General features: G+C 59.7%; 49 protein-coding genes and 1 tRNA gene (2 of these 50 running past the window's edge). 15 read left to right on the top strand and 35 right to left on the bottom strand.

Annotated elements, in window-relative coordinates:
- The 5 genes from I6G83_RS07400 to I6G83_RS07380 form a co-directional block, all read left to right on the top strand.
- Positions 1–38: the final stretch of a restriction endonuclease subunit S gene (locus I6G83_RS07400; protein ID WP_054306019.1), read on the top strand. The gene continues 1309 nt to the left of window position 1, outside the view; the window shows 38 of its 1347 coding nt (coding positions 1310–1347); the start codon falls outside the window, past its left edge; it ends in the stop codon at positions 36–38.
- Complete coding sequence (locus I6G83_RS07395; RefSeq protein WP_054306020.1) at positions 31–1227, top strand: DUF4268 domain-containing protein; 1197 nt, start codon at positions 31–33, stop codon at positions 1225–1227. Before I6G83_RS07400 ends, I6G83_RS07395 begins: the two co-directional genes overlap by 8 nt.
- A 15-nt stretch (positions 1228–1242) precedes the next feature.
- A complete protein-coding gene (locus I6G83_RS07390) occupies positions 1243–4377 on the top strand; it encodes a type I restriction endonuclease subunit R (protein WP_054306021.1) in 3135 nt (1044 codons plus the stop codon).
- Positions 4378–4422: 45 nt separating this feature from the next.
- Positions 4423–6879 carry a nuclease-related domain-containing DEAD/DEAH box helicase gene (locus I6G83_RS07385; protein ID WP_072186112.1) on the top strand — a complete coding sequence of 819 codons (2457 nt, stop codon included), beginning with the start codon at positions 4423–4425 and terminating at the stop codon, positions 6877–6879.
- 128 nt (positions 6880–7007) lie between these two features.
- Positions 7008–7973 (top strand): 5'-nucleotidase, encoded by a 966-nt coding sequence (locus tag I6G83_RS07380; RefSeq protein ID WP_054306022.1) that lies wholly within the window; start codon positions 7008–7010, stop codon positions 7971–7973.
- A gap of 159 nt (positions 7974–8132) precedes the next feature.
- Here the strand turns inward: I6G83_RS07380 and I6G83_RS07375 are convergent.
- From I6G83_RS07375 to I6G83_RS07325, 11 genes are all read right to left on the bottom strand, one after another.
- Positions 8133–8227: transfer RNA gene (locus I6G83_RS07375), tRNA-Sec, on the bottom strand.
- A 76-nt stretch (positions 8228–8303) separates the two neighbouring features.
- Positions 8304–8930 carry a helix-turn-helix transcriptional regulator gene (locus I6G83_RS07370; protein WP_054306023.1) on the bottom strand — a complete coding sequence of 209 codons (627 nt, stop codon included), beginning with the start codon at positions 8928–8930 and terminating at the stop codon, positions 8304–8306.
- Positions 8931–8972: 42 nt separating this feature from the next.
- Complete coding sequence (locus I6G83_RS07365) at positions 8973–10190, bottom strand: FKBP-type peptidyl-prolyl cis-trans isomerase N-terminal domain-containing protein (protein WP_062779117.1); 1218 nt, start codon at positions 10188–10190, stop codon at positions 8973–8975.
- The gene (locus tag I6G83_RS07360) at positions 10187–10594 is read right to left on the bottom strand and encodes a hypothetical protein (protein ID WP_054306288.1); all 408 of its coding nucleotides are present in this window, start codon (positions 10592–10594) and stop codon (positions 10187–10189) included. The genes I6G83_RS07365 and I6G83_RS07360 overlap by 4 nt, the downstream gene beginning before the upstream one ends.
- Positions 10595–10611: 17 nt before the next feature.
- Positions 10612–12348, bottom strand: coding sequence for a PglL family O-oligosaccharyltransferase (locus I6G83_RS07355; protein ID WP_307710297.1), 1737 nt, complete (start codon positions 12346–12348; stop codon positions 10612–10614).
- Entirely contained in the window at positions 12314–12865 is a 552-nt protein-coding gene (locus I6G83_RS07350; protein WP_054306289.1) for a fimbrial protein, read from the bottom strand. The genes I6G83_RS07355 and I6G83_RS07350 overlap by 35 nt, the downstream gene beginning before the upstream one ends.
- Positions 12866–12917: 52 nt before the next feature.
- Positions 12918–13574: a fimbrial protein gene (locus tag I6G83_RS07345; RefSeq protein ID WP_054306290.1), complete on the bottom strand. Its 657-nt coding sequence runs from the start codon at positions 13572–13574 to the stop codon at positions 12918–12920.
- 23 nt (positions 13575–13597) lie between these two features.
- A complete protein-coding gene (locus I6G83_RS07340) occupies positions 13598–14359 on the bottom strand; it encodes a fimbria/pilus periplasmic chaperone (protein ID WP_054306299.1) in 762 nt (253 codons plus the stop codon).
- 56 nt (positions 14360–14415) lie between these two features.
- Positions 14416–16959, bottom strand: coding sequence for an outer membrane usher protein (locus I6G83_RS07335; protein ID WP_054306291.1), 2544 nt, complete (start codon positions 16957–16959; stop codon positions 14416–14418).
- 40 nt (positions 16960–16999) lie between these two features.
- Complete coding sequence (locus I6G83_RS07330; protein ID WP_054306292.1) at positions 17000–17545, bottom strand: fimbrial protein; 546 nt, start codon at positions 17543–17545, stop codon at positions 17000–17002.
- Between the two features lie 70 nt (positions 17546–17615).
- A complete protein-coding gene (locus I6G83_RS07325) occupies positions 17616–18137 on the bottom strand; it encodes a fimbrial protein (protein ID WP_054306293.1) in 522 nt (173 codons plus the stop codon).
- A 779-nt stretch (positions 18138–18916) separates the two neighbouring features.
- On the opposite strand from I6G83_RS07325, the gene I6G83_RS07320 reads away from it, so the two are divergent.
- The 3 genes from I6G83_RS07320 (at position 18917) to I6G83_RS07310 (ending at position 20732) form a co-directional block, all read left to right on the top strand.
- Positions 18917–19237, top strand: a complete 321-nt coding sequence (locus tag I6G83_RS07320) for a hypothetical protein (RefSeq protein ID WP_054306294.1) — start codon at positions 18917–18919, stop codon at positions 19235–19237.
- Positions 19238–19417: 180 nt separating this feature from the next.
- Positions 19418–20224: a fimbrial protein gene (locus I6G83_RS07315; protein WP_054306300.1), complete on the top strand. Its 807-nt coding sequence runs from the start codon at positions 19418–19420 to the stop codon at positions 20222–20224.
- A gap of 13 nt (positions 20225–20237) precedes the next feature.
- Positions 20238–20732 (top strand): fimbrial protein, encoded by a 495-nt coding sequence (locus tag I6G83_RS07310; RefSeq protein ID WP_138111281.1) that lies wholly within the window; start codon positions 20238–20240, stop codon positions 20730–20732.
- 46 nt (positions 20733–20778) lie between these two features.
- Here I6G83_RS07310 and I6G83_RS07305 read toward each other — a convergent pair whose 3' ends face one another.
- Positions 20779–22080: an esterase-like activity of phytase family protein gene (locus tag I6G83_RS07305; RefSeq protein WP_152972195.1), complete on the bottom strand. Its 1302-nt coding sequence runs from the start codon at positions 22078–22080 to the stop codon at positions 20779–20781.
- 130 nt (positions 22081–22210) lie between these two features.
- Positions 22211–23353: a cyanate transporter gene (locus tag I6G83_RS07300; RefSeq protein ID WP_232238965.1), complete on the bottom strand. Its 1143-nt coding sequence runs from the start codon at positions 23351–23353 to the stop codon at positions 22211–22213.
- 182 nt (positions 23354–23535) lie between these two features.
- Here I6G83_RS07300 and I6G83_RS07295 point away from each other — a divergent pair, with 182 nt between their 5' ends.
- Entirely contained in the window at positions 23536–24390 is an 855-nt protein-coding gene (locus I6G83_RS07295; RefSeq protein WP_041411682.1) for a LysR family transcriptional regulator, read from the top strand.
- Positions 24391–24396: 6 nt separating this feature from the next.
- Here I6G83_RS07295 and xylR read toward each other — a convergent pair whose 3' ends face one another.
- From xylR to xylF, 4 genes are all read right to left on the bottom strand, one after another.
- Entirely contained in the window at positions 24397–25575 is a 1179-nt protein-coding gene (gene xylR / locus I6G83_RS07290) for a D-xylose utilization transcriptional activator XylR (protein WP_054307924.1), read from the bottom strand.
- Between the two features lie 89 nt (positions 25576–25664).
- Positions 25665–26849: a xylose ABC transporter permease XylH gene (xylH, locus tag I6G83_RS07285; RefSeq protein WP_015344055.1), complete on the bottom strand. Its 1185-nt coding sequence runs from the start codon at positions 26847–26849 to the stop codon at positions 25665–25667.
- Positions 26827–28368: a xylose ABC transporter ATP-binding protein gene (locus tag I6G83_RS07280; protein WP_054307684.1), complete on the bottom strand. Its 1542-nt coding sequence runs from the start codon at positions 28366–28368 to the stop codon at positions 26827–26829. Before I6G83_RS07280 ends, xylH begins: the two co-directional genes overlap by 23 nt.
- A 22-nt stretch (positions 28369–28390) precedes the next feature.
- On the bottom strand, positions 28391–29389 hold the full coding sequence (gene xylF, locus I6G83_RS07275; protein WP_054307685.1) for a D-xylose ABC transporter substrate-binding protein: 999 nt from the start codon (positions 29387–29389) through the stop codon (positions 28391–28393).
- A gap of 353 nt (positions 29390–29742) precedes the next feature.
- Here xylF and xylA point away from each other — a divergent pair, with 353 nt between their 5' ends.
- Both xylA and xylB read left to right on the top strand, forming a co-directional pair.
- On the top strand, positions 29743–31062 hold the full coding sequence (gene xylA / locus I6G83_RS07270) for a xylose isomerase (protein ID WP_054307686.1): 1320 nt from the start codon (positions 29743–29745) through the stop codon (positions 31060–31062).
- Positions 31063–31136: 74 nt separating this feature from the next.
- A complete protein-coding gene (xylB, locus tag I6G83_RS07265; protein ID WP_054307687.1) occupies positions 31137–32588 on the top strand; it encodes a xylulokinase in 1452 nt (483 codons plus the stop codon).
- A gap of 594 nt (positions 32589–33182) precedes the next feature.
- Here the strand turns inward: xylB and I6G83_RS07260 are convergent.
- Complete coding sequence (locus I6G83_RS07260; protein WP_152972247.1) at positions 33183–33677, bottom strand: hypothetical protein; 495 nt, start codon at positions 33675–33677, stop codon at positions 33183–33185.
- A 718-nt stretch (positions 33678–34395) separates the two neighbouring features.
- Between I6G83_RS07260 and I6G83_RS07255 the strand changes: the two genes are divergently transcribed.
- Positions 34396–35790 (top strand): amidohydrolase family protein, encoded by a 1395-nt coding sequence (locus I6G83_RS07255; RefSeq protein ID WP_062779120.1) that lies wholly within the window; start codon positions 34396–34398, stop codon positions 35788–35790.
- A gap of 29 nt (positions 35791–35819) precedes the next feature.
- Here the strand turns inward: I6G83_RS07255 and I6G83_RS07250 are convergent, their stop codons facing one another.
- From I6G83_RS07250 to fdnG, 13 genes are all read right to left on the bottom strand, one after another.
- Positions 35820–36812, bottom strand: a complete 993-nt coding sequence (locus tag I6G83_RS07250) for an acyltransferase (RefSeq protein WP_054306099.1) — start codon at positions 36810–36812, stop codon at positions 35820–35822.
- Positions 36813–36910: 98 nt separating this feature from the next.
- Positions 36911–37240 carry a hypothetical protein gene (locus I6G83_RS07245; RefSeq protein WP_054306100.1) on the bottom strand — a complete coding sequence of 110 codons (330 nt, stop codon included), beginning with the start codon at positions 37238–37240 and terminating at the stop codon, positions 36911–36913.
- An 11-nt stretch (positions 37241–37251) separates the two neighbouring features.
- A complete protein-coding gene (locus I6G83_RS07240) occupies positions 37252–39561 on the bottom strand; it encodes a type VI secretion system Vgr family protein (protein WP_062779123.1) in 2310 nt (769 codons plus the stop codon).
- 44 nt (positions 39562–39605) lie between these two features.
- A complete protein-coding gene (locus tag I6G83_RS07235) occupies positions 39606–39998 on the bottom strand; it encodes a DUF4150 domain-containing protein (protein ID WP_061321779.1) in 393 nt (130 codons plus the stop codon).
- A gap of 10 nt (positions 39999–40008) precedes the next feature.
- Positions 40009–40614, bottom strand: coding sequence for a DUF3540 domain-containing protein (locus I6G83_RS07230; RefSeq protein WP_015344042.1), 606 nt, complete (start codon positions 40612–40614; stop codon positions 40009–40011).
- A 343-nt stretch (positions 40615–40957) separates the two neighbouring features.
- Positions 40958–42799 (bottom strand): selenocysteine-specific translation elongation factor, encoded by a 1842-nt coding sequence (gene selB, locus I6G83_RS07225; protein ID WP_054307591.1) that lies wholly within the window; start codon positions 42797–42799, stop codon positions 40958–40960.
- Complete coding sequence (gene selA / locus I6G83_RS07220) at positions 42796–44187, bottom strand: L-seryl-tRNA(Sec) selenium transferase (protein WP_054307592.1); 1392 nt, start codon at positions 44185–44187, stop codon at positions 42796–42798. Before selA ends, selB begins: the two co-directional genes overlap by 4 nt.
- Positions 44188–44261: 74 nt before the next feature.
- Complete coding sequence (locus tag I6G83_RS07215; protein WP_015344039.1) at positions 44262–44867, bottom strand: glutathione S-transferase; 606 nt, start codon at positions 44865–44867, stop codon at positions 44262–44264.
- A gap of 35 nt (positions 44868–44902) precedes the next feature.
- Entirely contained in the window at positions 44903–45535 is a 633-nt protein-coding gene (locus tag I6G83_RS07210) for a DcrB-related protein (protein WP_041411944.1), read from the bottom strand.
- A gap of 125 nt (positions 45536–45660) precedes the next feature.
- On the bottom strand, positions 45661–46590 hold the full coding sequence (gene fdhE / locus I6G83_RS07205) for a formate dehydrogenase accessory protein FdhE (RefSeq protein ID WP_054307593.1): 930 nt from the start codon (positions 46588–46590) through the stop codon (positions 45661–45663).
- A complete protein-coding gene (fdoI, locus tag I6G83_RS07200; RefSeq protein ID WP_015344036.1) occupies positions 46590–47225 on the bottom strand; it encodes a formate dehydrogenase cytochrome b556 subunit in 636 nt (211 codons plus the stop codon). Before fdoI ends, fdhE begins: the two co-directional genes overlap by 1 nt.
- Positions 47222–48127, bottom strand: coding sequence for a formate dehydrogenase subunit beta (fdxH, locus tag I6G83_RS07195; protein WP_015344035.1), 906 nt, complete (start codon positions 48125–48127; stop codon positions 47222–47224). Before fdxH ends, fdoI begins: the two co-directional genes overlap by 4 nt.
- A 12-nt stretch (positions 48128–48139) precedes the next feature.
- The gene (gene fdnG / locus I6G83_RS07190; RefSeq protein ID WP_138111277.1) at positions 48140–51187 is read right to left on the bottom strand and encodes a formate dehydrogenase-N subunit alpha; all 3048 of its coding nucleotides are present in this window, start codon (positions 51185–51187) and stop codon (positions 48140–48142) included.
- A 456-nt stretch (positions 51188–51643) separates the two neighbouring features.
- Here fdnG and sodA point away from each other — a divergent pair, with 456 nt between their 5' ends.
- From sodA to yiiM, 3 genes are all read left to right on the top strand, one after another.
- On the top strand, positions 51644–52267 hold the full coding sequence (gene sodA, locus I6G83_RS07185; protein ID WP_015344032.1) for a superoxide dismutase [Mn]: 624 nt from the start codon (positions 51644–51646) through the stop codon (positions 52265–52267).
- Between the two features lie 121 nt (positions 52268–52388).
- On the top strand, positions 52389–54317 hold the full coding sequence (locus tag I6G83_RS07180; protein ID WP_054307595.1) for a methyl-accepting chemotaxis protein: 1929 nt from the start codon (positions 52389–52391) through the stop codon (positions 54315–54317).
- Positions 54318–54408: 91 nt separating this feature from the next.
- On the top strand, positions 54409–55080 hold the full coding sequence (yiiM, locus tag I6G83_RS07175; RefSeq protein WP_054307596.1) for a 6-hydroxyaminopurine reductase: 672 nt from the start codon (positions 54409–54411) through the stop codon (positions 55078–55080).
- 67 nt (positions 55081–55147) lie between these two features.
- Here yiiM and I6G83_RS07170 read toward each other — a convergent pair whose 3' ends face one another.
- The 4 genes from I6G83_RS07170 to I6G83_RS07155 all read right to left on the bottom strand — a co-directional run.
- Positions 55148–55510: a YibL family ribosome-associated protein gene (locus I6G83_RS07170; RefSeq protein ID WP_015344029.1), complete on the bottom strand. Its 363-nt coding sequence runs from the start codon at positions 55508–55510 to the stop codon at positions 55148–55150.
- 98 nt (positions 55511–55608) lie between these two features.
- Entirely contained in the window at positions 55609–56160 is a 552-nt protein-coding gene (locus I6G83_RS07165) for an MltR family transcriptional regulator (protein ID WP_041411679.1), read from the bottom strand.
- Between the two features lie 93 nt (positions 56161–56253).
- The gene (locus I6G83_RS07160) at positions 56254–57405 is read right to left on the bottom strand and encodes a mannitol-1-phosphate 5-dehydrogenase (protein WP_054307597.1); all 1152 of its coding nucleotides are present in this window, start codon (positions 57403–57405) and stop codon (positions 56254–56256) included.
- 58 nt (positions 57406–57463) lie between these two features.
- Positions 57464–57671, bottom strand: the 3' end of a protein-coding gene (locus I6G83_RS07155) for a PTS mannitol transporter subunit IICBA (protein WP_054307600.1). 1709 nt of this gene lie beyond the right edge of the window; the window shows 208 of its 1917 coding nt (coding positions 1710–1917); the start codon falls outside the window, past its right edge; its stop codon occupies positions 57464–57466.

The raw sequence follows: 57671 nt of genomic DNA, 5'->3' as shown, positions 1-57671 counted from the left end.
AGGCCGAAGCATCAGTAAAGGACGCTGAACATGTTTAAGGTCGATCAACTCAACAACAGTCTGCAACCGCTACAGGAAACCACCTTCAGCCATGCAGGCTTTACTGAACGCCACCACTTACAGGAGTGGCTGGCGAAGCATCCGCAGGCGTTAACCCGCAACAGCGATGATGAACTGTTGATTATCCAGAAAGAGTTTGCCGGGTTTGACGACACCAAAGAGCGCCTCGATCTGCTGGCCATCGACAAAGACGGCAATCTGGTGATCATCGAGAACAAACTCGACGATTCCGGGCGCGATGTCGTCTGGCAGGCACTGAAATATGCGGGTTACTGCGCCAATTTGCGCAAAGAGCATATCGTGGAGATATTCCAGCGCTACCTTGAACAAAACGAACCGGATGAAACCCGGCCAGCGGCCGACGTGCTGGCGGAGTTTCTCGAACACGATAGCCTGGAAGAGGTGCAAATTAACCAGAGTCGCTCGCAGCGCATCATGTTGGTTGCGGCAAATTTCCGCAAAGAAGTGACCAATACTGCACTCTGGCTGATGCAGTTCAATATTCGCGCTCAGTGCTTTAAAGTGACGCCATACTGTTATGGTAACGATGTGTTTATCGACATCAAACAGGTTATCCCCACGCCGGAAGCAGAATCCTATATGATTGGTATGGCGCAGAAAGAGGCCGAAGAGCAGTCTACCTCCGGGGAATCCAAAGCCCGTCACCACTTACGCAAGGCTTTCTGGAGCCAGGCTCTGGAGAAATTCCGCGGGAGCTCATGTTCACTGTATAACAATATCAGCCCGTCAACCGACCATTGGCTGAGCGCGGGCTCTGGAATCAGCGGTGTTTCGTACAATCTTATCTTCAGCAAAAAAGAAATTCGGGTTGAACTCTGGATTGCCAAGCCCTCAGCACAAATCAATACGTTCGCGTTTGACTGGCTTTATGAGCGCAAATCTGCGATTGAAAACCGCTTTGGTCATGAGATTGTCTGGCAGGCATTACCGGATAAGAAATCCTGCCGGATTACTTATAAAAAACCGATTAACGGCATTGCCGATCGGGAAAAATGGCCGGAAATGATCGACTGGTTGAGTGAACATATGATGACCTTTGAAAAGGCCTTTTCCAGATATCTACCTGAACTTAATCAGTTGATTAAGCAATCCCTTAACGGGCATGATGAGGTGGATACCACCAAAGAAGAAACGGAACACGTTTAATACAGGGCGTTACCTATGTTGACCGAAGACCAATTAGAGCAGCTTTGTCTGGGCTGGTTTGCCGAGCAGGGTTGGGAGATTCATCACGGCCCGGATATTGCGCCGGATGGCAGTAATCCACAGCGTGCCAGCTATCATGATGTATTCCTGACGCCTGTTTTGACTGCCAGCCTGCAAAAAATAAATCCACACCTGCCTCCTGAGGTCTTCGAACAGGTTATTTCCCGCATTACCCGCCCTGAAAGCCCGGATCTGATTGCCAGTAATAAAGCCTTTCATCACTGGTTGCTGGAAGGAGTTCCGGTACAGTATCGTCGTGACGAAGAACTTATCCACGACCACGCTCTGCTGATGGACTTCAGAGCGCCGAAAAATAATCGCTTTATGGTGGTTAATCAAATGACCATCAGCGGAACCAAACAGCCACGCCGTCCGGATATTGTCTGTTTTATTAACGGACTGCCGTTGGCAGTGATTGAGCTGAAAAGCCCCATTGATGACAAAGTGGATATCTGGGATGCATACCATCAGTTGCAGACCTATAAAGACGAAATCCGCGATCTGTTTATCAGCAATGAGGCGCTGGTGGTGAGCGATGGCTATCTGGCGCGCGTCGGCTCCCTAACCGCTACGGAAGAACGCTTTATGCCGTGGAAAGCCATCAGTGATGAAAATGATAAACCGTTACTGGAATGGCAACTGGAAACCGTAGTACGGGGCTTTTTCAACCGGGAACTGCTGCTCGACTATATCCGCTACTTTGTTCTGTTTGAGAGTAGTGAGGATCGGCTGATCAAAAAAATTGCCGGTTACCACCAGTTCCACGCGGTACGTGAAGCAGTACAGGCGACGATAGTCGCCGCTACCGGTAAGCAACTAGCCTTACACAGCAACATTCAACCCGGCAGTAAAAAAGCGGGCGTGGTCTGGCATACCCAGGGTTCCGGTAAAAGCATCTCCATGTGTTGCTACGTGGGTAAATTATTGCAGCAGCCGGAAATGGGTAACCCGACCATTGTTGTCGTGACCGACCGTAACGATCTGGACGGTCAGCTTTATGGCACCTTTTGTCAGGCGCAGGAACTGCTCAAACAAATGCCGGTACAGGCCGACGATCGCGAGGCGTTGCGTGAACTGCTTGCAACCCGCGATGCAGGCGGCATTATCTTCACTACCGTGCAGAAGTTCTCTCCGGAAAAAGAGGAAAACGCTCATCCGATACTTAATGGGCGCAGTAATATCGTAGTGATTTCCGATGAAGCGCATCGTAGCCAGTACGGCATGAATGCCACTCTGAATCGTGAAACCGGCGTCTATAAATACGGTTACGCCAAACATATGCGTGATGCACTGCCCAACGCCTCGTTTCTGGGTTTTACCGGAACACCAGTCTCGGCAGAGGATCGCGATACCCGCGCGGTATTTGGCGATTACGTCTCAATTTATGATATTCAGGACGCGGTGGATGATGGCGCAACGGTGCCTATCCACTACGAATCCCGGCTGGCGAAACTCGATCTCAATCATAAGGAATTGGCGGCACTGTCCGATCAGGTTGATGAACTGATTGAAGATGATGAACTGGATCTGCGTGAAAAAACCAAAGGTGAATGGAGCCGTCTGGAGAAACTGGTTGGTGCTAAACCTCGTCTCCAGCAGGTTGCCGCCGATCTGATTTCTCACTTTGAGAAACGCAATACCGTGATGGACGGAAAGGCGATGATCGTTGCTATGAGCCGCGAAATCTGCGTCCATCTTTACGATGAAATTATCGCGCTGCGTCCAGACTGGCACGATGACGATCCTGAAAAGGGGCAAATCAAAATCGTGATGACCGGTACGGCATCTGATAAGGCTATGCTGCAACCACATATCTACAACAAGCGAACCAAAAAGCGGCTGGAGTCCCGCTTTAAGAATGTGAACGATCCGCTAAAGCTGGTGATCGTACGCGATATGTGGTTGACCGGCTTTGATGCCCCTTGCTGTCACACCATGTATATCGACAAACCGATGCGCGGTCATAACCTGATGCAGGCTATTGCCCGCGTCAACCGGGTATTCAAAGATAAACCCGGTGGGCTGGTAGTGGATTACATCGGTATCGCCAATGAATTAAAGCTGGCGCTGAAAACCTATACCGATGCAAACGGTAAAGGCGATGCGACGATCAACGCCGAAGAAGCGCTGGCAATCATGCTGGAAAAGTTGGACATCATTCACGGTATGTTTGCCAAAACAGCAACGTCAGCAGGTTTTGACTACACCGGCTTTGAGGCTCACGCACAAAAGCTGTTGGTGCCGGTTGCAAACTATGTGCTCAGTCTTGAAGAGGGCAAAAAGCGCTTTCTCGACAACGTACTGGCAATCACCAAAGCCTGGTCACTTTGTTGTACGCTGGATGCGGCGCAGCCTTATAAACTGGAGATCGCTTTCTTGTCTGCGGTGAAGGCCGCGATCAGCAAATTTACCACCGTGGACAAAAAAATAAGTCAGGCTGAGAGGAACTCAGCGCTGAAACAGATACTGGATAACGCGGTGATCGCTAACGGCGTAGATGATATTTTTACGCTGGCCGGTCTGGATAAACCCAATATTGGGCTACTGTCGGATGAGTTTTTGCAGGAAGTTCGCGAAATGCCATATCGCAATCTGGCGGTAGAACTGCTGGAAAAACTGATTAATGATGGCATCCAATCCCGCACAAAAAACAATGTGGTGCAGGAGAAAAAGTATTCGGAACGTCTTCAGTCCGTGTTGATTAAATACAACAACCGGGCGATTGAGACAGCGCAGGTGATTGAAGAACTGATCCAGATGGCGAAGGATTTTCAGTCCGCAATGGCGCGTGATGATGCACTTGGTCTGAACCCTGACGAAATCGCTTTTTACGATGCCCTGGCAGAAAATGAAAGCGCCGTTCGGGAGCTGGGGGATGAAGTCCTGAAGAAACTGGCTATTGAAGTGACCCTGAAGTTGCGACAATCCACAACGGTAGACTGGCAGGTGCGAGAAAGCGTGCGTGCAAGGTTGCGTATTCTGGTTCGCCAGACTCTGCGTCGGTATAAGTATCCTCCGGACAAAACGCCGGGGGCGGTGGAGCTAATTTTAAAACAAGCGGAAGTTATTTCGAATCACTGGACGATGTAACAAGTGAAAATTTCTGTCAGGAGCATGTTTTAAGGAAATAGTAGTATGGCCAAGATGATCCCAGCATTCGGACCCGTTGATAATGATAGTTATGGAGAAAAAACGGTCTATGCCCTGTTAAAAGAAGGGCTGCCCGATGATTTCACCGTGATTCATAGCCTCCCGTGGTTGAGTTCGGCAGCCCGTCATCTTGGTATGAAATTACCTCCAAGTGGTGAAATAGATTTTCTTGTTCTCCATCGTATCTATGGTGTTTTGGCTTTAGAAGTAAAAAGTGGCATATATCGCGTAGATGGCCCTATTTTTGTACATCTCAAAACAAATAACAATGTCGATGTAGTGAAGCAAACACGTAACAATGCTCATGGATTAGCCCGTTGGTTAGGGGGAGCAACAACATTACGGTTGCGTATTGGTTATGGGTTTATTTTTCCTGATAGCTATTTCGATGATAAAGTTATAAATACAGCAATGGTTGATGCGTCGGTAAGACCATTTAGAAAGATATTCATTGATAAAAGCCAACTCCCGGAAGTTGCAAAGTACACTATTGATATAATGCAATACTGGAAAACTGCATTGGAAAATAGTGATTTAGGGAGTGAACGTCTTCAATTAATCATAAAGTCTATATGTCCACATTTTGATGGTACTCCTGACTTGGGAACCAGGATTATTTATGATAATCAACTCTGGTTAAAACTCACACATGAACAAATTAAGGTCATTGAACTCCTGTCAAAATATCAACGATTTGTTGTAACTGGATGGCCAGGAACAGGAAAGACCCTAATTGGTATTGAATTCGCCAGGCGGCTTGTTAGAGATCAAAAAAAAGTTCTATTTATTACTTTCAATAACCGCCTTTCTGAATACATTCGTCAGCAAACTCCAGATTCATTATGCGACGTATTTACCTGGCACAAACTCTGTCATCAGGCTCGTAATAGATTAGCCTTGCCCCCCGAGTCTCCAACCGACTGGTTTGAATCAGGATGCTGCGAGGATTTGCTTAGTGCATTAAATAAAAACAAGCTAAAGGATTATGATGCTTTAATTATTGATGAAGCGCAGGCGTTGCATTCATCGTGGTTGGAAACTTTATTTTGTTGGTTTAAAAATAAAAGAATTATTGCATTTTGTGATGAAACACAAACATTCTCTTTTGAAAAAGGGACGAATCACACTGATCTTCAACGGATAATTAATTCCCAATTTTCCTTCAGCTTAACTATTGTTTTAAGATGTCCCAAAGCTGTTACTGATTATTTAATGTCTATCAGACCGTCTTCATATCAAATTACCTCCCCCAGGAGTAACGAACCCGATACATTAAAAGAATTAGTTGTTATCGACCCAATCGCCACACTACTTAATGAAATTTTACGATTGAAAAGTAGTTCTGTGACACCTGATGAAATCACAGTCCTTGTTCCTACTGATTTAGTGAAAAATTTTCTCCAGAAAGACATGAAAACTTTTGATATAAATATTGAAACTGTGTCTCGTTTTCGTGGTATGGAATCACCTGTTGTTATTACTCTGGATTCCTCAAACATGGAGGATGCTCAGTTATTCTGTGCTTATTCAAGAGCGACGACGGCTTTCATTGCAATTTATGACTCGGAGAAGTTAGCATGGAGAGAACATAATAGTTTTTTGAAACAACTAGTTAATAGAAAGGAAATCCAGCAAACAATTAATGAAGCTAAACATAACTCTTCATCAAAGGTTCTTATGGCTGATTTTTTTAATAAAGGAGACCTGAAGCTTAACAGTGTAAAATTAGCATGGTCAGAAGATTTTTCTGCGTGGCTTATTGAGTTTGATGCAGAAAATTCACCAGCGAAAACATGGGTTGATTATTTATACTCTCATTATACTTGGCCAATTATATATTGGTCCGTAAATTCACGAAGAGTTATTTATTACATTACAAATCAACAATTCGAATTAAACAGATTAGGCGCAGGGACAAGTTTATCAATAAAGAATTGTGCTATATGTGAAAAGATGATACCTTTTGACTCTGAGAATAATTGTTTGCTTTGCAATAAGGAAACTAAAGAATCGTTACCAACCAGACACGAAATTAATGAAATTCGCGAGTTTGATTTAACAATCTCTCAGGGTAATTTTAATCCAGCTATTCAAAAAGAAAAGAGACGATTATTACCCATACCGTTAGCGGCGGCTAGTGCCCGAAGAGTGGCATTTGAAAAGTCATATAGAAATAAAGTACTAAGCGAATCATTACCTGAAGGAAAACTTCTCTACAGAAGTGCATTGGCTTTTATACAGGCTTGGATTGCATTATTACCACCGGATAGAACACTAGTATTGGATGAAATAACAGACGCACTACGCAAACGCTATATCCATCTTGACCGATTAGATCGCTCAGAGTTACGAAGTGCTTTAGCTTTAGCACTGTCAGCTTGCTACAATAAAAACCATCTTATTAAAATTGGAAAGGGTAAATATTTACCCGTTGACGACTAACAGCTATTTATACATAAATTTTTTAGTTTATTTAAAACTTCACAACACATAACCACCCTTAAACTTAATGGGTTAATTATTGTAATTAGGTATTCTATACACACGACTTTGGATATAAGGAAGTAATCATGCCCTTAGATTTAAGTAACACCTTAGTTATTGGCATCAGCGCAACTGCACTTTTTGACATGAGTGAATCCGATCGTATGTTTCGGGAAACCTATGCGACCGATCCCAATAGCGCCATAGAAAAGTACCGCGCCTATATGCTTGAACACGAAAACCAGCCTTTACAGCCCGGTACAGGTTATCCTTTAGTCAAAGCACTTCTGGGGCTCAACCAGTACCGCCAACCGGATGATAAATCACCGCTGGTTGAGGTTGTCGTCATGTCGCGTAACAGTCCCGATACCGGTATCCGCATTTTGAATACCATTCGCCATGATAAACTTGATATCACACGCTCTGCCTTTACCGCAGGCGAAACGGTTGCCGATTACCTTGATGCCTTTGATGTCGATTTGTTTTTAACAACTAACGTCGAAGATGCGCAAAAGGTTATTGATTCCCGATTCTGCGCCGCTGCAATCCTTAAAGATCCCCCGTCCGATGCCTCCGATATCCCGGAAGAACAGGTCCGCATTGCGTTTGACGGTGATGCCGTGCTTTTCTCTGATGAAAGTGAATTAGTCTATAAGACTCAAGGGATGGCCGCTTTTCATGCTCTGGAGGATGCGCAGCAAGATATCCCGATGACAGAGGGGCCATATGCCACTTTGCTAAAAAAAATAGCCAAGCTTCAGGAACGACTCCCGACAAGGGTTGAATATTCTCCTGTCCGTATTGCATTGGTGACAGCCAGAAACAGCCCTTCGGAAATGCGCGTCATTAAAACGCTGAGAAGCTGGGGGGTCTATGTCGATGAGGCTTTTTTTCTCGGCGGTGTAGAGAAAACAAAAGTTCTGAAGGCATTTAAACCGCATATTTTCTTTGACGATCAGGATGTGCATTTGAATACTGCTGCAAAAGTTGTTCCTTCCGGAAAAGTACCTTACGCCAGTAACTCAGAGCTTTTTGAAAATAAATCATTATAAGATTCTAAATAGCCATTTTTAATTCTGGATGGCTATTTTATTGATTTATGCTATCTCCCCAAAAGCCCCTTCTAGCACAGTTCCACCTTATTCCCAACGCACCAAATAAGGGATTAGAAGAGATTTTGTTGACGCAGGCAGAGTTCAACGGAGGCTAATTGGCGGAAGATCACAGGAGTCGAACCTGCCCGGGACCGCTGGCGGCCCCAACCGGATTTGAAGTCCGGCCGCCCCACCGGGGACGATGATCTTCCGTAGACATCGCAGCAAGGGGGCGGATTATAGCGCGAATTGCGGCCGCGCGCTAAGTGGCAATTGGCGATCGCCGTATCAGTTCAGGCGCTCCTCAAACGGCCGCTCGCCGACAAACCCTTGGCGCAGCCAGTCATACAGCTCCGCGTTGCGCCGGAAGCCCATTTTATGCATCACGTTGATTTTATGCTGGCTGGCGGTTTTCACGCTGATCGCCAGCCGCCGGGCGATCTCCGTGATCCGCATCTCCTGGCGCAGGCACAGCATGATTTCCCGTTCGCGCTCGGTCAGCGCATAGCGCTGGCAGGGACAATGTTCGGGCACAAACGGCCGCGCCAGCGCCGAAATACGCCGCTGCAGCAGCGCGTTTTCCACCTGCTGCAACGCGGCGGCAACCGGCATGTTCTGCACGATCACCCCGGCCTGCAGGCGGCAGTCGGCCCGCATAGCGTCATGGCCCTGCGCCTGACGCACGGCAAAATAGAGCGGCGCGGCGCCCGGCCGTTTTTCCGCATAGCGGCAGAAACAGCTCGGGCTGCCGGGCGGAAAATAGTGGAACAGCAGATCGGCCAGATACGCCTGCGGCCCCTCCAGCATGCGGGTCTCCACGCCGGCGGCGTAAAAGCGCGCGGTCAGCGCTTTTTGCAGCCCGGCGGCGAAATAGCGGTTGCCGTCCAGTACGGCCAGTGTCGTTACGGCATTCATCTCTGCTCTCCTGCTGTTGGCTTTCCGTTTTTTTCTAAGGCCTTAGCGATCCGCCGCCGGCTGCGGCGCGCGGCTGTTGTCGATGCGCAGTTCATACACCATGGTGGCGTTTGGCGGCACCTTCGGCGGGTAGCCGGTTTCGCCGTAGGCCAGCGCCGGCGGCACCACCATGGTGATGCTGCCGTGGTCGCGCAGCCGGCCGATCGCCTCGCGGAACAGCGGCGGGAAACCGGACAGCGGCAGCGACAGCACCTTGCCGTTCAGATCCATATCCTGGATCACCGTGCCGTCCGTCAGCGTCTCCTTCACCACCACGTCGATCACCGCGTCCTGCGCCAGCGCGCGGTCGCCGGCGTAGTCGACCCGGTACCAAAAGCCCGTCGGCGAACGCTGCACGCCCGGCCGTTTGCTGAACTGCGCCACATACTCCCGGTCCCGCTGCTGCTGCGCGTTGACGATGCGTTCGCGCGCCGCGCCGGCCGCCGCATCGGCCTTGGCCATCAGCGCGTTCAGCACCTGCGGCGACAGCCGTTCACGCCCCGTCAGGTTATCCAGCACACCGGCCAGCAGGCTGCGCCGGTCCACCGGCACGCCCCAGCTCTGGCGCTCCGTCATCATCGTCTGAATATCGCGCCCCAGCGCGCTGCCTGCGGCGTAAGACAGGCGGTGGTTCTCGTCCTGCAGCTGTTCCGGCGTAATGCTCCACTGCGCCTGCAGCTGCCGCCACGCGTCACGCTCTTTGGCAAAGCGCTGCGCCTGTTCCCGCTGCTGCTGCTCCGCCTGCGCCCCCTGCTGCTGCGCCAGTTTGATCAGCTCTGCGGCGCGTCGGCTATCCGGCGTGCCCTGCCAGGCGCGGCGCAACCCGGCCAGCCACTGCTGCAGCGGGGTCAGATCCGGCAGCGCCGCCGGGGCGGGCGTCTCATGCACCGCGGCGCGCAGCGCGGCGTTCTCCTGCCGCAGCGCCTGCAGCTCCAGCCGCTGCCGGGCCAGCTGCTCATCACGCTCCTGCAGGCTGCGGCGCGGCGTCAGCGTCACGGCGGCGGGCGCGGCCGGCTTGTTCGTCGCCGGACGGGGGCTGGCCTTCTGCGCTGGCGCGGCAGAGGGCTTGTGGCGTTCCGTCACCGGCGGCGTATCGCTGCGCTGCTGATACTGTTCGGCAAACTGCAGCAGGGCGGGAATGCCGTCATCGGCCAGGGCGCAGCGGGGCAGCGCGCAGGCCGCCAGCGCCAGACACGCCGCCACGGATGCACGGCGCGTCATTTAACCTGCTCCCCGCGCTCGACCAGCCCGGTCATCACCGCCTGTTCAATCGCCGCGCACAGCCGGCTGACCTTGTAGCGGTACAGCGCATCCACCGTCTCCTGCGTGTCGTCGTTCACCCGGGCGCGCAGGCCGGCATACTGCGATGCGCCGCCCATCAGGCTGTCGAAGGCGCGCTGATATTCCTGATAACCTTCGGGATTGATTTTCTGCAGCGCCGTCAGCGCCTGCTGGCACTGCTGTAAACGTTGGGCCTCGCGCTGCTGACGCTGCGGCTCGACGGACGACGCCGGCTGCGGCTTGGCGGCGGCGTTGGGTTTAGCCTGTTGGCAGGCCGCGCCGCCCAGCAGCGCCAGCGTCAGAATGCCCGCCCGGACGACCAGGCGCACAGAGTTATCGGTCATGGTTGTTGCTTCCTTTCTCAGTTAGGCGTGGCCTGCCGCGGGCCGGAAAAACGCGCATCGGCGGGAAACAGCAGCGCGGCGTCGGCGCGATAGCGCTCCGCCTCGGCGCTGTGCTGCTGGTAACGTAAAATGGCGATCAGGCTGGCGTAGACGTTGGCGTCAATGCGTACCCGCAGGTAGCGCCTGGCCCAGTCGCGGTATTGCGTCAGCTGTTGCTCATCGCGCGTCTGGTTGTAGGCCAGCAGGCGCTGCGTCTGTAAATCAAACTCGCGCCGCGGCCGCTGGCTCCAGGCGACGACGGGCGACATCTCGCGCAGCGGGCGCACGTCCCGCAGGCCGCCGCGTTCCGCCTGCGTCAGCAGCCAGCCGGCCCGCAGCGCCGCCAGCATCAGCACCAGCCCACTTACGCACAGCAGCGTAACGCCAAGGCGCAGCGGCCGGGAGCGGCGTAGCGTCAGCACGCTGCGGCGGCTGCTCAGGCGGTCCAGCTGCGCCAGCAGCAGCATAAACAGCAGCCAGTGCAGGGCCGAGAGGTAAAACGGATACTCCAGCTGGCTGTGCAGCAGCATCGGCAACAGCGCCAGACACAGCGCCGTCGCCTCGCCGGCGTGGCGGCGGCGGCAGGAGAAGGCGCGGCGGTCAACGCGCAGCGCCTGCCGCAGTAAATGCACGCCCCCCAGCAGCAGCAGCACGATGCCCGCCAGCGCCACCAGTCCGCCCTCCAGCCACCACAGCAGGATCTCGTTGTGCGGATGGCCGGCAATCTCCAGCACCGGCGTCGGCGACTGCTGGGCGATGCGGAAGTGCTGAAACGCATACTCAAACTGGCCGTAGCCCCAGCCCAGCCAGGGCTTCACGGCGATCATTTTCAGCGTGTCCTGCAGCATGGCGAGCCGCGCCTGATTCGACAGCGCGTGCGACACATAACGCACCTCGCCAGTTTCCCCCAGCCACAGCAGCAGCGCCGTAGCGAGCGCGCCGCCCAGCAGCACCGCCAGCGCGGCCCGCTGCAGCCGGGGGGCGCAGACGCGGCGGAACGCCAGCCAGAACCCCGCCAGCACCAGCGCGCCCCCCAGCCAGCCGGCGCGCGACTGCACCCACACCAGCAGGGCGGCCAACAGCGCCAGCAGCGCCGCCAGCCCCGCCTGTCTGGCCCGTTCCGCCCGCGCCGCACGCAGCACATAACCCGGCAGCACCGCCAGCATCAGCGCCAGCGCCAGACCGGTGGCGATAAAACTGCCCAGCACGTTCGGCTGCTGGAAAATACCGAACACGCGCGTTCCGCGCAGCGGCACCCAGCTCCAGCCCGGCCAGAACAGCTGCAGCAGCGCGATCAGGCTCTGGCCCGCCGTCAGCGCCAGCAGCAGCGCAATCAGCGCCGTACGCCAGCGAAAGGCCAGGCGCACCTGCAGCCAGCCGCAGTACCACAGCCAGCCGGCCAGCAGCGCGCTCACCCGCCACGCCGCTGGCGCATAACCGTCTGGCGGCGCATAGGTCAATGGCACGCTCAGCAGCGCGACGCCCGGCAGAAAATACGCCGCGCTGCGGCTTAAGCGCCACGTGCGGCGGTCTGGCTGCCGCCAGCAAATCAGCAGCAGCATCGTCGCCATCAGCGCATAGGTCAGCGCGTTCAGCGGCAGCTTTAGCCCGCTGCCGCCCATATTGGGCAGATAGCACAGCGAGGCGGCCAGCAGGCCGAGGAAGCACGCCGCCAGCGCGTTATTCGTATTCCAGACTGAACGTGGCCGTTGCACTGAATTCCCCGCGTCCGATGGTTTTGTCGGCAATCGCCTGCGGTTCGCCGCGCACATAGGCTTGCAGCGCAATCAGGTTGCTGCCCGCCGCCAGGCGATATTTTTTACTGGCGTTATTCAGCGGCAGCGCCGTGCCGTCGAGGTTTTCCAGCCCGATGGCGACGCCGGAGGCGCTGCTGCCGCCGTCCAGCGCCAGCAGCCCCGGCAGCCTGGCGTTCTCGGCGCCGCTGAAGGTCACCGCCACCGTATTGCCCAGGCTAAGATCGCACTCCGCCAGATGCAGAGAGAAGGTCTGGCTGAGCGTACGGCCGTTCAGATACAGGTACTTGTCGACAATGGTGCCGAAGTCGAGCCGGATCAGCTCCTCCCCCGGCGGAATGACGCAAGGCTCCGCCACCAGCGTGCCCTCAAACCGCATGTTCTCATCCGCCGCCGCCGGCCGGGCCGCCAGCCCGCCCAGCATCAGCACGCCGGCCGCCAGCAGCGCGCCGCGCCGTTTGCCCACGCTTGTACTCATAAACGCCTCCCTGAATTGGCATAGCGCCACACCGCCTTACGCATGATGTGCATCAGTCGTAATACAGGCGAAAATCGATGGTGGCGCGATAGGCGCCGACGCCCAGCGTCGCCGGGGTACGCACCGGCGTGATGGTGTAGGTCAGCGTGTTCTGCCCCGGCGTCAGCAGCCTTGGCGCGTTGCGCGCTCCCAGCCTGACCGGCGCGCCGGCGCTGTCCGCCAGCCGCAGCGCCAGCCCGCTGACGCCGCTCACCCGAATCAACGACGGCGCGTCCGCATCGGCGGGCGCGGTAAAACTGACCGACACCGCCGGCTGGCTGCCGCTCCAGGCCAGCGCGCCGCCCCACGGGTCGCGGTTGCTGGCCGGCGCGCGCAGGCAGTCCTTCAGCCGCAACTGAAAAGCGACCGGCGTCCCCCGGTCGCCCGGCTGCTGGAAACCGGCGCTGCCCAACTCGCCCAGCCACACCTCCTGCCGCGCCGTCGCCATCTCCAGGCTGCAGGCGCTTTCACTCAGCGCGCCGCGCACGTGCAGCACGCCGTTGGCCCCTTCGACGTCCCAGTTATCCACCGCCTGCGCCGGGGGCATCAGCATCACCACCACGCCCGCCGTCAGCGGCAGCATCATCGCCGCCGCCACCGTCAGGCCAATCAGCCGCCGCTGGTAACGGATAAAAGCCCGGCCGGACAACTTCTGGCTCTTGCGTCGCATCGTTATTGTCTCCGCTGTGTTGATTAGCGCTTGTCAGCCACCGTCAGGCACAGATTGCCCGTACAGCGAAAGACCAGCTGCGGACGGCCGCCATAGTCATTGATATAGGTCAGCACCGGGCCGGTGCCGATCGCCGCGGCGGACACGCCGAGAGGCGCGCTGCCCTTCGGCGCCACCATCACCGGCTCAAAACCGGCGATGCTCTTGCCGCCCTTGCGCGCCGCGCCGTCCACCAGCGTCACGTAGTAAGGGGTCGGGTTGTTCACCACATACTTATCGCCCTGGCGGGTCAGCGTCAGCGACTGCTGGCTGGGTTCCGCATTCTTCTGCGGCGCGACGGCCGCCGGGCGGTAGAACATTTTGATCCGCGTCTGCAGCGCGATCTGCAGGGTGTTCGGCTTGTTGCTGCGCGGCGGTATCTCCCGCAGGTTGAAGTAGTAGAGCGTTTCGCGGTCCTGCGGCAGCAGTTTGGCCGCCGGCAGCGCCTGAATCTTCACCTGGCTGGGTTTGCCCGGTTCCACCCGCTGCACCGGCGGCAGCACCGTAAACGGCGACTGGATCTTGTTGCCCTGCTCATCCTCGATCCAGCCCTGGGCCAGATAAGGCAGCTGTTTGTTCTGGTTGCTGATATTCAGGCTGACCGTTTTCTGGTCGCCGTCAAAAATCACCCGCGTGCGATCCAGCGCAATCGCGCCCTGCGCCGGTGCGGCCGTCAGCAGCGCGGCAAAGGCCAGCGGCGCGCCCAATACGGCGATGTTCAGTCTGGTTTGAGTCTGGTTACGCATTGTTTTCACAGTTATCAGTCCGTTATCGGTGACCGTGCGCCGCAGCGCCGGTCTGGTCATCGGGTCGGGGGGATCTCCTGGCCGCCTGCGCCGACGGGGCGGCAAGGCAGCAGCAGGTTATTCATCAACATATCGGCCGGCAGCGGCGCCGGCAGATGCACCTCGCACTGCGCCGCGCCGTTCCAGTGCACCGTCATCGCCTCGCCCGGGTTGATGCCGGACAGGTAAACGCTGCCGCCGTCGTTGACGATGCCGGTTTCCTGCTTGCGCGCATTCATCACCGTGGCGCCGAACGGCGGCTCGCTGCCGTCCGCCAGTTTGATAATCGCCATCGCCTTTTCACCGGCGATCACCGCAAAGCGCCGGTAGCCGATGGCGCCTTCGGTCAGGGTGGCCTGCACCACCGAACGCGTCGCCTCTACCTTGTCTCCCAGCGCGTTAAGGTCGATGCTGGCCTTGTTGCGGTAATAGCTGTTGACGTCCGTCACCACGGCCTGACCAAAGCGGTTGGTCGCCACCGTGCTGCCGTAGCCGCGCACCGGCACGTCGGCCACGCCGTCGGTATCCAGCAGCAGCCGGGTGCCGCCCGGCGTCGCGATGCGGTGCAGCGCCCCGCCTTCCGCCGTGAGCGTCATTCCGCCCTGCGCGGCCAGGCCGACGGCGCTGTAGCGGCCGGCCTGATAGCTGGCGTTGGCGTTCACCTGGGCCATATCGCCTTCATGGCTGTAGTAGCCGCTGAGCGTCGCCCCGCTGCGTCCGGCGCCGGCGCTCAGCTGATAGTTGTCGTGCTCATTCACCCGGTCGTAGTAACCGACGCGGTGCGTGTTGTCGTTGCGGTCGATGGTGGTGTTGTAGCTGAGCGTGCCGCTGCTGCCCCACGGCACCGACAGCGACAGGTACATACCGTCGTCATTGCGCGCGTTGTAGCGGTTGCGGTAGGCCGACAGCGACAGGCTGAGGTTTTTAAACTCGCCGAGGTCGAAATAGCGCGACAGCATCAGGTTGTAACGGTCGTTCGCCGCCCGGTCCCAATAGGTCTGATGGCTGTAGTTGAGGTAGGCGCTCAGCCCCAGATCGCGGAACTGTTTATTGAAGGAGAGGGTGTACATCTCCTTGCTCTTGCCGTTTCGATCCCCCTCATAGCGGGCGTCCAGGTACTCGCCCATGCTCATAAAGTCTTCCTGGGAGAAGCGGTAGCCGGCGAAGGTGACCTGGCTGTCGTACTCATCAAAGTTTTTCGAATAGCTCAGGCGGTACGAGCCGCCGCTCTTGACCCCGTCCTGCGGCAGTCTGGCCCGCGACTGGGTGACGTCGAAGGAGAGCGCCCCCAGCAGCATCAGATCGCGCCCCAGCCCCAGCGACAGCGCGTTGTAGTCTCCGCCGCCGATGGCGCCGCCGTACAGCGACCAGCCGTTGCTGATCCCCCAGGAGAACTCACCGGTGCCGAACAGCGGCCCGCGCAGGTGGTGCCCCCACTCCGTCGGCTTGCCGGCGGCCAGCTTGTAGCGCACCCGGCCCGGCCGCGTCAGATACGGAATGCTGGCGGTGTTCATCTTGAACTGCTGCACGCTGCCGTCCTGTTCTTCCACCCGCACGTCCAGCTCGCCGGATACCGCGTCGTTAATATCCTGAATAAGGAACGGGCCGGCGGCCACCTGGGTCTCATACAGCACGCGCCCCTGCTGGCTGACCACCACCTTGGCATTGGTTTTCGCCACGCCGCTGATTTCCGGCGCGTAGCCGCGCAGGTTCGGCGGCAGCATATTGTCGTCCGATCGCAGGCTGGCGCCGGTAAAGCGCAGGCTGTCGAACAGATCGGAATTGAGATAGTCCTCCCCCATAGTCAGGCGGGAGCGCAGCGCCGGTATCGCCCGGTAGGCGTAATAGCGGCTCCAGTCGAACTGCCGGTCGGTGCCCTGGCCCGAACCGGTCTGGTGGTTAATGCTGGCCTGCCAGTCGGCGCGCAGCCGCCAGGCGCCCAGGTTGCCGCCGGCGGTGCCGTTGCCGCTCAGGCTGTAACCGTTGCCGCCCGCCTTCAGGTTCTTTTGCGTTTGCGCATTGAGGTTGTAATCCAGCAACAGCCCCGGAATACCGTTATCCCAGCGCGACGGCGGGTCCCAGTTTTCCGAGCTGTATTCCAGATAGGCCTGAGGAATAGTGAGATACAGCGATGAGGAACTTAAATCGCCGCGCGCCTCCATGCCGGCCAGGCTGCGCAAATCCAGGCACTGCCCGCCGTGGCTCCAGCGCAGCGTTTTTTCCAGCCCTTCCTTGACCCCCAGCTGTTTGACCAATGCCAGCGGCAGACACGCTTCGCTGCCTTTATCATCGTTTTCCGGCGCGACAAACGCGATCGGCTGTTCTGGCAGATCGTTTTTATTCACGTGAATCGCCATGGTGTAATTACCCGGCATAATGTAACCGCCGCGGGTAAACTGGCTCAGATCGATATTCTGACGATCGTTAATATCTAATACATCGGTATTAAACTGAATTTCTTCAGCGGCAAAAACCCAGGTTACGGGGCTGCCAAACGCCAGGGCAATACACAGCCCCAGCGTTTGCAGACGAAATAACTTCCCTGCCGGTGAAAGCATCATCAACATCCCTTCAAAACGAATTAACCGTCAGCACGAAAAATCAGAAATAATCCAGCTTAAAACGCACCGTGGAAAAATATGCTCCCGCCTTCAGCGGCTGGTGATTGGGCATTAACGTCATGGAATAACGCAGCACGCGGTTGCCCGGCGTAACGCTTTCCTGCGCCAGAGGTTCTCCGGGGATGACCCTTTTGCCGTTGCCGTCATCAATTTTTAATGCGACGCCGCGGGCCTCGCCCTGCACGCCGAATAGCGCGCCGTCCGCATGGCCGTCGAACGTCACCTGAAAAAACTTCCAGTCGGGTTTATTGCCCGGCCGCTCTAGTACGCAATTGACCAATTCGATACTGAACGTTTTCGTCATTCCCCGGCCGTCGCGCACAATCTGCCCCAGCGGGACCGTCTCCATATCGATGGTCTGATCGCGGCTGCCGGCGGCAATCGCGCAGGCGGTATCGATAATGGCGCCGTGCATACTGACCTGGCCCCACCCCTGCGCGGCAGGCGCGGCGCGGCCCGTGGCGGAAAACAGCGCGCAGCCGGCCAGCAGAGCGAGCGCGCCGGTCTGGTTCCAGTGTGACAACATCGCGGCATTCCTTTGACGGGGAAACGGCCGGGCACGGCGCAACCGCGCACACGCCCGGCGACGCTATGGCTTACTGGTAAGCCAGGGTGAAATCGGCCACGGCGGTGAAGTCACCCGGCACTACGGCGGCGGAAGCGCCTTCGCCCTGCAGGTAGGCGGCAAAGCGCAGGGTGTTGCTGCCTTCATTCAGGTTCTGCGCGGTGGTGGCCGTACCCAGCTTAACCGGCTGGCCGCCGTAGGTGATGGCAACGCCGGCGCCGCTGGCGGTGCCCGTGATGCCCAGCAGGTCTTTATTGGTCGGTGAAGCCGAACCGGTAAAGGTGGTGCTGACGCTCTTCAGCGTGGTGGTATCACACTGCTCCAGCTTGATATCGAATGAGCGCGGGTTAGAAGAACCGCCGTTTTTCAGCGCCACGTTGGATACCTGGCCCAGATCGACGGTCTGGTCGATAGATTCAGGGGCGATAGAACAAGGCGCATCGATGATGGAACCAATAAAGTTAACTTTACCGTGTCCCTGATCGGCAGCCTGAGCGAAAGAGGTTGCGCCAAATGCCATCACCGCGGCCAGCATGATTTTGTTAAGTTTCATAGAACCTATATTCCTTATAAGAAGAGAATGCGTATATCCAATAAATAAAGAACGACGCGCAGCGGATATTTATCCGCAGATAAATAACGCGAGCTTATTCTTTAGCACTTTGTGAATCGTTAAACGTACCTAAACCAAAGGTATGATGGTAAAACTTACCGCTGCGGCAAAAGTAAAAAAGCACAGGAAACCCGCTGTGATTCGATAAAAATCACATTAAATAACCATTCAATTTTACCCGGCAGTCCCTTATGGCTGGTGAGAGATATTCTGGCAAATAGCCCTCATTAAAAAAAGTGTTTTTTAGTTCAGCCACAATATTCGCAATATCTTTCCTTTAACCGGTAAAATTATTGTTATTTTTAGCGCCATAGATCGTAAATTATATAAAACCAGATGAATATCCTGTTTTTTATTGTTTTGCGAACAATGAGATCTAAAATGTGGCTGTTTTGAATATAATAAACCAAAAATTGGCTTTATCTGATGCTGAAAGCGGGTCCTGGACCCGTCGTGACGCGATCGTTAACGCCGTATATAACCGCCATGCAATACCGTTAATCTTTTGCTTTAACTGGGTTTTATCCTATACGCCCTAAATAATTCACGTTGCAGGAAGGCGATAAGGGAAGGCATCCCGATGAACTTACTCCGGTCAGTGGTTCGGGTGACTGAACGCAACCAATACGCCTGCAATTTGCAGTATAACGGGTCTACACAGCATATAGATAAACACCACCGTACCCGGGTAAGGCTATAAAGAAGTCCGAGGAGATACTATGGAAGTGTTATCGCCCAAAAAGAAGGAAATACGGCAGCTAAAACAGCGGCTGCTGCACGCATTATTAACTTTGTCTCCCCCGTTAACCCAGGAGAAAGAACTACCTCCCCAGCATGAATGGCTATCTACCCGACAACTGGCGGAATATATAAATGAAGGCGTGTATCGAGCCAGAAACTTATTACTGGAAATGGTCGCCAATGGCGACGCCATTGTCAGCCACGGATCGGTAAAAAACTCGCTGAGATGGTATCCCGCCGCCGCTGAGCAACAAAAGGATGGTTGCCGTCTGCCGCAACACGGCGCGCGCGCGCTTTAATGACTACACATTTGGGATATAACAGTGAAAAAAATTATCTTTTTATTATGCTGCTGCCTGGCGCCGTTATTACTGGCCGGCAAAGCGCAGGCGTTTACCTGCCGAACCTCCGACGGCGGCTATATTCCCCAGGGCGGCTCGAGCACGCCCGTGGATGTGCGGGTGCGCATCGGGCCGCAGCTGTCATACGGTAAAAACGAGATCGTCAACGTCAGCCAGGTCACCTGTAAAAACGACGTGGCCAGCTGGACCGACTATCTGAAAACCGACAGCCCGGCGTTAACCATGAACAGCGCGATTTTTGGCGGCATCGGCAGCGGCACCACCATTAACGGCGTCGACTATAACTCTCCGGTGCAGGCGGGCATCAGCGTGATGACGCTGACCAACCTGAACCAGCAGACGGTAAAGATCCAGGTGTATATCGTGCTGAGCCGTTTCCCCACCCCGGATATTAAAATCAACAAAGGGGATATTATCGGCCAAATCAACTTCAGGCAGACCAATGACCGGCCGGGCTGCCCGAACTGCGGCCCCTACCGCTGGCGGCTGATTGCCGATAACGACGCCTACTTCGTCACCACCAGCTGCACCATTAACAACGGCCGGCAGATTAACGTCGACTTTAATCAGATCCGTCAGGACTTTCTGACGCAGAACGTTGCGGATGCGCAGATCAAACAGGATAAGGCGCTCAGCTATCAGTGCGACGATCACAGCGCCACGCAGGATGTGCTGATCCGGCTGGTCAGCGACGCCGCCGGCTTTTCCCCGGACTATATCAAGACCAGCAACGCCAACGTGGGCGTCGCCATGGTGTACAACAACGCGGTGGTCAAACCCAACAACGCGTTCCGCACCCGGATCGTCAACGGCATGGGCAGCGACACCCTGACCTTTGTGCCGGTAAAAAACAACGTGCCCTATACCAGCATCGCCACCGGCCCGCTCTCCGGCTCGGCAACGCTGATTTTCAGCGCGCCTTAAGGAAGCCCCCGCCATGATACGCATTGGAAAAAAATGGTTTGCCGGCCTGCTGGCCGCGCTGTCAGGCTGCGGCGCGTTCGCCGCCGACCAGGGGACGCGGGTCAGCATCACCGCCACGGTGGTGGCGCCGCCGCCCTGCGAGATTAACGACGGCCGCACCATCGACGTGGATTTCGGCCAGGTCGGCGTCAAGCGCATTGACGGCAGCCGCTATATGCAGCGGCTGAGCTACAGCGTGCGCTGTGAGTTTCTCGACCCCGCCAGACAGCTGAAGATGAAAATTGTCGGCACCGGCGCGGCGTTTGACGCCAACGTGCTGCACACCAGCGTCAACGGCCTGGGGATTAAACTGCTGGCGGACGGCAAGGCGTTTAACCTCAACAGCGCGCTCAATATCGATTACACCACGCTGCCGCAGCTGGACGCCGTACCGGTCAAATCCCCTGCCGCCACGCTGACGGAGGGGAAATTCACCAGCGGCGCCACCATGCAGATCGACTATTTCTAATCCTTCCCCTGCGCGCGCCGGCCAGACGGCGCGCGCTTTTTTCGCCCTACGGCGTTAACAGCTGCGGCGTCTCCAGCAGGATAAACTCGTTATCGTCCGCCTGATTCGGCTGACGGCTGGCGGAGAACGGGAAGTTGTTATCGTTGCCGACGATGATATGGCGCTTATCCACCACGTCGACGTTTTCAATGGTGAAGAACGGGAAGGTCAGCACGCCGTTATTCAGCGGCTTGCGCGCCAGCCGGTTCGGGTCCTGAATCTTCAGCAGGTCGATGTAGGCCTGCTTCTCCACCGGCCGGCCGACGTTGGCGTCGGAAAACGCGATGCGGTACACCCGTTTGAATTTCGCCGGCTGGCTGAAGCAGTTCTCCGTCGGCGCGCCGGCGGCGCAGGCGCGATCCGCCGTACCTTCGCCGTTATCGCGCTCAATCACCAGCCCGTGCGTGGCGTCAATCAGATTAAAATCGCCGATCGCGTGGGCGTTATCCTCCAGCACGTACTGCCAGCTGCGCCCGCTCCACTGCTGGCGCTTAACGTCAAACTCCAGCACCCGCAGATAGCGCTTGCCGTCCACCTGCTCAAAATCTTCGCCGTCCCACAGCGCCCCTTCCAGCAGCGGATACAGTTTGCTGCCGTCCGGCGACAGCGCCATGCCCTCAAAGCCCTTGGAGCGCGCCACCTGGAAGTTCTGTTTGCCGTCCGGCGCGCCCGGCAGCGTCAGAGTCGGATTGTCCGGCGATTTCACCACCTTGCCGTTCACCTGGGTGTCGAACACCGCCAGAACCTTGCCGTCCAGCGTGGCCTTGATCAGATAAGGGCCGAATTCGTCGCCGATCCACAGGGCATCATCGGCGAACTGGAAGCTTTCCGGGTCGAAGTCGCTGCCGGTCAGGTAGCGCTGGTCGGTGCTCTCATTAACGATATGAAACGGCACTTTCTTGTCCGGATCGTGCAGAAATACCGTTTTCAGCGGCTCCACCGCGCCGGTCTTAAAATCGATGCGGTAGTGGCTGAGATACAGCATCGCGTCCGGCGAGTTGGCCTTGCTGCCGAAGCCGTTATCGGTCAGCACCCAATAGCTGCCGTCCGGCATATGTTTAATGCCGGAGTGCCCCTGCCGCGGCTGGCCGTCGATCGGCAGGCCGATGCCGGTGGGGCGGTCGGCCGACAGGCCGGCGACGCTGCCAAGTACGCTGACCCGCTGGCCGCTGGTGTATTTGCCGCTCTGGCGCAGATCCGCCGGGGCATCGTCCGGCGGCGTCAGCGTGCTGTTAACCGGCAGCAGCGCATGGCCGGCCAGCCGCGCGTCAACCTCCTGCTGCGCCCACAGCGGCGCGCTGCACAGCATGCCGCCGAGCAGCAGCGCCAGAGGCAGGGATGTTATCGTTGTTTTCATTGTCATTTTTAAGCGTCCTGATGAGGTGTTCGACCAAGAGGTAAAAGCACCGTCACTATAGGCAGCCGCAATGACAGAAATATTACCCGCCGCCCTGCCGGTAGCTGCGCGGATGAAAGCGCGCCGTCAGCGCCATCAGCAGCAGCACCAACAGCGTATGCAGCTGCCAGTCGAGCAGGAAGCCGCCGCTGTAGTCACGCAGCAGGCCGGAGACATACGGCGCGGCGCCCGCCAGTAAAAAGCCGATGCCCTGCATAAAGGCCACCAGCCGCCCGGCCGCCGCCGGCTGCGGCAGGTGATCCAGCGCCAGCACCAGGCACAGCGGAAACGCCCCGCCGAGGCCGAAGCCGGCCAGCAGCGCCCACAGCCACGGCGTCTGCAGCGGCCAGCCGATCAGGCCGATAAACCCGACCAGCTGCAGCGTCAGCGCTACCCACAGCAGCTGACGGCGATCGTGGCCGCGCGCCAGCGCCGGCAACGCCAGCGCGCCTAACACCTGTCCCAGCGTCATCAGCGCCAGCAGCGCGCCGCTGGCCTGCGGCTGCCAGCCCAACTGCATATAGTACGGCGGCAGCCAGGCGATCAGGCTGGCGTAGCCGCCGTTAATCAGGCCAAAGTAAATCCCCAGCAGCCAGGCGCGCGGGCTGCGCAGCGGGCTGCCCGCCTGTCCGGCGGCCACCGGTGCCAGCCGCACCAGCCCGCGGCTCACCCACAGCCAGACCGCCAACGCTGCCAGCGCCGGCAGCGCCCACCAGGCCAGCGCGCTGTGCCAGTCGCGACCGCTGTTCAGCCACGGGGTGATCGCCGCCCCCAGCCCGCCGCCGCCCATCAGCGCCGCCGACCACAGGCCGGCCACCAGCGCCATGCGCTTGAGAAAATGGTGTTTGATAATGCCCGGCATCACCGCCTGAATAACGCCGATGCCCAGCCCGCCCAGCACCGCGCTGAGCAGCAGCTGCGTGCTGTCCGGCGCCAGTTCGCGCCACAGCGCCCCCAGCGCAATCGCCAGCAGGCTCAGCAATACGCTGGCGCGTTCGCTCAGCAGACGGTTGATGGCACCGCCGGCCAGCGCCATCAGCCCCATCATCAGCACCGGCAGCGCGGTCAGCAGCGCCGCACCGCCGAAGCTCAGGCCGGTGGCCTGGCGCAGCGTGGGCAGCAGCGGGCCGACGGAGGTTAACAGCGGGCGCATATTCAGGCCGATCAGCACCAGCGCCCATAACAAAGGATGGAACCAGCGGCGCGTGCCTGACGCCGCCGCCGGTTGAGAGTGATTAACCACCATGAATTCCAGTCAGTAAATGCGGAAGGAGAGCCGTCACAACGCGGTGACGGCAACGTTGCCTCACTGTAGAAAATGCCGTTAGTATTTGGAAATTAAATAATGGAATGGTCAGCAGTGACAAAATGAATCGTTATCCGATGTTCAACCCGCAGCTGTTGCTCAGCTTTGTCGCCGTATGCGACAGCAGCAGCTTTACCCGCGCCGCCGAGCGGGTGTGCCTGTCGCAGTCGACCGTCAGCCAGCAGGTGCGCCGGCTGGAAGAGATGCTCGGCAAACCGCTGTTTGAACGCTCATCCCATCAGGTGCTGCTGACCGAAGAGGGGGTGAAGCTGCTGAGCTACGCCCGGCGCATTATCGCGCTGAACGAAGAGGCGCACGACGCGCTGACCGGCGTCTGGCGTGACGGCGTGCTGCGCCTCGGGGTGCCGGAAGACTTCGCCGCCTCCACCACCGAGCTGCTGGCCGAATTCAGCCGCGAACATCCGCACCTGCGGCTGGACGTCACCAGCGGCCTGAGCGCCGATCTGCACCACGCCTACGGCCGCGAAGAGCTGGATCTGATTCTGGTTAAACAGCGCCGCAGCCAGCCGCCGCGCGCGGCGCGGCCGGAGCCGCTGCTGTGGCTGGACAGCCTGGCCTTTCCCGCCATTGAGCAGTCGCCGGTGCCGCTGGCGGTGTTCCCGCTCAACGGGCTGTACCGCGACGAGCTGTGCCAGGCGCTGGACAACCTCGGCAAACGCTGGCGCATCGGCTACAGCAGCGCCAGCCTGGCGGCGCTGACCGCCGCCTCCGCCGCCGGGCTGGGAGTCACCCTGCTGCCCGCCGGCTGCCGGCTGCCGAGCCACCGCGTATTGGGCGAGGCCGAGGGCCTGCCGCCGGTGAATGATTTCGAACTGGCGCTGTATTACCGCGACAGCGCTCCCGCCGCCGCCGGCGCGCTGGCGCAGCGGCTGACGACGTTTTGCCGGCTGGCGTAAGCGGCGTCAGCAGGCCGTTTCCGCGTATTTGTCCCGGTACTCTTTCGGCGTCATGGCGTCGCCCTTGCGGAACACCGAATAAAAATATTGCAGCGACGGGTAGCCGCACATCTGTGAAATCTCGTTGATCGATAACGCGGTGGTCGCCAGCAGGTTACGCGCCCGCTCCAGTTTTTCGGCGTGAATCGCATGGTGAATCGTCTGGCCGGTTTCCTCTTTAAAGCGCTTCTCCAGGTTGGAGCGCGACAGCCCCACCGCATCCAGCACCTGTTCCACCTTGATGCCGCGGCAGGCGTGATGGCGGATGTAGTGCATCGCCTGAATCACCGCCGGATCGCGCAGCGAGCGGTAATCCGTCGAGCGCCGTTCGATCACCTTCAGCGGCGGCACCAGGATGCGCTGCAGGGGCAGCTCGCGCTGTTTTAACAGCCGGTGCAGCAGTTTGGCGGCGTGGTAGCCCATCTGCCGCGACCCCTGCGCCACCGACGACAGCGCCACGCGCGACAGATAGCGCGTCAGCTCCTCATTATCGATGCCGATCACGCTCAATTTCTCCGGCACCGGAATCGCCAGGTGTTCGCACACCTGCAGCAGGTGGCGGGCGCGCGCATCGGTCACCGCGATAATGCCGGTCTGCTGCGGCAGGGTCTGCACCCAGTCCGCCAGCCGGTTCTGCGCGTACTGCCAGTTTTCCGGCGCGGTCGACAGGCCCTGATACACCACGCCCTGATACTGCTCCTGCGCCACCAGCTGCCGGAAGGCATATTCGCGCTCCTGCGCCCAGCGTTTGCCGCCGTCGGCCGGCAGGCCGTAAAACGCAAAGCGGTTCAGCCCCTTTTCCTTCAGGTGCATAAACGCCGCTTCCACCAACGCATGATTGTCGGTGGCGATATAGTGCACCGGCGGGTAGTCGTCGTCGCGGTGGTAGGAGCCGCCCACCCCGACAATCGGCACCTGGACGTTATGCAGCAGCCGCTCAATCTCGCGGTCGTCAAAGTCGGCGATCACCCCGTCTCCCAGCCACTCTTTGATATTGTCGATACGACAGCGGAAGTCTTCTTCGATAAAAATATCCCAGTCGCACTGCGACGCCTGCAGGTATTCCCCCACCCCTTCCACCACCTGGCGGTCATACACCTTATTCGCGTTAAACAGCAATGTAATACGGTAGCGTTTTTCGAACATGCGATATCCCCGGAAAACAAACCACTCTCTGAATAGCACAGCCGTTCAGAGAGCAGTAAAAATGCAGCGAGATTTGTGAGGTAAGGCGTTTATGCCCGCCGCTTGGTAGCGGAATCCATCCATACCGCCAGCAGCAGGATCGCCCCTTTAACGATGTACTGCCAGAAGGTGGGAACGTCCAGCATGCTCATGCCGTTATCCAGCGACGCCATGATAAACGCCCCCAGCACCGCGCCGGCGACGCTGCCGACGCCGCCCGCCAGGCTGGTGCCGCCAATCACGCAGGCGGCGATGGCGTCCAGTTCGGCAATATTGCCCGCCGACGGCGAGCCGGCCCCCAGCCGGGAACTGAGGATCAGCCCGGCGATCGCCACCATCAGGCCGTTAATGGCGAACACCGCCAGCTTGGTGCGCTCGACATTCACCCCCGACAGCCGCGCCGCGTCGATATTGCCGCCGATGGCGTAGATGCGCCGGCCAAAGGCGGTGCGGGAGGCCATAAATATCCCCGCCAGCATCAGCGCCGTCAGGATCAGCACCGGCGTCGGCACGCCGCGATAGTCATTCAGCAAATAGATGGCGCCGAGCACCACCACCGCCATCACGCTCTGCCGGGCGACGTCGCCGCCGGCGGCGGGCAACGGCAGCCCGAGCTGCGCGCGTCTGCTGCGCCGCCGCCACTGCCAGATAACGAACAGCGCCAGCCCCAGCGCGCCGATGCCGAAGCCGAGGCCGCCGGGCAGGTAGCTCTGACCAATCTGCGACATCGCGCTGCTGGTCGGCGCCACGGTGGTGCCGTTGGTGATGCCGATCAAAATCCCGCGGAACGCCAGCATGCCGGCCAGCGTGACGATAAAGGAGGGCACCTTGCGATAGGCCACCCACCAGCCGTTCCACGCGCCGAGCAGCAGGCCGGCCAGCAGCGTCACCGCGACGGTCAGCGGCAGCGGCCAGCCGAGCCAGACGTCAAAAATCGCCGCCGCTCCGCCCAGCAGCCCCATCATCGAGCCGACCGACAGATCGATTTCCGCCGAGATAATCACAAACACCATGCCGACCGCCAGAATGCCGGTGATCGCCGTCTGGCGCAGCAGGTTGGAAATATTGCGCGCGCTGAGGTACGCGCCTTCGGTGGTAAAGGTAAAGAACAGCAGGATCACGGCGATGGCCGCCAGCATCACCAGCACCTGCAGATTCAGCGATTTCAGCGGCAGGCGCGGCTTTTTGGCGGGCGCAGCCGGCAGACTTGCCTCAGACAGCGTGTTTTTCGACATGATTTTCACTCCTCAACGCGGCTTCCATCACCTGTTCCTGGGTCAGATTGCGGTTTTCCAGCGAGGCCTTGATTTTCCCCTGGTGCATCACCAGCACGCGATCGCTCAGGCCCAGCACCTCCGGCAGTTCGGACGAAACGACGATCACCGCAATGCCCTGCTGCACCAGCTGATTGATTAATTTGTAGATTTCATATTTCGCGCCGATATCGATACCGCGCGTCGGCTCATCCAGAATCAGGATTTTCGGGTTCAGCAGCAGGCACTTGGCGAGGATCGCCTTCTGCTGGTTGCCGCCGCTCAGGCGGCCGATCGCCAGCTCCGCCGACGCGGTTTTCACCTTCAGCCGCGCCAGCGACTGCTGAATCACCGCCTGCTCGCGCGCCTCGTCCAACACCGACAGCGGGCCGCTGAACTCCCCCAGCGCCGCCAGCGTCATATTGGCGCCGACCCCCATCACCGGCACGATGCCGTCGCGTTTGCGGTCTTCCGGCACCATGGCGATGCCGTAGCGCATCGCCTGCCGGCAGTTGCCGATCGACACCGCCTGTCCGTCGATGGTGATGCGCCCCTGCCAACGCCCGGGATAGGCGCCGAACAGGCACTGCATGGTTTCGCTGCGGCCGGAGCCCACCAGCCCGGCGACGCCGAGGATTTCACCGCGCCGCAGCGTAAACGATACGTCGTCAACCCGGCGGATATGCCGGTTAACCGGGTGCCAGGCGGTCAGGTTATCGACCTGCAGCACCACCTCGCCGACGGCGTGTTGCGCCTGCGGATACAGCTCGGTCAGCTCGCGGCCGACCATCATGGCGATAATCTCCTCCTCGCTCATGCCGGCCGCCGGGCGGGTGCCGATATGTTTGCCGTCGCGGATCACGCAGATCAGATCCGAGATCGCCTTCACCTCGTTCAATTTGTGGGAAATATAGATGCAGGCAATGCCGCGATCGCGCAGATCGCGCACGATCGTCAGCAGCGTGGCGGTTTCGCTTTCGGTCAGCGAGGCGGTCGGCTCATCCAGCACCAGCAGGCGCACCTGCTTGTTCAACGCCTTGGCGATCTCCACCAGCTGCTGCTGCCCCAGCCCCAGCTCGCCGACGCGGGTATCGGGGTCCACCGCCAGCTTGACCTGCGCCAGCATGCGCCGGCAGCGCTGATACATCGCGTCATCATCCAGCAGGCCGTGGCGGCTCCACTCGCTGCCGAGGAACATGTTCTCCAGCACCGTCATCTGTTTAACCAGCGCCAGCTCCTGATGAATGATAGCGATACCCTTTTGCTCGGTATCGCGAATCGTTTTCGCCGTGATTAAATGGCCGGAAAAATAAATATCGCCCTGATAACTGCCGTGCGGATATATTCCGCACAGCACTTTCATTAATGTGGATTTTCCTGAGCCATTTTCACCGCATAATGATAATACCTGGCCGGCTTCCAGCTGCAGACTGACATTATCCACCGCTTTCACCGCGCCAAATTGCTTGGTGATGTGCTTCATATGCAATAAACAGGACATAGCGTCCTCCGTACGGCGCAGTTTATTTACCCAGCTCGGCTTTTTTATGGAAGCCATCGGCGACTATCGTGCTGTCGATATTGGATTTATCGACGGAGACCGGCGTTAATAACCAGGCGGGCACCGCTTTACTGCCGTTATTTAAGCTGGCGTTGGATTTCGGCTGTTCGCCGCGCCCCAGCTGCACCGCAATATTGGCGGCCTCATCGGCCAGTTTGCTGATGGGTTTGTACACCGTCATGGTCTGGCTGCCGGCGATAATGCGTTTGACCGCCGCCAGATCTGCGTCCTGCCCGGAGATCGCCACCTTGCCCGCCAGCCCCTGCGCGGCCAGCGCCTGAATCGCGCCGCCGGCGGTGGCATCGTTGGAGGCCACCACCGCATCGATGCGGTTGTTATTGGCCGTCAGGGCGTTTTCCATGATTTTCAACGCATTTTCCGGCAGCCAGGCGTCCACCCACTGGTCGCCGACCACCTTGATTTTGCCGGCGTCAATCAGCGGTTTCAGCACGTTCATCTGCCCCTGGCGGAACAGCTTGGCGTTGTTGTCCACCGGCGAGCCGCCCATCAGGAAGTAATTGCCCTGCGGCACGCGCTGCACCAGGCTCTGCGCCTGCAGTTCGCCCACTTTTTCATTATCAAACGAGATATAAAAATCGATATCCGCATTATTAATCATGCGGTCATAGGCCAGCACTTTAATGCCTTCGCGCTTCGCCTCGCCGATGACGTTGCTCAGCACCTGCCCGTTATAAGGAATGATCACCAGCACATCGACGCCGCGGTTAATCATGTTCTCAATCTGCGCCATCTGGGTTTCTTCATTGCCGTTGGCGGACTGCACAAACACTTTCGCGCCCTGCGCTTCGGCCTGTTTGACAAAGATATCGCGGTCTTTCTGCCAGCGCTCCAGGCGCAGGTCGTCAATCGCCATCCCAATCTTGACGTCTTTACTGAACCCCGGCTGGCTGGCCAGCGCCAGCATGGCGCAGGCAGAGAGGAATAAGTGCTTAAATTTCATCTTATATACCTTCTTTATTGAAATTGTAGGGTAATAATTGAAACGACTTTTTATGGCACCACGTCCCGGAAAGTGTTGTCGCTTAGCGTTAACTCAGCAATTACTGATTTTTACCGGCGAATTACGTTTTTTGGTTTAATGTTATTTTTATGATGGCGATCATGTTTTAACCTGGTGAAAATTTATCGCTGCCAACGGGTCAGTCTGGCTAAATAAACGCGTAATATGAGATCCATCGCACATTTAATAATTATCTGAATTTGAGTGTGAAATAACATAATTGAGACTGCGGTCATCAGCTCCGAAGATTAAGGCATCCCGTAAAGCCGGGTTCTGTTACCAAGGAGTCGAGAATGCAATCTTATTTTGATCAGCTTGAACAAGTCCGTTACGAAGGCACCGGCAGCAACAATCCGCTGGCATTCCGCCACTACAACCCGGATGAAATCGTATTAGGCAAACGCATGGCCGACCATCTGCGTTTTGCCGCCTGTTACTGGCACACTTTCTGCTGGAACGGCGCGGACATGTTCGGCAGCGGCGCGTTCGAGCGCCCCTGGCAGCAGGCGGGCGATGCGCTGGAGCTGGCGCGGCGCAAGGCGGACGTCGCCTTTGAATTCTTCAGCAAGCTCAACGTGCCGTACTACTGCTTCCACGACGTCGACGTCACGCCGCAAGGCGGCTCGCTGAAGGAGTATCTGCACAACTTCGCCGTGATGACCGACGTCCTGGCGGAAAAACAGCAAAGCAGCGGCGTCAAGCTGCTGTGGGGCACCGCCAACTGCTTCACCCACCCGCGCTACGGCGCCGGCGCGGCCACCAACCCGGACCCGGAAATTTTCAGCTGGGCGGCGGCGCAGGTATACAGCGCGATGAACGCCACCCAGCGGCTCGGCGGCGAAAACTATGTGCTGTGGGGAGGCCGCGAAGGCTATGAAACGCTGCTGAACACCGACCTGCGCCAGGAGCGCGAACAGATTGGCCGCTTTATGCAGATGGTGGTAGAGCACAAACACAAAATCGGCTTCCAGGGCACGCTGCTGATCGAGCCGAAACCGCAGGAGCCGACCAAGCATCAGTACGATTACGACGTCGCCACGGTGTACGGCTTCCTGAAGCAGTTCGGGCTGGAAAAGGAGATCAAGGTGAACATCGAGGCCAACCACGCCACGCTGGCCGGCCACTCGTTCCACCATGAAATCGCCAGCGCCATCGCGCTCGGCATCTTCGGCTCGGTGGACGCCAACCGCGGCGATCCGCAGCTCGGCTGGGATACCGATCAGTTCCCGAACAGCGTCGAAGAGAACGCGCTGGTGATGTTTGAAATCCTCAAGGCCGGCGGCTTTACCACCGGCGGCCTGAACTTCGACGCCAAAGTGCGCCGCCAGAGCACCGACAAATATGACCTGTTCTACGGCCATATCGGCGCAATGGACACCATGGCGCTGGCGCTGAAGGTGGCGGCCAGAATGATTGAGGACGGGCAGTTGGATCGGCAGGTCGCCAAACGCTATGCCGGCTGGAACGGCGAGCTGGGCCAACAAATTCTGCAGGGAAAACTGTCGCTGGACGCGCTGGCCAAGTACGCTGAACAGCATAATCTGGCGCCGCAGCATCACAGCGGCCACCAGGAAAAATATGAGAATCTGGTAAACCGTTATCTGTTCGGCTAACCCTGCCGGGGCGGCAGCGCCCGCCCCGCAGGCCGCATGACCGCGGATACGCCCACCGAAGGAAGGGAACCTCTATGTATATCGGCATCGATCTTGGCACCTCCGGCGTGAAAGCCATTTTGCTGGATGAGCGCGGACAGCTGCTGGCCAGCCACACCGAGGCGCTGGCCCTCTCCCGCCCGCAGCCGCTGTGGTCCGAACAGGATCCGCACGACTGGTGGCAGGCGACCGACCGCGCCATGCTGGCGCTCGGCCGGCAGCATACGCTGCAGCAGGTGAAGGGCGTCGGCCTGACCGGCCAGATGCACGGCGCGGTGCTGCTGGACAGCCGGCAGAACGTGCTGCGCCCCGCCATGTTATGGAACGACGGCCGCAGCTTCGCGCAGTGCCGCCAGCTGGAGCAGGCGGCGCCGCGCTCGCGCGCCATTACCGGCAACCTGATGATGCCCGGCTTTACCGCGCCAAAGGTGCAGTGGGTGCGGCAGCATGAGCCGCACATCTTCAGTCAGATAGACAAGGTGCTGCTGCCGAAGGATTACCTGCGCTGGCGGCTGTGCGGCGTCTTCGCCAGCGATATGTCGGACGCCGCCGGCACCCTGTGGCTGGACGTCGCCCGGCGCGACTGGAGCGATGAGATGCTGGCCGCCTGCGGCCTGACGCGCGGCCAGATGCCGACGCTGTTTGAAGGCAACCGGCTCACCGGCCGGCTGCATGCCGAACTGGCGCAGCGCTGGGGCATGCCGCAGGCGCCGGTGGCGGCGGGCGGCGGCGATAACGCGGCGGGGGCGATCGGCGTCGGGCTGTATCAGCCCGGCCAGGCGATGCTGTCGCTCGGCACCTCCGGCGTCTATTTCGCCGTCAGCGACGGCTTCCTCAGCAACCCGGCCAGCGCGGTGCACAGCTTCTGCCATGCGCTGCCCGACACCTGGCACCTGATGTCGGTGATGCTCAGCGCCGCCTCCTGTCTGGACTGGGTCTGCCGGTTGACCAACGTCGCCGATGTCGCCACGCTGCTGCGCAACGTCGAGCAGGCCGCCCCGGCGGATACGCCGCTGTGGTTCCTGCCTTATCTGTCCGGCGAACGCACCCCGCACAATAACCCGAACGCCAAGGGCGTATTCTGGGGGCTGACCCACCAGCACGGGCCAAACGACCTGGCGCGCGCGGTGCTGGAAGGCGTGGGCTTTGCGCTGGCCGACGGTATGGACGCGCTGCACGCCAGCGGCCTGCAGCCCGACAGCATTACGCTGATCGGCGGCGGCGCGCGCAGCCCGTTCTGGCGGCAGATGCTGGCGGATATCAGCGGCCAGCCGCTGGCATACCGCACCGGCGGCGACGTCGGCCCGGCGCTGGGCGCGGCGCGGCTGGCGCAGATTGCGCTCAACCCGCAGCGCCCGCTGGCCGAGCTGCTGCCCCCGCTGCCGCTGGAGCAGATGCATACGCCGGATGCCGGACGCCACCAAGAGTACGCGGAGCGCCGCGCCACCTTCCGCGAGCTGTATCGCTGCCTGCTGCCGTTGATGTGAGCGTTATGGAGTCAATGATATAACCCCATCCGCAACGAAAAACCGACTCACTCAATGATCTTACCCGGCAGTAGCGATCATGCGATTCAGTGAGTAAGCGCTCAAGTAAGAGGAGGAAATCCGATGAAAAATCGACGCCGGAATTTCGTCAGAAGCCCTGAAGTTTGTTGATTTCAGCGGTGAAATAACGCGAACGTCAGTGTTTTATGACATTGAATGCGATGACAATCTCTGGCGCTGCCACAATACCTGTGACAGCCTCAGTCCAGAATAACTTGAAAACCAGAACATTGCTGAATACCATGTCCACATTACGTAGGTAGGATAAAATTCTTAATATAAACGCAAGTCTGAAGATTACTGACCAGTCCTGATATAGGTTGACAGTCTTCTGTCTGTAAAACGCCTGATGAACATCCTCAGGCGTATTTATTTCAGAGCCAGAGGTGTCGTTCATGGCTATAAATTGCCACTCATTTTTCACCCTCCACCTGGCTATAAGCCAGGAACGTATTAACGCCATTTATGACTAGCTACTCCTAAATAAAAAGCCCTACACAATGGTAGGGCCAAAACTATTAATCACATAATTAATCAGCGGTCTTTATATACAAAGCTTGCGTACAAATAAATACATGCCTTATCAAGTATATTATTTGTTTTTTCAAATTTTACATACCTACCGTCCACTGTACGGATTTTAGTAAACTTTCCAAAAACATTAAATTGCACTGTATAACAGTATTGAATCATCTTACCACTTTTAGCCTGCCGTGCAGTTCGCCGTGCTGATATCGTGTATGGAAGAGGGTTATTATTGCTATCGCATGGAACAAAATTAGTATCAGGATTAACCATAATGCCAATTTCATTAGACCAACCAGGCTTAGCATGACTACCATTACCAACCAAAACCGATAATTTTAATTGATAATAATCATCCGATACGCTCAATGCTTCGTTTTTAGTAAAATCATCCGTTAAATCAACAAGACCACTCATTAGATAACTAGTGATTTTGGTCTCGCCAGGTATTGGTATCTCACATGAAGCACCAATAGAGCCACATTCAAAAGAATTACAAGACATAAAAACTCCTTGGTTATTAAATTACCCAAACCACCGTTTGGATAATTAACATACCAAGGATTAAATATATAAAAAATAGTTGGCATTTGTGCTAAGCCCAGCACAACACGCCTCATTATAAATATAAATCTTTTGTTGAATTATAAAAAAACCAGCTTTAACCCCAAACCATTTTTAAGCCAACCTAAACTTAACCCTCTGCAATCATTTTATTAACAAATTTCAAAGTAAACGCGACGAGCTCATCAGCTATCATTACTACAATGAGAATAAAATACTGCTGTTCGCTCCCAATCGCCCCCCTCCGTGAATATATTCCACTTTCAGAAAGTGGAATAAACTTTCAAGCAAGCATTGCCATAGCAACCTCTCTTTGAGCTTGTGTTGCTGCGCAGAATAACCATAGCTACCAAAGCCTTCATCGGTCGCTAATACGCCGATACAAGCGGGCGGCAATGGTTTTAACGTTGTATTCCAACTGTTAGGCAGCAAGGCTGTGACATGTCCACACCGTTGTTTTACATCACGCAATGTCTGACAGATACCCCCCAAATGCAGGTGACATTGGTCGCCCGCATTGCCCTCTCCTGCCCTCCCCCGTCACCCCGCCATCATTACCAAATCGAATAATCACCAGTGGCAAATGTCGCTGCCAACCCCGGCGCGACTTTTTTAGATTAATGGCTGCAACGCAACACCTCTGGATAAGGAACCGATTGTGGAAAACAGCCAACAACAAAGCCGCAGAACCTTTCTCAGCCAAACCGGCAAGCTGACCACCGCCTGCGCGGTGCTCGGCATGAGCGGCGGCGTGGTGCAGGCGGCCGCGCCCGCCGCTGCCGCCCCCTGCGCCGCGCCGGAGCCGATGACCCTCACCGACCGCCACTACCTGCTGAGCGACGTGCTGCTGGAAGAGGGCTTCGAGTACGACGGCGACACGGTGATCGGCACCCGCACCGCGCGCTATACGCTGGAAATCAAAGACGGCAAAATCGCGGCGCTGCACCCGGCCGGCGCAACGCCGCCCGCCGCTCTGCCGCGCTATTCGGCGGGCGGCCAGCTGCTGCTGCCCGGCACGCGCGATATGCATATCCACCTGGACAAAACCTTCTACGGCGGCCCGTGGCAGGCGCCACGCCCACGCCAGGGCAAAACCATCATGGATATGATTGCGCTGGAGCAGACGCTGATCCCCAAGCTGCTGCCGACCTCGCAGCAGCGCGCCGAAGGGCTGATCGCCCTGCTGCAGTCAAAGGGCAGCACGGTGGCGCGCAGCCACTGTAATATCGACCCGGTCAGCGGGCTGAAAAGCCTGGAGCACCTGCAGCGCGCGCTGGAAAATCAGCGCGCCGGCTTCAGCTGCGAGATCGTCGCCTTCCCGCAGCACGGCCTGCTGCACTCCAAGGTGGACGCGCTGATGCGCGAGGCGATGCAGATGGGGGTACAGTACGTCGGCGGGCTGGACCCGACCAACGTCGACGGCGCGATGGAGAAATCGCTCGACGCCATGTTCCAGATCGCGCTCGACAGCGGCAAGGGCGTCGATATTCACCTGCATGAAACCAGCCCGGCGGGCGTGGCGGCCATCGACTATATGATCGCCACCGTCGAGAAAAACCCGGCGCTGCGCGGCAAGGTCACCATCAGCCACGCCTTCGCGCTCAGTACGCTGGATGAGGGACGCCTGGCGGACACCGCCGAGCGGCTGGCGGCGCAGCAGATCGACATCGCCTCGACGGTGCCGATCGGCAGCCTGATGATGCCGCTGCCGCAGCTGAGTGAAAAAGGGGTATTTGTGATGACCGGCACCGACAGCGTGATCGACCACTGGTCGCCGTTCGGCAGCGGCGATATGCTGGAAAAGGCCAACCTGTACGCCCAGCTGTACCGGGGTTCCGACGAGTTCCACCTGTCGCGCTCTCTGGCCATCGCCACCGGCAACCTGCTGCCGCTGAACGACCAGGGCCGGCGCGTCTGGCCGCAGGTTGGCGACGACGCCGGCTTTATGCTGGTCGACGCCAGCTGTTCGGCCGAGGCGGTGGCGCGCATCTCACCGCGTCGCGCCACCTTCCATCAGGGGCGTCTGGTGTACGGCAGTGTCGCCAAAGCCTGAGGTGAAGACGGGCGGCGGCCGCCGCCCGTTCAGGACACCAGCCGCCGGCGGTCGATCTTCTGCAGCCCGACGGACAGCAGCAGGCTCAGCCCCAGCGCCAGACCAAACACCCAGAAGATATCCAGCAGCGGATAGCCGTCAAGATCCCAGCCCTGATGCCGCAGCAGATTCACAATCAGGGCGTGCAGGCCGTAGATCGCCAGCGAATGGCGGGAAAATACCGCCAGCCAGCCCACCGGCTGCGCCAGACAGTTTTTAAACCACACCAGCAGCGATACCGCCGCGATAAACACCAGCGGGGTGGCGTACAGGTAGTAGGTGGCGGCAAGGTTGCCGTTAATCAGCGACTGATGGCGGGTGCCGATGATAATCAGCGCCACGCTGCCCACCAGCCCCAGCGCCGCCAGCAGGCTGACGCCGCGCCGCCCGGTATCCATCATGCCGATCGCCCGTCCGGCCAGCGCATACAGCAGGTAGTAGAAGGTATCGCCGGCGATATACAGGTTGACCGGCAGCAGGTGCACGCCGTCGACGGCGAGCTTATCGCCGTTCGGGTTGGCCAGCACCGCCAGAATCAGCAGCGCCGCCGCCAGATAGCGGCCGGACACCGGCTTGACGTTGATCAGCGGCGACAGCAGATACACCACCACGATGGCGTAGAAGAACCACAGGTGATAGAACACCGGCTTTTGCAGCAGCGTGCGCAGCGAAGGCCAGAAACCGATATGAGTGAAGCAGGCGATATACGCCAGCGCCACGGCGCTGTAGAACAGGATGCAGCCGCCGATGCGCACGAAGTGTTTGCGGTTGGCGCTGCGCTCGCCGAAGAACAGGTAGCCGGAGATCATAAAGAACAGCGGCACCGCCGCGCGGGACAGGGCGTTGAGCAGGTTGGCGACGTCCCAGGCCAGGCTGCCCACCTTATCCGGCGTGGTCAGCACCGCGGTGGTGGCGTGGATCATCACCACCATCAGGCACGCCACGGCGCGTAAGTTATCTATCCAGCCAATTTTATTGCTCATCCGCACCCTTGCATGTCGTTTATCGTTAACCAGGTTAACGCGCAGGGTATAGCGTGCGGATGGGGGCGACAAGCCCCGGGCGTACTATCGGATTCGGCCTAACGGTCTCGATCGAACACAAACGCAATATGGTCGTCGTCCAGGTAGCGGATCGTCACGTCGCTGCCTTGCTGCACCTTCGACGAATAGAAGGCCGGGATGGTCTCCTTGCCTTCCACCTCTTTGGTGGCGTCGCCCTCCTGCCACGACAGCCGGTAGCGGATATTGATGCTGCCGTTATCGTTGGAGCTGCGGTAATGCACCTCTTCCACGTGCGCCAACAGCTCCCGTCCCTGGGCGTCTATCTTGTGATCGCGGTAAAACAGGTGGGCAATATAGGCAAAAAAACCCGCAAAAATAATCGCGGAAATAATGATAGCGAACTTCATAAATACATCCCTCAGCCCATAATCGTCAGGCCGTTAAACTGCGACATAATCTGCCCGACCTGCACCATTGCCTGACCAAACTCCACTCGCCCCTCTTTGGTCGAGAGGTCAAAACCGGTCTTGTCGAATTTCATCGTTGCCAGACCGAGTTTACCGCCGACGGTAACGGTGGTGGAATAGCCTTCCGTCACCACCTTCGCCGCCGTGAAATCGAACGAGAACATCGACACGGTCTCTTTATGGTCTTTGTACTCAAGCGCCGCCGGCGTTTTGATGCTGACCTTCACCTTACTGTCGATGGTAATCATCTGATCCGAGGTCAGCGTCATGCCCTCTTTGGCATCCTGCTTCCAGTTGCCGATAATTTTGGTATCGACATTTTTGGTGATGGTCTGATTCAGGTTGCCCTGGTAGTCGTCGGTCACGTCATCGGTCACGATAACGTGGCGTTTCCCGGTGATTTGGTCATAGCGTTTGCCTTCCAGATAAAAGTCCATGCCTTCGTTATAGCGCCGGGTCACCTTTTTCGACACGATCTGCTCTTCGGTACCCACCGTCTCTACCCTGCGTTCGCCGGTGATCTTCAGCTGTTCACCGCCGCTGGTGATCTCCGAGTTGCGGCCGTTGCTGATGGTGACCTTCTCGCCGTCTTCAAACGTCTTGGTCTCTTTCTTGGTCACCGTGGTGGTGCGCGTGCCGTGGTAGGTGAACCTGGCGTCGCCGAACACCTCGTCCTGCTGCTTTTTCTGAATGGTGGTGGTGCGGTTGCCGTCAATGGTCACCGTTTTATCGTTCTCCACCGAAATATTCATATCCTTTTCGGCGTGCAGCTGCACCATCTCCGAGCCGGCCTTGTCCTCAAAGAACAGATGGCTGGAGTTGTCGCTGTGGCCGTCCTTGGAGCGGGTCATAAAGCCCATCATGGTGGCGCCGGCGGGCAGCGCCCACGGCGGCATGCTGGCCTCGTTATACACCCGGCCGGTGACTATCGGCCGATCCGGGTCGCCGTTGATAAAATCGATCACCACCTCGTCGCCGACGCGCGGGATCTGCACGCCGCCGAAGCCCTGGCCGGCCCAGGCGCTGGAGACGCGCACCCAGCCGGAGCTGGTCTCATCGCCCTTGGCCTGCCGGTCCCAGTGGAACTTCACCTTGATGCGGCCATATTTGTCGGTCCAGATCGATTCGCCCTGCGGCCCCACCACCCGCGCGGTCTGCGGGCCGTGGGTGCGCGGCCACGGCGTGCGCTGCGGCGAGCGGTACGGCGTATCGGCGGGGATCACCGTCATATCGATGCGGTGCACCGCCTCGTCGCCGCCGCTGGCGTAGCTGTTCTCCTCCAGATCGTAGCTGGCGCTCAGCACCAGATACTCGCCGCTGTCGCTTGCGAACGGCGGGTTAAGCAGCGTAAAGGTGCAGCCCGGCACGATGCCCAGCGCGGTGGCGGTGGCGCTGATGCGCTGGTGCTCCGCCTGCCACTCCTCCTGCCGCACGCGGGCGTAGAATTCGCCGTCGCCGTGCTCGACAAAGTGTCCCGGCCAGTCGTAGTAGTCAATCTGCCCCGGCTGCGGCGAGCTGGGGTTCTGTCGCGCCTGAAACAGCCAGGCGTTGGGCTTGCGGAAATCGTAGTCGTCGATGCTGTAGATCCCCGGCGTCACCCGCTCGGAGATCGCCCACTGGCCGATCCCCTCCTCGCCGGTGCTGCCGCCGGACGGCGTGGCGTGGTAGGGAATCGCCTCATAGCCGCTGAACGGCTGGTGCTGCTGCGGCGCATCGTGCAGCACCAGCGTGTGTTTATCCGCCTCGTGGCGGAAGAAGAAGTAAATCCCCTCCAGCTCCATCAGCCGGGAGATAAAGTCGTAGCTGCTTTCCTGATACTGCACGCAGTACTCCCAGCTGCGGTAGCTGCCGGAGAGCTGCTCCTCCATCTGCACGCCGTACTCCCCGAGCACCGTTTTGACGATATCCGGCACGCGCTGGTTCTGGAAGATGCGCTGGTTGCGGTCCCGCTTCAGCGGCCACAGGTCGGATTCCATCGTCAGGGTGTAGACGGCGTAGCGCGCACCGTTAATGTCGGCGCTGTGTACGTTGACCGAGGTGACCTTACCGTTGAGATAGCGCGGCGCGGACAGCAGTCCCTGCGTCGGGATGGTCAGGGTGATCGGCTGGCCCAGCATCGCCCGGCGGTCCAGCCGGGCGTCGGTGCTGAGCAGCATCACCTGCAGCTCGAACGAGTGTGAAACCTGTTCCACCCCGCTGAGCTTCCAGAACTTCAACGCACCGGCGCCCGCCGGCGTTGTCACCGTAATACGGTCAAACATAAGCTGTTTCTCCCCAAAACCAAGACGATTTTCGCTGACGATGCTCAGGGCGCCAGCATCAGCACCTTGAACTGGCTGGGCACCACGCGCATCCCGACGGCGTTGGTCGAGTTCTGCAGGCTGACGCTGGTCAGCCGGGTGGCCGGCGTGCCTTTGAGCAATACGGTAAATGCGCCGGTGAGGTGGCGCGACGGCCCCATCACCGTGCCGGACGCCACGCCGGTGGCGACGCCCGGATTATCGCCGTTGGTCAGCGGCGTCACCGTCGCCATATTGTGGGCCGGCATGCCCATAAACAGGATGTTCAGCGCATTGGGGATCGCCGTCGGCCCCATGGCGATATCCGGGTAGGGGATCGGCGTGGGCGTCGGAGTCGGCGTCAGACAGACGTCGGGAAACGCCAGATCGACGCCCATCAGTTGGCAGTTGGCAAACATCGCGGCCTCCTCAGCCCATATGAATCTGTTCTGAATCGATTTTGGTGATCGCCTTGGAGGTAATCACCGTGTTGTGCGCATGCAGACGCGCGTAATCATCGGCGCGGATATCCAGCTGCCCGGCGCGCACCTGCTCGGTATTACGGGTCTGGCGGAACAGGTTCTGGCTGACCTGCGTCACCGTCTGCCATACCGATTCGGCGCGCTTGCCCACCGTACGGGTCAGGCTGACCCAGGCGGACAGCTTGTCGCCGCTGTAATTCATCTCGCTGATATGACAGTCGCCCTGTCCGGCGCTGACGCGCAGGGCCTCGCTGCTGAGGCTGAGTTCACCGCTGCTGCGGATATGCAGGTCACCCGGCACGCTCAGCTCAGCCGCCGCCGGGTTGGCGCGCTCCAGCACCGCCAGCAGCCACACCTGGTTGTCCACCCCGGCAATCAGCACCCGGTCGCCCGCCTGCGGGGCGATCACGCAGCTGGCGGCGCGCTGACAGTGCCAGCCGCGCCCTTCGCTCTCCACGCTCAGGCTGCCGTCGGCAAAGCAGTGGGTGACGGTGCCCGCGCTCTGCAGCGGCGGCGCCGCGCTGTGCGCCAGTTGATGGTTGATATTGCTCATCTGCTCACTCCTTAACGGCGGCGATAGGCTGAATGCCCCGGCGATCGGCTCGTTCACCAGACGATAACGCGCAGCAAGAGGGTCAATCAGGGATGCCGTTCACTAACGGCAAGTGCGCGAATGCTCACTTTATCCACAAGCCTCCGCCGACAACAACTGCCAATGTCACAGCATCGTTACCCTATTGTTATCACATTGCTTATAAAACAATGTGACAGAAGCCGATCGCCGGACAAAAATTCAGCATATTCTTAGAGAGAAAGCGCACATAACGATGAGAAAAGGCAAAACGCCCAGCCTGTGTAAGCAGACTGAGCGCGGATAAGGCGGGGAAATGCGGAGATCAGGCGTCGAACAGCCCGCTGTCGCGCAACAGGTGCTGATTGCCTTTACGGCGGGTAAAGCCGCTGCGGTCGAAGAACTCCAGCACCTGAATCGCCAGCTTGCGCCCGACGCCCAGCCGATCGCGGAAATCGGCGGCGCTGGCGCCGCCCTGGCTGGCGTGCAGCTCGCGGATCAGCGCGGCGAACTGCGCCATCCGCTGGCTGAGGTAGTAGCGGTCGACCACCACCGCGGTCACATGGCCCAGCTGCGCCGCCTTGCGCAGCGTGGCGCGCACCTCGGCCTCATCGGCCGCCAGCTCCGCCGCCAGGTCGCGCACCCACCACGGCGCATCGCCGAACAGCGGCGCCATGCGCTGCCACAGCGCCAGTTCCTGCTCGCCAAAGGCCAGGCCGTGCTCCGGCAGATGCAGCCAGCCGCGGCTGTTGTGCAGCGCGCCGGCCGCCTGCAGCCGTTCGATCAGTAAAAACGCCAGCGCCTCGTCCAGCGCCGGCAGCGCCATGCGCCGCAGACGCGCCCGCCCGAGGCCCAGCTGATCGCCATGCTGCTGATGATACTCCGCCAGCACCTGCAGCAGGCGCTGCTCCGCCTGACGGGCGTTGTCCAGCGACAGCGCCCTGCCGCCGGCCGTCAGCACCTGATGCTCATCCAGCAGCTGCGTCAGCCGCTCGTCGCTCAGCTGGCGCCCCCAGCCGAAGGCCGCCACGTCCAGCGGACCCTGCTGCAGCTGCAGCACCAGCCGCTGCGCGTCATCCTGCGCCTGCGCCGTCTGCGCCAACCAGTGCAGATACGCCGGCTGACGTTTACCGCGCTTCGGCGCCGTCAGCGCCAGTACGCGGGCGGCGCCCAGCGTTTCGCGCGCCGCGATATCGCGCAGCACCAGCCGATCGTCTTCCGCCAGCCACAGCGGACGGTCGAGGATCAGCTCCGCCAGTGAGTCCTGCAGCAGCGACACCCGGCCGGTGATATGGCTGGCCGCGTGGTGAATATGCAGCGGCTGCCAGTGCTTCAGCCGCTGATCCTGCTCCAGCGTCACCAGTACGCGCTCCGCCCGCAGCGCCGGCCGTTGCGCCAGCAGCCAGTCGCCGCGCGTCACGTCGCTTTTACTGACGTCGCCGCTGATGTTCAGCGCGATGCGCTGTCCGGCCTGCGCCTGCTGCGCCGGCTGGTTCTGCGCATGCAGCCCGCGCACCCGCACCGGCACCTCCTGGCCGCTCAGCCACAGGGTGTCGCCCACCGCGACGCGGCCGCCGAGCGCGGTGCCGGTCACCACCAGCCCGCTGCCCTTCACGCTGAACGCGCGGTCAACCGCCAGGCGGAAACGGCGCGTCAGCGCATGTTGCGCCGGCGTCAGCGCCAGCAAGTGGGCGCGCAGCGCCGCAATCCCCAGATCCTGCGCCGCGGCGGTAACAAACAGCGGCGCATCAGGCCAGCCCTGCTGCGCCAGCTCGGCCTGCACCTGCGCGGTGACTTCCGCCAGCCGCTCGGCATCGACGCGGTCGGCTTTGGTCAGCGCCACCGTCAGCGCCGGGCGGCCGCTCAGGCGCAGGATCGCCAGATGTTCACGGGTTTGCGGCATCACGCCGTCATCGCAGGCCACCACCAGCAGCGCATGGTCGATGCCGCCGATGCCCGCCAGCATATTGGCGAGGAATTTTTCGTGCCCCGGCACGTCAATAAAGCCCAGCACCCGCCCGTCCGGCTGCGGCCAGTAGGCGTAGCCGAGATCGATGGTCATGCCGCGGCGTTTTTCTTCCGGCAGGCGATCGGCGTTGATCCCGCTGATCGCCTGCAGCAGCGTGGTTTTACCATGGTCGACATGGCCGGCGGTGGCGATAATCATGCTTGCAGCGCCTCCGCCAGCGCCGCTTCCTGCGTCAGGCAGCGCAGGTCGAGCCACAGTTTGCCGTCGTTGATGCGGCCGATTACCGGCTGCGGCAGCGCGCGCCACGCCTGCGCCAGACGCTCCAGGGTAGCGCCGCGGCCGTCTTGCGGCGTGAAGGTCAGCGCATAGCTCGGCAGGCGGTCCACCGGCAGCGAACCGCTGCCGATCTGCGACCAGCAGGGTTCGGCCCGCAGCGTAAAGCGGCCGGCATAGTGCGGCGACAGCTGCGCCAGCAGACGCTCGGCGGCGGCCTGCATCTCCTGCTGCGGCCGGGTCAGCATGCGCAGCGTCGGCAGCTGCTGCGCCAGCAGCTCCGGCTGCTGATACAGGCGCAGCGTGGCCTCCAGCGCCGCCAACGTCATTTTGCCGACGCGCAGTGCGCGCTTCAGCGGATGCTGCTGCAGCTGCGCGATCAGCGCTTTCTTGCCGACGATAATCCCGGCCTGCGGCCCGCCCAGCAGTTTATCGCCGGAGAAGGTCACCAGATCGACGCCGTCGGCCAGCAGCCGCTGCGGCATCGGTTCCGCCGGCAGGCCGTACTGCGTCATATCAATCAGCGAACCGCTGCCCAGATCGGTAGCGGTCACCAGGCCGTGCTGCCGCCCCAGCTGCGCCAGCTGCGCTTCATCAACCGCTGCGGTAAAGCCCTGCACGCAGTAGTTGCTGGTGTGCACCTTCATCAGCAGCCCGGTCTGTTCGGTGATCGCCTGCTGATAATCTTTCAGATGCGTGCGGTTGGTGGTGCCCACCTCCACCAGCTGGCAGCCCGCCTGGCGCATCACGTCGGGGATGCGGAACGCCCCGCCGATCTCCACCAGCTCGCCGCGCGATACCACCACCTGTTTGCCCGGCGCCACCGCCGCCAGCATCAGCAGCACCGCCGCGGCGTTGTTGTTGACGATGCAGGCGTCTTCCGCGCCGGTCAGCTGACACAGCAGATCGGCCACCGCGCGGTCGCGATGGCCGCGGCCGGCGCCGTCCAGATCGTACTCCAGCGTCACCGCCGCGCCCATCACCCGGCCGATGGCCTCGATCGCCGGCTGCGCCAGCTGGGCGCGCCCCAGGTTGGTGTGCAGCACGGTGCCGCTGAGGTTGAATACCGTCTTCAGCCGCGGCTGCTGCTGCTGCGCCAGCCGCGCCTGCAGCGCCTGCGGCCAGTCGTCGCACCACGCCGGCAACCGTCCCTGCCGTTTAATCGCGTCGCGGGCCTGCGCCTGCATCTGCCGCAGCAGCTCGCCAATCAGCGTCTGGCCGTGGCTGGCCAACAAAGGTGCTATCGTCGGGTCGCGCAGCAGGCGGTCAATCGCCGGCAGCCGGCTGTAAAGGGATTGGGCTTCAGTGCTCATGGTTGCTCGGTGTCAGGTGTGTTCAGGGTTGTCTTCAGCAATAACGGGGCGCGTCCGGCGCGCCCGTCGGTCGATCAGGGAGGCGAGGTGCGGGCAAAGCTTTCGCGGGCGAACAGACGCTCGGCCAGCTTGACCAGCGCCGGGCGTCCGACGCACCAGTTGGGCAGGATACGGCGGAAGTTGAGATAACCCAGCGCGCAGCCGGCGGCGATATCCGCCAGCGTCAGCTGCTCGCCGTTCAGCAGCGCTTTTTCCTGCGCCAGCGCTTCCAGCGCATCCAGTCCCTGTTGCAGCTTGTCGCGCTGCCGCAGCATCCAGGCTTCATCCTGTTTGCCCGCGGCGCGCAGGCTCTCGCGATACAGCAGCGACGCCGCCTCGGTCACGCCGTCCGCCAACGCTTCGCCGCGCCGCACCCGCAGCGCCAGCGCGCGGTCGTCCGGCACAAAGCGCGGCCCGGCGGGCAGCAGCTCCAGATAGTCGGCGATCACCCGCGAGTCATAGAACGCCTCGCCGTGCTCATCGAGCAGCACCGGCACCTTGGCCAACGGGTTGTGCTCGCCCACCCGCGTCTGCGCCTCGTAGGGCGGATCGTTGACGAACTCAAACGCCAGCCCCTTTTCCAGCAGCAGCACGGAAATCTTGCGGACAAAAGGGCTGGTATAACTGCCAATCAGTTTCATCTTCCCTCCCGTGGGCGGCGGGCAGGCAGCGCCGGTTACTTCACCGCCAGCGTATCAACAATGCGCTGCACCAGCGCCTGGTGCACCGCCGGCTCTTTCGCCGGCGACAGCATCTGCAGCGTAATCACGCGTTTATTGAACACCGTCAGGACAATGGTGGAAACCACTTTTTGCCCGTTAACGCTCTGTTCGGTATCCAGCCGGCGGAACTTTTGCTTACCGACGGTAAAGTTCTCTTCCTTGGTCTTCTCAATCTGCTTATAGCGGCCGGACAGCTCGGTCATCATGCTCTGCATCAGCTCATTGAGCATTTTGTCGCTGTCGTTCAGCTTCATCCCCGTCGGCGGAATCACCTCGGAGGAGACGGCGCTCTGGCGCGACTTGCCATTCAGGAAACGCTGAATGGTCGACGTATGGTCGTTAATGATGCCGCTGTTTTCCGTTTGATCGCTAAAGCCGGACGGCAGCTCAAAGGTCAGTTTCCCCTGCTGCAGCGAGACGCTCAGCCCCGGCAGCGGCGCAGGCTTCGGCTTTGGCGCCGGCTGGGTCGCCGTCGGTTTCGGCGCGGGCTTCGGCACCGTCGGCTGTTTGGTATCCGAATCATCACAGGCGCTCAGGCCGGCAATCAGGGCCGCCGCGGCGGCAAACTTCACGATCTTTTTGAACATCATCCCTTTCCTTTCGCTTTACGCGCTATGGCGTAAACGTAGCAAGACGCTCAGGCGAATGCCAGATAAGACGCGGGAAATAACCGAGACGCCTGCACAATCATGCGTCTGCCGCCGACTCCCGCTTACTCGCCCGGGAACAGGAACGGGTTGATGCTGCTGCGGGCAAAGCCCTCGTCTTCCATTTTGGCGTCGAGGATCAGGCTCGCCAGATCGTCGGCCACCGCTTCCACCTGCGGATCCTTCTCCTGATAGAGAATTTTCATATAGGTGCCGCAGTCGCCGCAGCTTTCCGCCTTCACCGCCGCCTGTTCGCTGTCCAGCGACCAGTAGTTCAGATCGCGCGTCTGCTCGCAGTTGCTGCACTTCACCCGCACCACGTGCCACTCGCTCTCGCACAGGTTGCAGTGCAGGTAGCGCAGGCCGTTGACGGTGCCGATATGCACCATGCTGGAGACCGGAATGCTGCCGCACACCGGGCAGAACTGGCGGTGTTCGCCGTATTCGGCGCGCGCCTTGCCGGGGATCTGGCTGGCCATCTGCGCCCAGTACAGCGACAGCGCCGCCCAGATAAAGGGCGCGTTCTCACTGCCCACCTGCGCGAATTCGCGGTTGAGCAAAGCGGTCGCCATCTGCTCCAGCTCCTGCTCGGCGGCCTTTTCCAGGTTATCCAGCACCGCCAGCACGTGCTGCGGCGCCTGCGGGCGCAGCTCGGCGATCAGCGCCGTCAGCAGCGTGCGCCAGTGCGCGCTGCGCGGATAGACGCTGAGATCGAGCGGCGGTTTGCCGCGTTCGGCGCCCTGACGCAGCGCGTCGGACAGGTCCAGCTGCAGCGGGTGGTCATGCAGCGCGTGCTGCTGCGCCTCGGCGATGCCGGCGGCGAAGTGGAGGTAATCCCCCAGCGGGTGATCGGCCGCCAACTGACGCAGGCGTTCAGCACGGCGGGTGTACAGGCTTTTCAGATTCGCGAAAAGTAACGGCGGAATTGCTTCCGCCGTGTGTGGCTTTTCACGCTGTGCCCCTAACTGCTCTTTAGGAACAATGCGGATACTCATCAGGGTTTGTTTTCCTGTCGTTTTTCGCGGACCTCACGGTACCAGCGCGGGTGGTGTTTCTTGGCCCAGGCGGCCGGCACCCAGCCTTCGACCATCGCGGTGATGGTGCCTTTCACCCACAGAGCGGCGTAGACGTGCACCATAATCACGATAATCAGCCCCACCGCCGCCAGCGAATGCACCAGCAGCGCAATGCGGATCAGCGGGATGGAGAAGGCCGGCGCAAAGTAAGGACGCCAGATAACGATGCCGCTGGCCAGCAGCAGCAGCAGGCTGATAATCGCCGCCCAGAAGACGCACTTCTGGCCGAAATTATAGCGCCCGGTGTCGCCGACTTCCTCGTTCATCGCAATCTTGTGGATGTTCTTGGCCCAGAGGATATCTTCACGGTTGATCAGATTATGCTTCCAGTAGCGCAGGAACATCAGCATAAACGCGGCAAACATGATCACCCCGGCGAAGGGGTGAAGAATGCGCGCCAGCTGCGGCGTGCCGAAGATATTCATCAGCCAGTTAAAGGACGGGAAAAAGAACCCGAGCCCGCTGATGGCCGCCAGAATAAAGCAGAACGCCACGATCCAGTGGTTAATCCGCTCCGGCGCGCTGTAGCGCTGAATTGGCTTTTCCTTCCTCATTTGCGCGTCTCCTCATCGTGCAGCTCGTCGTTCTCGTCCTCTTCGACGCGGTTCGGGCCGACGCCGACATAGTGGAAGATACTGGCTGCGAAGGTGGCGGCAAAGCCGATGGCCGCCAGCGGTTTCCACACGCCTTTCCAGAACGTCACCGCCGGACTGATCGACGGGTTGTCCGGCAGGCCGTGATACAGCTGCGGCTTGTCGGCGTGGTGCAGCACGTACATCACGTGCGTGCCGCCGACGCCGGCCGGATCGTACAGCCCGGCGTTCTGGTAGCCGCGCGTCTGCAGTTCGCCCACCCGCTCGGCGGCGACGTTTTTCATCGCCTCTTTGGTGCCGAAGTGGATGGCGCCGGTCGGGCAGGTTTTCACGCAGGCCGGTTCCTGGCCGACATCAACGCGGTCGACGCACAGGGTGCATTTGTACACCCGGTTGTCGTCCTTGTTCATGCGCGGCACGTCGAACGGACAGCCGGCGATGCAGTAGCCGCAGCCGATGCAGTGCTCCGACTGGAAGTCGACGATGCCGTTGGCGTACTGGATGATCGCCCCTTCCGACGGGCAGGCCTTCAGGCAGCCCGGGTCGGCGCAGTGCATGCAGCCGTCCTTGCGGATCAGCCACTCCAGTTTGCCGCTGTCGTCCATCTCCACTTCGGAGAAACGCATCACCGTCCAGGACTTGGCGGTCAGATCGGCGGGGTTGTCGTACACCCCGACGTTGTGACCGACCTCATCGCGGATGTCGTTCCACTCGGAACAGGCCACCTGACAGGCTTTGCAGCCGATACAGGTGGTGACGTCAATCAGCTTCGCCACTTCCGCTTTGTCGTCGCGGGCGCGCGGCGCCGGCGTCAGGCCGTTGGTGGCGGATTTACGAATGATGTCTTGAGATTGCATTGCCATAACTCGTCTCCGTTACACCTTTTCCACGTTGACCAGGAACGCCTTGAACTCCGGCGTCTGCGTATTGGCGTCGCCGACAAACGGCGTCAGGGTATTGGCCAGGAAGCCTTTTTTCGCCACCCCGGTGTAGCCCCAGTGGATCGGGATGCCGATGGTGTCGACCTCCTGACCATTCACCTGCAACGTGCGGATACGCTTGGTCACCACCGCCTTGGCCTTGATATAGCCGCGGTTGGAGCTGACTTTGACCGTATCGCCCTGTTTGATGCCTTTCTTCTGCGCCAGTTTTTCGCCGATCTCCACAAACTGCTCCGGCTGCGCAATGGCGTTGAGCCGCGCGTGCTTGGTCCAGTAGTGGAAGTGCTCGGTCAGACGGTAGGTGGTGCCGACGTACGGGAACTTGTCGGATTTGCCCATCGTCGCCAGATCGTCTTTAAACACGCGCGCCGCCGGGTTGGACACCACCTTCGGATGCAGCGGGTTGGTGCCGAGCGGCGTTTCAAACGGCTCGTAGTGTTCCGGGAACGGCCCTTCCGCCATTTTATCGATGGCGAACAGACGTCCCATGCCTTCCGGCTGCATGATAAACGGCCCGACGTCGCTGTCCGGCGCGGCGGTGCTGTAGTCCGGCACATCCATCCCGGTCCACTTGGCGCCGTCCCACTCCAGCATCTGACGCTTCGGATCCCACGGCTTGCCGGACGGGTCAGCCGAGGCGCGGTTATACAGAATGCGGCGGTTAAGCGGCCACGCCCAGGCCCAGTCCAGCGTATTGCCGAGGCCGGACGGGTCGGCGTTGTCGCGACGCGCCATCTGGTTGCCTTCCGGCGTCCAGCTGCCGGCGAAGATCCAACAGCCGCTGGCGGTGGTGCCGTCGTCGCGCAGATGGGCGAAGGTGCTCAGCTGCTGGCCTTTTTTCACCAGAACCTTGCCGTCGGCGTCGAGAATATCCGCCAGCGCCTTGCCGTTGCTCTCCTGCGCCACCTCTTCCGGCGACGGATTTTCCGGCGTCAGGTAGTCCCAGGTCATGTTCAGCACCGGCTCCGGCGTCGCGCCGCCTTCGCGCGCGTACATCTCGCGCAGCCGGCTGAAGATGCCCGACAGAATTTCACCGTCGTTCATCGCTTCGCCCGGGCCGTCGGCGCCCTTCCAGTGCCACTGCAGCCAGCGTGCGGAGTTGACGATCGAGCCGTTCTCCTCGGCAAAGCAGGTGGACGGCAGGCGGAAGACCTCGGTCTGAATCTGCGACGGATCCACGTCGTTAAACTCGCCGTGGTTCTGCCAGAAGTTGGCGGTTTCGGTATTCAGCGGGTCGATGGTCACCAGGAACTTCAGCTTGGACAGCGAGGCAACGACCTTGTTTTTGTTCGGGAACGACGCCACCGGGTTAAAGCCCTGGCAGAAGTAGCCGTTGACCTTGCCCTGCGCCATCATTTCGAAGTACTGCAGCACGTCGTAGCCTTTATCCCACTTCGGCAGCCAGTCAAAGCCCCAGTCGTTCTCTTTCTGCGCCTTGTCGCCGTAGAAGCTCTTCATCAGGCTGACGAAGAATTTCGGGTAGTTGCTCCAGTAGTTGACCTGCCCCGGCAGCAGCGCCTTCGGCGTGTTGGCGTTCAGGTAGCCGTTCAGATCGGTTTGCTGTTCGGACGGCAGGGTCAGGTAGCCCGGCAGGCTCTGCGACAGCAGGCCCAGGTCGGTCAGCCCCTGAATGTTGGAGTGGCCGCGCAGCGCGTTGACGCCGCCGCCCGCCATGCCCATATTGCCGAGCAGCAGCTGGATCATCGCCATGGTGCGGATGTTCTGCGCACCGACCGAGTGCTGCGTCCAGCCCAGCGCATACAGGAACGATGCGGTGCGGTCGTGGGCGCTGGTTTCGGCGATGTATTCGCACACCTGCAGGAAGTCGGCCTTCGGCGTGCCGCAGATATTCTCCACCACGTCCGGCGTATAGCGGCTGACGTGCTCTTTCAGCATGTTCCACACGCAGCGCGGATCCTGCAGCGTAACGTCGCGCTTGGCGTAGCCGTTTTCGTCCAGCTGGTAGTTCCAGGTGGTTTTGTCGTACTTGTGGTTGTCGGCGTCGTAACCGCTGAACAGGCCGTCTTCAAAGGCAAAATCTTCCCGCACCAGCAGGCTGGCGTTGGTGTAGGCCTCGACGTACTCGCGGTTAATTTTGTTATTGGTGATCAGGTACAGCAGTACGCCCGACAGGAAAGCAATGTCGGTGCCGGAACGGATTGGCGTATAGAAATCCGCCACCGATGCCGTACGGGTAAAGCGCGGATCGATCACAATCAGCTTGGCTTTATTGTGAATTTTGGCTTCCATCGCCCAGCGGAACCCCACCGGATGCGCTTCTGCCGCATTGCCGCCCATCACGACGATCAAATTCGCGTTCTTAATATCCACCCAGTGGTTGGTCATCGCACCGCGACCAAATGTTGGAGCAAGACTTGCTACCGTTGGTCCGTGTCAGACGCGCGCCTGGTTGTCTACGGCCAGCATGCCGAGAGCGCGGGTGAATTTTTGCGTTAAATAGCCGGTTTCGTTACTGGCGCCTGACGCGCACAGCATGCCGGTGGACAGCCAGCGGTTAACGGTGGCGCCCTGTTCGTTGGTGGCGACGAAGTTGGCGTCGCGGTCCTCTTTCATCAGCTTGGCGATGCGGGTAAAGGCGTCGTCCCAGCTGAGGCGCTGCCATTTATCAGAGCCTGGCGCGCGGTATTCAGGGTACTGCAGACGGCCTTCGCTGTGGATGAAATCCACCAGGCCTGCGCCTTTCGGGCAAAGCGCGCCGCGGCTGACCGGATGATCCGGATCCCCTTCGATATGGAAAATGCTTTCTTTTGCGTTCTTGGCGCCGTCGCCAAGGCTGTACATCAACAACCCACAGCCGACGGAACAGTATGTACAGTTGTTACGGGTTTCACGGGCGCGCAGCAGTTTGTACTGCCGGGTTTCCGCTAACGCCGCTTCCGGGGTGAACCCCAGCGCGGCCACCGTCGTCCCTGCCATACCGCCAGCGCAGATCTTAAAGAACTGCCTTCTGCTGACCTGCATGGGGGGTCTCCTTCATCGCGTAGTCACATTGTTTCGAGTGCGCCTGCTTCACGCCGGGCGTGGAAGCGCTAATAATGATCGTTGTTATATTGGCAACGTTATCTACCCGTCATACTTCAGGCTGCAGGTGAACCGGCGGCGCTCAGTCACCCGCATCACTTACCGGGGACACCTTCTCCTGCCGCCTGCCTGCAACTCGAATTATTGAGGGTATAACCCCGTATAATACCATAGCGATACCGGGGTTGTTATAAAGCCGTGCTCTGTCAGTGAATAATATAGACACAATATGACACAAAAGTGAGACATTGATCACACTCATGGGTTGCGCAAAAACCGCACAAACCAAGGGGCATTGATAATCATTTTCAATATCATTTAATTAACTATAATGATCCGACTGCTTACGCGGTGCTTACATCCTTGCGCCGCCCTATCACACTGGAGACGATGATCATGAGTTATTCACTGCCATCACTGCCGTACGCCTATGACGCGCTGGAACCGCACTTTGACAAGCAGACGATGGAGATCCATCACACCAAACACCATCAGACCTACGTCAACAACGCCAACACCGTGCTGGAAGCCTACCCGGAACTGGCGTCGCTGAGCGTTGAAGAGCTGATCAAAGACCTGGATAAGGTTCCGGCCGACAAGCGCACCTTTATGCGCAACAACGCCGGCGGCCACGCCAACCACAGCTTCTTCTGGAAAAACCTGAAAACCGGCACCACCCTGTCCGGCGATCTGAAGGCCGCCATCGAGCGCGACTTCGGCAGCGTGGAGAAATTCCAGGAAGAGTTCGAGAAAGCCGCCGCTACCCGTTTCGGTTCCGGTTGGGCATGGCTGGTGCTGAAAGATGACGGCAAACTGGCCGTAGTCTCCACCGCCAACCAGGACAGCCCGCTGATGGGCGAAGCCGTTGCCGGCGCCTCCGGGTTCCCGCTGATCGGCCTGGACGTGTGGGAACACGCTTACTACCTGAAATATCAGAACAAACGCCCGGACTACATCAAAGCATTCTGGAACGTGGTGAACTGGGACGAAGCCGCCGCGCGCTTCGCCGCCAAGAAGTAATCCTTTCATCTCGTCATCATGCCCGCGTCCCGCGGGCATTTTTTGCTTAAAAAACCGCTAAAGTTTATCCCTGCAATGCCGATGGTTTTTCCCATCACATCGCTTAAAAAAGGGACAAACAATGGCGGTATTGCAAACACTGACGAGCCGATACACCCATCTTAGCGTAGGGAAAAAACTTACCCTCGGCTTCTTCCTGATGCTGCTGTTGGCGGCCATCATCGCCGGCGCCGGCGTCTACTACCTCAACATCATCAATGCCCGTTCCGAACGCATCAATTTCAGCGATCGGCTGAACTACGAGATCAATCAGGCAAACTACTACCGGGCGCTTTACGGCCAGGGCTACCGCACGGAGTTTTTGGAAAAACACCGGGTGCACGTCGAGAATGCCGCAAAGCTGGTGACGGACGGCCAGAAAATGGAGTGGGACCGGCTGAGTTACCAGCAGCTGCGCCAGCTGGTGAAAATGATCGATGAATACCAGCAGCAACAGCAGCAGCTGCTTGAGGCGATCGCCGCCAAAGACGCCATACGCAGCAGCTGGGGGATGGCGGAAGTCCTGGAAAACCTGCAGCAGGCTGAGCGCCAGTTGGGCGGCGGCGAATTACAGCTTCCGTTCATCCGGCTCCGACAAACGCTGACGCAAATCCGCTACGACGCCCGCGGCTTGCTGCTCAACCTCAACCATGAGGCCGAAGCGGCGCTGCTCACCGCAATCGCCAAAGCGCACGACAATACTCAGGCGCTGATCCAGCGTCTGCCGGAACAGCAAAAACCGCAGCTGCAGCCGCTGCTGAACGCAATAGACAGCTATCAGGCGCATATCAAAGCCTATATGCCTGCCTATGAGCGTGAACTGGCGATCAGCAAGGCCCAAGGGGATAATGCGCTCAAGATCGGCGCACTGGCCCGCATCTTCCTACAGGATGAATTAACCAACACCGAGGGCGATATCAGCAAAGCGCAGCTGGCCATGGGCCTGACCACGCTGATCGCCATTATCGTCGGGCTGCTGGTGTCATGGCGCATTACCCAGCAGATCACCCGGCCGCTGAACAATACGCTGGAGATTGCGCAACGCATCGCTACCGGCGATCTGCGCCGGGTGGATGTTCCCGAACGCCGCGACGAACTGGGCAAACTGCTGCAGGCGATGGCGACCATGAACCAGAACCTGCGCGATATGATTGAAAAAATCCAGCAGGGCGTCGGCCAGGTTTACACCGCCGCCGGTGAAATCTCCGCCGGCAATACCGATCTCTCCTCGCGCACCGAGCAACAGGCGGCGGCGGTGGAGGAAACCGCCGCCAGCATGGAGCAGCTGACCGCCACGGTGAAACAGAACGCGGACAACGCCCATCACGCCAACCAGCTGGCGTCGGACGCCTCCGATACCGCCCAGCAGGGCGGCAAGCTGGTGGGCAGCGTGGTCGCCACCATGCGCGATATCTCCAGCAGTTCGCAACGCATTGCCGAAATCACCACGCTGATCAACGGTATTGCCTTCCAGACCAATATCCTGGCGCTGAATGCCGCCGTTGAAGCGGCGCGCGCCGGCGAGCAGGGCCGCGGCTTCTCGGTGGTGGCCAGCGAAGTGCGCAGCCTGGCGCAGCGCTGCGCGCAGGCGGCCAAGGAGATCGAAGGGCTGATCGGCGAGTCGGTCAACCGCGTGCAGAGCGGCACCCGGCTGGTGGAGGAGACCGGCAGCACCATGGAGCAAATCGTGCAGGCCGTCGGCCACGTGCGCGATATCATGGCGGAGATCGCCTCCGCCTCCGACGAGCAGACGCGCGGCATCGACCAGATCGGCCACGCGATCGCCGAGATGGATCAGACCACGCAGCAAAACGCCGCCCTGGTGGAACAGTCCGCCGCCGCCGCCGACTCGCTGGAAGAGCAGGCGGAAATCCTGCAGCAAAGCGTGGCGGTGTTCCAGCTGGCGGACGCGTCGTCTCCCGGCGTTACGGCGACCGACGCGCCAACGCCGCGCCCGGCCAAGCCGGCGGTCCCCGCCCAGAACGAGCAGGATAACTGGACCACCTTCTAACCGCATCGCCGCCCCATTTTCGGGGCGGCGTCTCTGTTCCTTCCGGCTCACTCGGGCTATGCTAAGCCGTGTTCTGAGCCAGGAGGCCCCTATGCCCAACCCCGACGTCTATATCGGCCACATTCAGACCTATCCGGGCGGACGCCCGAGCGCGATCGCCAAACGGCAGGTCGACGGCGCTCTGCCGCTGACCCCGCTCGGCCTGGAGGGCGATCAGCAGGCGGAAAAAAGCTACCACGGCGGCCCCGATCGCGCGCTGTGCCATTACCCGATTGAACATTATGACCACTGGCGGCAGCAGTTTCCGGCGCAGGCCGAGCTGTTCAGCCCGCCGGCATTCGGCGAAAACCTCTCAACCCGCGGCCTGACCGAGCACAACGTGTTTATCGGCGATATTTTCCGCTGGGGCGAGGCGCTGATCCAGGTGACGCAGCCGCGCTCGCCGTGCTTCAAACTCAACTATCATTTCGACATCGACGATCTGTCGCTGCTGATGCAGCAAAGCGGCCGCTGCGGCTGGCTGTACCGGGTGATTTCGCCCGGCCAGGTAAGCGGCGACCTGCCGCTGGAACTGGCGGCGCGCTGCAGCGAGGTCTCGGTGGCCGAAGCGGTAAGCATCGCCTGGCATATGCCGTTTGACGAGGAGCAGTATCGCCGCCTGCTGTCGGCGGCCGGGCTATCCGCCAGCTGGAGCAAAACCCTGCTGCTGCGCATCCGCAGCGGCAAAATCGAAGATTTTAACCGTCGTTTGCTGGGCCGCTGACGAACGGCGGCGAGGAAGAGGCTCTGCGGGGAGGAGTGACGGGGCGCACGCGTCGCCCCGCCGGGGATCAGAAGGCTTTTTTCGCGTAGCCGGTGACCGCTTTCAGGCCCATTTCACGGCCCAGCGCGGTCATCGGGTGCACCACCACCAGCCCGCGCACGCTTTTCTTCAGCGCGCCCATATCGGCCTGCTCTTTTTTGGTGATTTCACGGCTGAACGGCAGTTTTTGCAGTTTCTGCGCTTCGCCGCTCAGCTTTTCTGTACGCACGTTTTTCAGGCGCTCGATCTCCGTCGCCAGCTTCTCTTTTTCCTTGCTGTGCTGCGCGATCAGCTCCGGATTGCCCTGCTGGATCACCTGGACGTCTTTGTGGTTCAGCGCGTCCAGCTGGTCGCTCAGGCGCTTAATCTCTGCCTTTTCTTTCTCTTTCATTTCTCTGACCTGAAGTGCCGAACCGGCACGTTTAAGGAGGGTTTGCTGCATTGTAGCAAAATGCGCGGCCGGTTACCCGGCGGGATGCGCGGACGCCGTTACGGGCGCCCGAGCGGGGAGAGGCGCGACGGCTGTTTGGCGCCGATGCCGGCAATCAGCGCGGTCACCGACAGCACCATGGTGGAGCGCACCATCTGCTGGTAACGCTGCTGCTGCATCGCCAGCAGCGCTTCATCCGCCTCGCCGGGCGGCAACAGCGCCGGCTGCGGCGGCAGCGCGCTGACGCAGTGCAGCTCGCCGAACGGCCCGAGGATTTCATCATCGACAAAGCGGTACTCGGCGCCGTCGTGGTTCAGCTCTTCACGCAGCGCCATCAGCAGTTCGGCGTCTTCATACTCATGACGCGCGATCACCCCCAGGCCATACATCAGCTTCAACCGCACCGACAGTTCCCCCAGGGGACCGGCGCCGGACAATAGCGGCTCGACGGCGTACTTCACCGCATAGTCGTCCTTGCGGAACACCTGCACCACCAGTACGTTCAACGCTTCCGCCAGCAGCTCTACCGCCGCGATCAGGAAGCTGCGTACCGTTTTGCCGGCGTTCAGCTTTTCCAGAACCTGGTTTTCAAATGCCTGTGCTTCTTCCATCGTCGCTGTTCGAAAGGCGTAGGGGAGACCGTCAATGGCGAACTCGGGCTGCAGGCGCGCAGCACGCTGCGCCCGTGTGTTCATCATCACGCGCTACTTTTGCATGGCGTTATACACAGCTACGGCCTGTTCCACAACCTCGCCGTCCTCCGGCAGACCGGAAATTTGCGCCAGCGCGGCTTTCGGCCCGCGTTCGCTCAGCAGCTGCGCCAGCTCCTGCGCCTGCGGATCCTGGGCGCTGCGGTAGTGCATGGCGGCGGCGACGCCCTGAATCAGGTTGGCGTGCGGCAGGCCATACTCCAGCGTGCCCAGCAGCGGCTTGATCAGGCGGTCGCCGGCGCTCAGTTTACGCAGCGGCTGGCGGCCCACGCGCTCGACGTCGTCGTGCAGGTAAGGGTTTTCAAACCGGCTGAGGATTTTTTCGATATAGGCCGCGTGTTTTTCCGGCGCAAAGCCGTAACGCTTGATCAGCACCGCGCCGCTCTCCACCATCGCGCCCTTCACCACCTGGCGCACCGCCGGGTCGAGAATCGCGTCGCGGATGGTCTGCAGCCCGGCCTGCTGGCCCAGATAGGCGGTAATCGCATGGCCGGTATTGAGCGTAAACAGTTTACGTTCGACAAACGCCATCAGGTTATCGGTCAGCTCCATGCCGGCAATCGCCGGCGGCGCGCCCTTGAACTGGGTCTGGTCGACGATCCACTCGCTGAAGGTTTCCACCGTCACCGCCAGCGGATCGTCGCTGCCCGCTTCCGCCGGCGGCACGATGCGGTCCACTGCGGAATCGACGAAGCCGACATGCTGCTCCGCCCACGCCTGGTCGTCCGCCGACAGCGCGGCAAAGACCTGCTGTTTCAGCTGGCTGGTGCCGCGCACCATGTTTTCGCAGGCGATAATATTCAGCGGCCGCGCATTGCCCTGCCGGCGGCGTTCGCTCAGCCCTTTGGCGATCGTGCCGGCGATTTTGGCCAGGATCTGCGGGCCGACGGCGGTGGTGACGATATCGGCGTCGGCGATCAGCGCCACCGCGTCATCGCTGCCGCTGTTGACGGCGCTGACGTTGCTCACCGTTTCCGTGCGCTCCTGCTCGCCGACGATGCGCACCGGGTAGCTATTGCGTTGATTGAGCGCGTCCAGCACCGTCTGGTTAACGTCGGCGAAAGTCAGTTCGGCATGCGCATCGGCCAGCAGTTTGCCGATAAAGCCGCGGCCGATATTACCGGCGCCAAAATGTAATGCTTTCATAATGATAACCTTCTTAAATATGACAAGGGCGCAGCCTGACGCTGCGCCCCTATGGGATTTAGTCTTTCTTGCCGCCGAGCAGCTCCAGCACTTCCTGCCGGCTTGTGGTATTCGCCAGCCGCTCAATCACCGTGTCGTCGTCCAGCGCATTGGTCAGGCTGGTAATCACCTGGATGTGCTCGTTATTGCGCGCGGCAATGCCGATCACCAGGCGCGCCACCTCGTCCTCTTCGTCGCCGAAGCGCACGCCCTGCGGGTACTGGCAG

It is taken from the genome of Serratia rubidaea (genome assembly GCF_016026735.1).
In the GTDB taxonomy this organism is placed as follows: Bacteria; Pseudomonadota; Gammaproteobacteria; order Enterobacterales; family Enterobacteriaceae; genus Serratia_B; species Serratia_B rubidaea.
Note: the sequence above shows the minus strand (reverse complement) of the source record. Positions and strands in the feature narration are given on the sequence as shown.

Bases quoted from the DNA above. Each gene is read 5' to 3' on its own strand.
- I6G83_RS07395 (WP_054306020.1), top strand. From the start codon at position 31: ATGTTTAAGGTCGATCAACTCAACAACAGTCTGCAACCGCTACAGGAA.
- I6G83_RS07390 (WP_054306021.1), top strand. From the start codon at position 1,243: ATGTTGACCGAAGACCAATTAGAGCAGCTTTGTCTGGGCTGGTTTGCC.
- I6G83_RS07385 (WP_072186112.1), top strand. From the start codon at position 4,423: ATGGCCAAGATGATCCCAGCATTCGGACCCGTTGATAATGATAGTTAT.
- I6G83_RS07380 (WP_054306022.1), top strand. From the start codon at position 7,008: ATGCCCTTAGATTTAAGTAACACCTTAGTTATTGGCATCAGCGCAACT.
- I6G83_RS07370 (WP_054306023.1), bottom strand. From the start codon at position 8,930: ATGAATGCCGTAACGACACTGGCCGTACTGGACGGCAACCGCTATTTC.
- I6G83_RS07365 (WP_062779117.1), bottom strand. From the start codon at position 10,190: ATGACGCGCCGTGCATCCGTGGCGGCGTGTCTGGCGCTGGCGGCCTGC.
- I6G83_RS07360 (WP_054306288.1), bottom strand. From the start codon at position 10,594: ATGACCGATAACTCTGTGCGCCTGGTCGTCCGGGCGGGCATTCTGACG.
- I6G83_RS07350 (WP_054306289.1), bottom strand. From the start codon at position 12,865: ATGAGTACAAGCGTGGGCAAACGGCGCGGCGCGCTGCTGGCGGCCGGC.
- I6G83_RS07345 (WP_054306290.1), bottom strand. From the start codon at position 13,574: ATGCGACGCAAGAGCCAGAAGTTGTCCGGCCGGGCTTTTATCCGTTAC.
- I6G83_RS07340 (WP_054306299.1), bottom strand. From the start codon at position 14,359: ATGCGTAACCAGACTCAAACCAGACTGAACATCGCCGTATTGGGCGCG.
- I6G83_RS07335 (WP_054306291.1), bottom strand. From the start codon at position 16,959: ATGATGCTTTCACCGGCAGGGAAGTTATTTCGTCTGCAAACGCTGGGG.
- I6G83_RS07330 (WP_054306292.1), bottom strand. From the start codon at position 17,545: ATGTTGTCACACTGGAACCAGACCGGCGCGCTCGCTCTGCTGGCCGGC.
- I6G83_RS07325 (WP_054306293.1), bottom strand. From the start codon at position 18,137: ATGAAACTTAACAAAATCATGCTGGCCGCGGTGATGGCATTTGGCGCA.
- I6G83_RS07320 (WP_054306294.1), top strand. From the start codon at position 18,917: ATGGAAGTGTTATCGCCCAAAAAGAAGGAAATACGGCAGCTAAAACAG.
- I6G83_RS07310 (WP_138111281.1), top strand. From the start codon at position 20,238: ATGATACGCATTGGAAAAAAATGGTTTGCCGGCCTGCTGGCCGCGCTG.
- I6G83_RS07305 (WP_152972195.1), bottom strand. From the start codon at position 22,080: ATGCTGTGCAGCGCGCCGCTGTGGGCGCAGCAGGAGGTTGACGCGCGG.
- I6G83_RS07295 (WP_041411682.1), top strand. From the start codon at position 23,536: ATGAATCGTTATCCGATGTTCAACCCGCAGCTGTTGCTCAGCTTTGTC.
- xylR (WP_054307924.1), bottom strand. From the start codon at position 25,575: ATGTTCGAAAAACGCTACCGTATTACATTGCTGTTTAACGCGAATAAG.
- xylH (WP_015344055.1), bottom strand. From the start codon at position 26,849: ATGTCGAAAAACACGCTGTCTGAGGCAAGTCTGCCGGCTGCGCCCGCC.
- I6G83_RS07280 (WP_054307684.1), bottom strand. From the start codon at position 28,368: ATGTCCTGTTTATTGCATATGAAGCACATCACCAAGCAATTTGGCGCG.
- xylF (WP_054307685.1), bottom strand. From the start codon at position 29,389: ATGAAATTTAAGCACTTATTCCTCTCTGCCTGCGCCATGCTGGCGCTG.
- xylA (WP_054307686.1), top strand. From the start codon at position 29,743: ATGCAATCTTATTTTGATCAGCTTGAACAAGTCCGTTACGAAGGCACC.
- xylB (WP_054307687.1), top strand. From the start codon at position 31,137: ATGTATATCGGCATCGATCTTGGCACCTCCGGCGTGAAAGCCATTTTG.
- I6G83_RS07260 (WP_152972247.1), bottom strand. From the start codon at position 33,677: ATGTCTTGTAATTCTTTTGAATGTGGCTCTATTGGTGCTTCATGTGAG.
- I6G83_RS07250 (WP_054306099.1), bottom strand. From the start codon at position 36,812: ATGAGCAATAAAATTGGCTGGATAGATAACTTACGCGCCGTGGCGTGC.
- I6G83_RS07245 (WP_054306100.1), bottom strand. From the start codon at position 37,240: ATGAAGTTCGCTATCATTATTTCCGCGATTATTTTTGCGGGTTTTTTT.
- I6G83_RS07240 (WP_062779123.1), bottom strand. From the start codon at position 39,561: ATGTTTGACCGTATTACGGTGACAACGCCGGCGGGCGCCGGTGCGTTG.
- I6G83_RS07235 (WP_061321779.1), bottom strand. From the start codon at position 39,998: ATGTTTGCCAACTGCCAACTGATGGGCGTCGATCTGGCGTTTCCCGAC.
- I6G83_RS07230 (WP_015344042.1), bottom strand. From the start codon at position 40,614: ATGAGCAATATCAACCATCAACTGGCGCACAGCGCGGCGCCGCCGCTG.
- selB (WP_054307591.1), bottom strand. From the start codon at position 42,799: ATGATTATCGCCACCGCCGGCCATGTCGACCATGGTAAAACCACGCTG.
- selA (WP_054307592.1), bottom strand. From the start codon at position 44,187: ATGAGCACTGAAGCCCAATCCCTTTACAGCCGGCTGCCGGCGATTGAC.
- I6G83_RS07215 (WP_015344039.1), bottom strand. From the start codon at position 44,867: ATGAAACTGATTGGCAGTTATACCAGCCCTTTTGTCCGCAAGATTTCC.
- I6G83_RS07210 (WP_041411944.1), bottom strand. From the start codon at position 45,535: ATGTTCAAAAAGATCGTGAAGTTTGCCGCCGCGGCGGCCCTGATTGCC.
- fdhE (WP_054307593.1), bottom strand. From the start codon at position 46,590: ATGAGTATCCGCATTGTTCCTAAAGAGCAGTTAGGGGCACAGCGTGAA.
- fdoI (WP_015344036.1), bottom strand. From the start codon at position 47,225: ATGAGGAAGGAAAAGCCAATTCAGCGCTACAGCGCGCCGGAGCGGATT.
- fdxH (WP_015344035.1), bottom strand. From the start codon at position 48,127: ATGGCAATGCAATCTCAAGACATCATTCGTAAATCCGCCACCAACGGC.
- sodA (WP_015344032.1), top strand. From the start codon at position 51,644: ATGAGTTATTCACTGCCATCACTGCCGTACGCCTATGACGCGCTGGAA.
- I6G83_RS07180 (WP_054307595.1), top strand. From the start codon at position 52,389: ATGGCGGTATTGCAAACACTGACGAGCCGATACACCCATCTTAGCGTA.
- yiiM (WP_054307596.1), top strand. From the start codon at position 54,409: ATGCCCAACCCCGACGTCTATATCGGCCACATTCAGACCTATCCGGGC.
- I6G83_RS07170 (WP_015344029.1), bottom strand. From the start codon at position 55,510: ATGAAAGAGAAAGAAAAGGCAGAGATTAAGCGCCTGAGCGACCAGCTG.
- I6G83_RS07165 (WP_041411679.1), bottom strand. From the start codon at position 56,160: ATGGAAGAAGCACAGGCATTTGAAAACCAGGTTCTGGAAAAGCTGAAC.
- I6G83_RS07160 (WP_054307597.1), bottom strand. From the start codon at position 57,405: ATGAAAGCATTACATTTTGGCGCCGGTAATATCGGCCGCGGCTTTATC.